Origin of the sequence: Brevibacterium gallinarum (genome assembly GCF_014836885.1) — a bacterium.
In the GTDB taxonomy this organism is placed as follows: Bacteria; Actinomycetota; Actinomycetes; order Actinomycetales; family Brevibacteriaceae; genus Brevibacterium; species Brevibacterium gallinarum.
Map to the genome: position 1 here is coordinate 394,101 of NZ_JACSPY010000001.1, position 54,950 is coordinate 449,050.

Genomic DNA, 54,950 nt, shown 5'->3' on the forward strand with positions numbered 1-54,950 from the left:
CTGAGCTGCTCGACAGCGGACTGCCCGGCATCCAGAGTGCCGTCGGCGATCAGCTCGGCATCACTCCCGGCTGCGAAACCGCGATCACCGCTGTCCTCGGCGAACTCGCCGGCGCTGTCGTCGTCGACGACATCGATGCCGCACTCGCCGTGCTCACCCACGTCGGCGAGGACACCGACGTCGACCTCGTCGTCGCCGGACCGCCGAACGCTGCCACGGGCAAGACGGGTGCACCGGCGACCACCGCCTCGGGAGCGGAAGCCCCCGACCTGAGCCGCGGAATGGCAGCACTCGACCTCGTCTCCACCAGCCACCCCGGCCTGGCGGCACTGCTGAGGGCCAGCCTCGGCGAGGTCATCGTCGTCGACTCCGCTGACACCGCCGCCGCGCGCGCCCGCGACGCCGGCGGAAAGACCTTCGTCACCCCGGCCGGTGAGGTGTTCTCACCCTTCCGGGTGGCTCGGGCCAGCTCCGGTGAGGGCGCGCGTATCGCCTCACGCCAGGCGCTGGCCGAAACCGTCGAGAAGGTCGAGGCACTCGAGCGGTCGCTGGCCGCCGTCGAGAAGCGCCTGGCTGATGCCGAACCCGGCATCAGCCAGGCACAGACCGCAGTCGATGAGGCACTGGAGAAGCTGTATGCCTCCGATGCGCAGATCGTGGCCGTCGGCCAGGAAGTCTCCCGCGCAGCAGAGGAAGTCCAGCGCCTGGAGAAGACCCTCGCCGGCACCGAGGAGACCCGCAGCAGGCTCAGCGACGACATCGCGCAGGCCGAAGCCGAACTCGCACGCGCCGAAACCGCGCTGCAGGCCAACACCGACCACGTCGAGGACGAACCGGACACGAGCGAACGCGACCGACTCGCCGCACGCGTCGCAGGACTTGGCGATGAGGTGATGGAAGCCCGCATCGCCGAACGCGGACTCAGCGACCGCGTCGGCTTCCTCACCGACCGGATCCGCGGCCTCGAACGGGCAGCCAAGCACGAGGAGGACGCCCGCGCCCAAGCCGCCCGGGCCGCAGCGCGGCGGCGCGCCCAGGCCGCATCAGCCCGCGTCATCGAACGACTCGCCGAAGCGCTCGCCACACGGCTCAAGGACATCGAAGCCCGCGCCGAAACCGAACTGGCCGAATCGAAGACCCGGCACGAACAGCTCGACGAGGAGCTGCGCCGGCTGCGCGAATCCCGCGCCAGCCAGGCCGAAGAGCTCACCGCTGTCACTGATGCCGAACACCAAGCCCAGCTGGCACGCGAACGGTTCGTCCTCACCCTTGATGAGCTCACCCGCCGGGCACGCGAGGACATCGGCCTGTCCCCGGAGAACCTCGTCGACCAGTTCGGACCGCACATGCCGGTGCCGATCCTGGACGAGACAGCCGGCCGCGACGACGACGGCCCGGCCGCCGAGGTGCCCTACGTTCGTGCCGATGTCGAGAAAGCGCATGCCGCTGCCGAGAAGGAACTGAAGAAGATCGGGGCGGTCAACCCGCTGGCATTGGAGGAGTACGCCGCGCTCAACGAGCGCCACGACTACCTCGAAAAGCAGATCAACGACATCGAGACGAGCCGGCGCGACCTGCTCAAGCTCGTCGACGACGTCGACGAGCACGTCCGTGCCGTCTTCGCTGAGGCGTTCGCTGACACCCAGCGGGAGTTCGCCGACATCTTCTCCCGCCTCTTCCCGGGAGGCGAGGGCCGGCTAGAACTCACCGAACCCGATGACATGCTCGCCACCGGCGTCGACGTCTACGCCCGCCCGGCCGGCAAGAAGGTCAAACGGCTCTCGCTGCTCTCCGGCGGTGAGCGCTCCCTGGTGGCGATCGCCATGCTCGTGGCGATCTTCAAGGCCCGGCCGAGCCCGTTCTACGTCATGGACGAAGTCGAAGCCGCCCTCGACGACCTCAACCTCTCGCGCCTGCTCACGGTGTTCCAGGAGCTGCAGGAGTCCTCCCAGCTCATCGTCATCACCCACCAGAAGCGCACGATGGAGATCGCCGACGCCCTCTACGGCGTCACCATGCACGGCGACGGCGTCTCAAAGGTGATCTCTCAGCGAATTCACCGCACCGAATCATCCGGTCCGGCAAGTGATTAGGAGGCGGGGATATACACTGAAGAGGACGAACGCTCATCGCCGAGGTGCTGGGCGTTCACGAGTACACGGACACCGGTAGAAGAAGGAGCTCCCCGCCCATGCCCGCAGGTCAGCCCATTTCGGAGACGCCATGGGCATAGGCGGCGGCATGGCAGTCCTCATCGGCATGGGAGCCACGGTGCTCATCGGCCTCGTCATCGTGCTCGTCGTCGCGCTGCCGGGCCTGCAGTCCGAAGGCCGGATCAAGAGCGACCGCACCCAGCGCTTCCGGCTGCCGAGCGAATGGACCGGATACGACGATGACGCCTACGGGTTCTTCGGCCACGACGAGGAGACCTCGCACCTGGCCACCCGCGAACAGGCTGCCGTCACCGCGATGCGCGAGCACTCCTATGTGCTGCGCCCGCAGCCGCGCCGCCACTGCACCCCGCCGCTGCTGACCTTCCGCCCGCGCACCCGGCACTGGAAGGTGCCCGAGACCGGATCGGGCTTCCGCACCGCCATCACCCTGCTGTTCGGATAGGCCCGGCTGGCAGCTTGCCAGTCTCTGACGCACATGGCACTGTGCACTGTGAAGCGCCCGACCCGGGCACCTGAGATCATGACCTTCCCCTCAACTGACCGCCGACCGACGCTGCCGCACATGGCCGGCCCGCCTACTGTTTGGAGATGAACGTGGACCTCCTGACCGGAGACTCACTGCTGTGGATCGTGCTCATCGGCGCCGCCGTGCTCATCATCGGCGGAGCCTTCCTCTTCGTCCCGAAGCGCCGCAAGCCCGCCCCGCCGGAAAGCGAGCTGCCGGACCTGGCCGAGGAGCCGGGCCTCGAACCCGGTGACGAGCCCGCCGAGGCGCCGGTTGCCGTTGAGACGCCGACCGAGCCCACGACACGGCTGGCCAAGCTGCGCAACCGGCTGTCGAAGTCGAACTCCACGCTCGGCCGCGGGCTGCTCGCCCTGCTCTCACGCGACACCCTCGATGAGGCGACGTGGGAGGAGATCGAGGACACCCTCATCATGGCCGACCTCGGCGTCGACACCACCACCGAACTCGTCGACCGGCTGCGCGAACGTGTCCGCGTGCTCGGCACCCGCGAACCTGACACCATGCGCGAACTGCTGCGCGAAGAGCTCATCAACGTCGTCGATCCGACCATGGACCGCAGCCTCAACGTCGAACGCGAGAACTCCGGCACACCCGGCAGCGACCCGGCCGTCGTGCTCGTCGTCGGCGTCAACGGCGCCGGCAAGACGACAACGGTCGGCAAGATCGCCCGCGTGCTCGTCGCCGAGGGCCGCAGCGTGCGCCTCGGCGCAGCCGACACCTTCCGTGCTGCGGCTGCCGAACAGCTGACCACCTGGGGTGAGCGCGTCGGCGTCGAGACGATCAGGGGAGAAGAAGGCGCCGATCCCGCCTCGGTCGCCTACGCCGCAGTCGAACAGGGCAAGGTCGACGGCACCGACGTCGTGCTCATCGACACCGCCGGGCGCCTGCAGAACAAGCGCGACCTCATGGACGAGCTCGGCAAGGTCAAGCGTGTGGCCTCCCGCCCGCTGAGCGAAGAGGGCCACGACATCGACGAGGTGCTCCTGGTCCTCGACGCGACCACCGGACAGAACGGCATGCAGCAGGCCAAGGTGTTCTCCGAAGCCGTCCACATCACCGGCATCGTGCTCACCAAACTCGACGGCACCGCCAAGGGCGGCATCGTCGTCGCCGTGCAGCGTGCCCTCGGCGTGCCGGTCAAGCTCATCGGCCTCGGTGAGGGCGCTGACGACCTCGCACCCTTCGACGCGGCGGGATTCGTCGACGCGCTGCTGGCCGAATAAGCGCGCCGCAGCCGTGCGTCACGGCCGGCACGCTGGCCATGCGGCGGGCGGCGGCCGTGCGTTATCCTGAGATGTTGACAAGCACTGACTCTGACGAAAGCTGAAGACCTTCGTGTTCAATTCACTCTCCGATCGTCTGACATCGACCTTCAAGAACCTGCGCGGCAAGGGCCGCCTGTCCGAAGCAGATGTCGATGCCACGATCCGGGAAATCCGGCGCGCCCTCCTCGACGCCGACGTCGCGCTGCCGGTGGTGCGCACCTTCACCGGCAATGTGCGCGAACGCGCGCTGTCCTCGGAGGTCTCAGCGGCACTGAACCCGGGCCAGCAGGTCGTCAAGATCGTCAACGACGAACTCGTCTCGATCCTCGGCGGCCAGACCCGCCGCCTGCAGTTTGCCAAGCGCCCGCCGACGGTTATCATGCTCGCCGGCCTCCAGGGTGCCGGTAAGACCACCCTGGCCGGCAAGCTCGCCCACTGGCTCAAGTCCGAAGGGCACCGGCCGATGCTCGTTGCCGCCGACCTGCAGCGGCCCAACGCCGTCAACCAGCTGCAGATCGTCGGTGAGCGCGCCGGCGCCTACACCTATGCTCCCGAACCCGGCAACGGCGTCGGCGACCCGGTCAAGGTCGCCACCGACGCCATCGGTGTGGCCAAGTCGAAGCTGCACGACGTCGTCATCGTCGACACCGCCGGCCGGCTGGGCATCGACGAAGTCCTCATGCAGCAGGCCGCTGACATCCGCGCAGCCGTCAACCCCGATGAGGTCCTCTTCGTCATCGATGCGATGATCGGCCAGGACGCCGTGCAGACCGCCGAGGCGTTCCTCGAAGGCGTCGACTTCACCGGTGTCGTGCTCTCCAAGCTCGATGGCGACTCCCGCGGTGGTGCCGCACTCTCGGTCGCCCAGGTGACCGGCAAGCCCATCATGTTCGCCTCCACCGGCGAGGGCATGAAGGACTTCGAGCAGTTCCACCCCGACCGGATGGCCGACCGCATCCTCGATATGGGCGACATCCTCACCCTCATCGAGCAGGCCGAGAAGACCTTCGACCAGGAGCAGACGCAGAAGCTGGCGAAGAAGGTCCAGGCCGGTGAGGACTTCGACCTCAACGACTTCCTCACCCAGATGGCTGCGGTGAAGAAGATGGGCTCGCTGAAGAAGATGATCGGCATGATGCCGGGCATGAGCCAGTACAAGGAGCAGCTCGAGGCCTTCGATGAACGCGAGATCGACCGGGTCGAGGCGATCGTGAAGTCGATGACCCCGCAGGAGCGCACCAACCCCAAGATCCTCAACGGCTCTCGCCGCGCCCGTATCGCCAAGGGCTCGGGCACCACCGTCACGCAGGTCAACCAGCTCATGGAGCGCTTCGCCGCGGCCCAGAAGATGATGCGCCAGATGGGCAAGGGCGGCGGCATGCCCGGCATGGGCGGCCAGCCCGGCGGTGCCCCCGGCATGGGAGGCATGCCCGGAATGGGAGGCCTGCCCGGTGCCCCCGGCGGACGTGGTCCCAGCCGCAAGAAGAAGGGCAAGAAGGGCAAGGCCGCCGGCAAGTCCGGCAACCCGGCCAAGCGCGCCGAGCAGGAGAAGCTCGCACAGCTCAAGCGCGAGGGCAAGGAGCCGACCCCGACCGGCTCGGCCTTCGGCAACCTCGGCCTGGACAAGGACGAGGACATCGATCTCTCGAAGCTGCCCAAGGGCTTCGGCGGGATCTTCGGCAAGGACTGATACAACCGCCCGCCTGCCGGTTGTCTCCGGTTGGCGCGGTGTGCACATTTCTGGCAGAATATTCGCTTGTACTCGACTGTGCTCGGACCCTCTCAACCGCAGCGCAGTCCGGTCCACGCGCGCGTCAGCTGAGTCCATCCCCACGGATGCGGTGACGCCTGCAGCACCTAACATGCAAAAGGAGACACCACTACAGTGGCAGTCAAGATTCGACTCACCCGCATGGGCAAGATCCGTGCACCCTTCTACCGTGTTGTCGTTGCCGACTCCCGCACCCGCCGTGACGGCCGTGCGATCGAGGAGATCGGCATCTACCACCCGACCCGTGAGCCCTCGGTCGTCGAGATCGACTCCGAGCGCGCACAGTACTGGCTGTCCGTCGGCGCCCAGCCGACCGACCAGGTCAAGGCACTGCTGAAGCTCACCGGCGACTGGGCGAAGTTCACCGGCGAAGGCAGCACCGAGAGCTCGGTCAAGCCGCAGCAGGAGAAGGAGGGCTTCACCGCCCCGGCCGCCGACTCGGTCGTCAAGGAGACCAAGAAGGACGACGAGGCCGAGCAGGCTGAGGAGAAGTCCGCCGAGGCACCGGCCGAGGACAAGGCTGACGAGACCGCTGAGGCCCCGGCTGAGGAATCGGCCGAGGCTGCGAGCGAAGAGAGCTGATCATGCTCTCCCAGGCTCTCGACCACCTCGTGCGCGGCATCGTCGACAACCCCGATGATGTCTCGGTGCGTTCGCGCGGATCGCAGCGCGGCACCACGCTCGAAGTCCGCGTCCACCCCGACGATCTCGGCCGCGTCATCGGCCGCTCGGGTCGCACCGCCAAGGCGCTGCGCACTGTCATGAGCGCCCTCGCCGGCCGTGAACAGGTGCGCGTCGACCTCATCGAGGCCTAAGCGCAGCCGCAGACAGCTGAAAAGCCCCGGCACCACCCCATGTGGGAGGTGCCGGGGCTTTCGCGTGCCCGGTTCGCAGCCCGCACAGGGAAGCTACATCCTGTGCTGGTTGAATGGCATGCGGAGAAGTCACCCGCCTGGTCGCCGGACCAGCCAGCTGAGTTAGCCGAAATGAGTGCCATGACATCTGCGAGTTCACAACCGAGCCGGAGGCGATGGCGCCTTTGGGTGGTGGTCGCGGTGATCGCTGCAATCGCCTTAGTCGTCGCCGCAGTCGTCTGGCTGCGCGGAGGCGTCGAGCAGCGCACGGTCGGAGACCTGCTCGAATCGGACAGCGAGATCCATCCGGTCGAAGCGACATCGGAACTGTGCCGAGAGCCTGGGTGCGTCGAAGGCTGGCGCACAGACGTCGGTGACTATCTGCGGTTCGACTCCGTCGGGGAAGCCGAATACTGGGCCGCCGTGCGCGGGGATGAGAGCAGACGGTGGGAGAACTTCGTCCTCGATTTCGGTGACAACGAGTTGAATGCCGATCAGCGCCGCCTTGCTGTCGACATCCTCTTCGCCTGGCACGACTGGAATTGAGACCAATAGAGGTCCGGCTGAGCTGGCTCCAGGCCTCGTGCCCAACGGCTGGACGTGACCGCCTGCGATACCGTTGGAGTCATGAGCACAGTAGTCGCCCGCCTGGGCAAACCGCACGGCATCCGCGGTGAGATGACCGTCGAAGTCCGCACCGACGATCCCGATGAGCGCTTCGTTCCCGAGGCGGTGTTCGGCACCGAGCCTGATATCGGCCCGCTGACGCTCACCCGCGCCCGCTGGCACCGCGACCGGCTGCTGCTCAGCTTCGCGGAGGTGCCTGACCGGAACCGGGCCGAGGAGATCCGCAACACCCTCATCACCGTCGATGCCGAGGACACCGATGACGACGATGAGGACGCCTGGTACATCGACGACCTCATCGGTGCTGAGGCGCTCATCGGCGACCACCTCGTCGGGAAGGTATCCGGGGTCAGCCCCGGCGCGGCACAGGACCTGCTGCACATCACACCCTCCGCACAGCAGGTCGAGCGCAGCGACTCCGATGAGGAGATCCTCGTGCCCTTCGTCGCCGAGATCGTCCCCGAGGTCGACATCGACGCCGGACGCATCGTGCTCACCCCGCCCGCCGGCCTCATCCCGGGGTTCGACGACTGATGCGCATCGACGTCATCTCGATCTTCCCCGACTACCTCGCCCCGCTTGAACTCTCCCTGACCGGCAAGGCGATGGCCGCAGGCCTCCTCGACGTCGGCATCCACGACCTGCGCGACTGGACCACCGACCGGCACCGCACCGTTGACGACACCCCCTACGGCGGGGGTGCGGGTATGGTCATGAAGCCCGAACCATGGGCCCAGGCACTCACCGACGTGGCCGAATTGGCAGGGCGGGCCGAGCTGTCAGGGTCGGCCGACCTGGCCGGTTCAAGCGACGACACCCCGGCGACCACCGCCTCGGGCACGGGTACCGCCGCCGAGGCGGGGGAGAAGCCGGTGCTCATCGTCCCCTCACCGGCCGGTGCCCCCTTCACCCAAGCCGACGCCCGCCGGCTGGCCGGCCGGTCGCATCTCGTGTTCGCCTGCGGCCGCTACGAGGGCATCGACCAGCGGGTCATCGACTGGGCAGGAGGCGACTTCGACGTCGAACTCGTCTCGATCGGCGACTACGTGCTCAACGGCGGCGAGGTCGCCGCACTCGTCATCATCGAAGCCGTCGCCCGTCTCATCCCCGGCTTCATGGGCAACCCTGAGTCCCTGGTCGAGGAGAGCTACGAGGACGGCCTCCTCGAATACCCCGTCTACACCAAACCCGCCGACTGGCGCGGACACCAGGTGCCCGACGTGCTGCTCTCAGGCAACCACGCCGCGATCGCGCGGTGGCGGCGCGACCAGCGGCTCATCCGCACCCAGCGGACCCGCCCCGACCTGCTCGCCGGCCTCCCCGACGCGGCCCTCGACGCCCGCGACCGCCAGGTGCTCACCGAGGCCGCACGTGAAGTTGAGCCCGGCGGACCCGGCGGCTAAGATAGAGCATTGCGTTTGTTGGCACCGATCTGCCCCGGGGGAGCAGGTGCCAGCGCCCACCGTTAGCCCATGAGGATCATGCCAGCAGGTGAGCGCAGCAGAGGAACAGCAGTTCCGGCAGACGAACTCATCTCATCACCGGCCGTGCGCCGGGCTGATCGAAGCTGTGCCGACCCGAGGCGAGCACACAGGAGAACACATCATGCAGAAGCTTGACATTGTCGACAAGAAGTCGATGAAGACGGACCTCCCCGAGTTCCGCGCAGGCGACACCGTTGACGTCGCCGTCCGCGTCATCGAGGGCAGCCGCTCGCGTATCCAGATGTTCAAGGGTGTCGTCATCCGCCGTCAGGGTGCCGGCATCTCGGAGACCTTCACCGTGCGCAAGATCAGCTTCGGCGTCGGCGTTGAGCGCACCTTCCCGCTCCACTCGCCGACCGTCGAGCGCATCGACGTCGTCTCCCGCGGCATCGTGCGCCGCGCGAAGCTGTACTACCTGCGCAACCTGCGCGGCAAGGCAGCGCGCATCCGCGAGAAGCGCTGATCACTCGCCACAGCGAGACCATGACACCGGCGAAGGGCGTGACTGCACAGTCGCGCCCTTCGCCGCGCCCGAGGCGGTGGCTGCGTGTCATCGCAATCCTCGCGATCGTCGCCGTGCTCACCGCCGCCGGCATCCGGGCACTGGGCGTCCAGTCGTTCTCCATCCCCTCGGAGTCGATGGAGCCGACATTCCGGCCCGGCAACCAGGTCACGGTGCTGCGCGCCGACGCGCTGACCGGCAGCATCGACACCGGTGATGTCGTCGTCATCGACGGCCGCGGCTCCTTCCTGCCGACCAGCCCGCCGAACGCCGCCCAGCAGGTCGGCTCCTGGTTCGGCGCCGGACCCGGCGACGTGTTCTTCATCAAACGCGTCATCGCTGGACCCGGCGACACCCTCGAATGCTGCTCGGATGACGGCAGGCTCATCCGCAACGGTGAAGAGCTCGACGAGCCCTATCTCGCCTCTCCGCCGAGTGCCGACCACCCGGCCTCGGCCACCCCGTTCGCCGTCGACGTGCCCGCCGACCGGCTGTGGCTCATGGGCGACAACCGCGACAACTCGACCGACTCGCGTGCACTGCTCGGCAGCCCCGGCGGCGGGATGATCCCCACGCGCCGGGTCATCGGCGTCGTCATCGGCCACGGCTCCTCGGTTGACCGGGGCAAGTAGGTAGACTGCCTGAGTGGCCCGAAAAAAGTCAGAGAAGAAGAGCCTGCGTTCCTTCCTCGTGGAGGTCGCCGTCATCCTCGTCATCGCCCTGGTCGTCTCGACGGCTGTGAAGACGTGGGTGGTGCGCTCCTTCTACATCCCCTCCAGCTCGATGGAGCCGACCCTGCTCGTCAACGACCGGGTGCTGGCCAACCAGCTGCCGGGCAACTCGGTCAACCGTGGGGACATCGTCGTCTTCACCGATCCCGGCGGATGGCTCTCACCCGGGCTCGTCGCCGACTACAAGCCCAACCCGATCCTCGAGTTCATCGGCCTCGTCCCCTCCGATGCCGGCACCCAGCTCGTCAAGCGGGCGATCGCCGTCGGCGGCGACCACGTCGAATGCTGCGATGCCGAAGGCCGCATCTCCGTCAACGGGCAGCCGCTGGATGAGACCTACCTCGGTGAGGGAACCGAGCCCTCGGAGATCGAGTTCTCCGAAGACGTCCCGGCCGGGCACTACTGGATGATGGGCGACAACCGCACCAACTCGCTCGACTCCCGTTACAACGGTGATGCACCCGGCGGTGCCTTCGTGCCCGAGGACAAGGTGGTGGGCACCGTGTTCGTGCGCAACTGGCCGTTTGACCGGATCGGCCGGCTGAAGAACCCGGAGGCGGTATACGCCGATGTCCCGCAGCCCTGACACCGCCACCCTCGAACGCGCCACCCGCACCGGCAGCACCGCTGCCGGACTGCGCGACCTGAGCGTCGAACGCGAGCTTGCCGCCAGCGGTGTCGAGACGATCATCGGCATGGATGAGGTCGGCCGCGGCTGCGTGGCCGGGCCGATCGGCGTCGGCGCTGTCCACTACCGGCTGGTTGACCTGCTCGCAGGCGACATCCCTGCAGGCATCCACGACTCCAAGCAGCTGAACATCACCGCCCGGCAGACGATCGCCCAGACCGTCACCGCCTGGCAGCAGCACACTGCTGTCGCCTTTGCCGAACCAGCCGAGATCGATGCTCTCGGCGTCACCCTGGCCCTGTGCCTGGCCGGCCGGCGCGCCCTGGCCGCACTGCCGCCGGCCAGCCTCGTGCTGCTCGACGGCAGCCATGACTGGCTGTCCGCACCGCTCACTCTCGACTGTTTCGACACCTTCGGACCCGCCGCCGAGGTCGAGGTCCCGGACGTGCGCACGATCATCAAGGGCGACGGCACCCGCGTGACGATCGCTGCCGCCAGCGTGCTGGCCAAGGTCGCCCGCGATGAGCTCATGCACGCTCTGGCCGCCGAATACCCCGGCTACGCCTGGGACTCCAACGTCGGCTACCTCACCCAGGCCCATCGCGCCGGAGTCGCCGCGCACGGGCTGAGCCCGCATCACCGGCGCAGCTTCCGCATCGACGTCTGAACACCAGCCGGGCAGACGCTCACTGTCCAGACCCTGCCGCCGGTTGAAGATTCTGCAACCGCTGTCGGTGGCATAGGATGACGCCATGAGCGCCGAGGACCTGGAAAACTACGAAGCCGACTTAGAACTGCAGCTGTACCGCGAGTACCGCGATGTCGTCGGACTGTTCTCATATGTCGTCGACACCAACCAGCGGTTCTACCTGGCCAATTCGGTCGATCTCAAGGCCCACCACGAGGGCTCGGACGTCTACTTCGAAGTCACCCTTAAAGACGCCTGGGTGTGGGACACCTACCGCACCGCCCGCTTCGTCAAGCACGTGTCGATCCTGACCTTCAAGGACGTCAACATCGAAGAGATCGCCAAGAACGAGGACTTCGATCCGCCGCAGTCGCTGCGCCCGTGAATGGCGAAGAGCTGTGACCACACGTCGTTGTGCGGCCACAGCTCTGCGCTGCCGCCTGTGGATCAGCGAGCGTCGGCGATGCGCTGACCGGCCATCTCCTCAGCGACCTCGGCAGCCGGACGGCCCTCCGCCTCGGCCTGATCGAGGACCTGCGTGACCCGGTCGTACAGCGAGAGCACGCTGGCACGCGAACCCTCCAGCGACGGCTCGGAGTAGATCATCGTCGCTGCGGCCATGACACCGCCGGCGTTGGCGAGGAAGTCAGGCACGTAGGCGATGCCGCGCTCACGCAGCTGCTGGCCGTGGGCTGGGGTGGCGAGCTGGTTGTTGGCGATGCCGCTGATGAGGCGGGCCTTGATGTCGCCGATCGTGTCATCGTTGATGATGCCGCCGAGAGCACAGGGTGCGAACACGTCGACATCCTGGGCATGGATCTCATCGGCGGGAACAGCGGCGGCGCCGAATGCCTCAACGGCGGAGTCGACAGCCGGCTGGTAGACATCGGAGACGACGAGTTCGGCACCGGCCTCATGCAGCATCCGGCACAGTTCGCGCCCGGTGCCGCCGAGTCCCTGCACGGCCACGCGCAGACCCGACAGGTCAGTCCGGTCTGCTGGGTCTGAGGAGTCGGCCTTGGCGCGTTCCTTCCACACGTGTGCGACACCGGCCTGCAGCGACGTGAACGCGCCGAGGGCGGTGAACTGGGAGGTGCTGACACCTGCGGGGAACTGGCTGGCGCGGGCGAAGATGTAATCGCAGTTCTCCGCCAGCACGTCGGCATCCTCGGGGCCGACGCCGACGTCGATGGCGGTCCAGTAGCGGCCGCCGAGTGTCTGCACGTGCTTGGAGAAGGCGCGCAGCACCTCTGCCTTGTCGGGGCGGTGCGGATCGGCGATGATGACGCACTTGCCGCCGCCCAGCGGCAGGCCGGCGATCGAGTTCTTGTACGTCATGCCGCGCGAAAGGCGCAGCACGTCGGTGAGCGCATCGGCTTCGGACTCGTACGGATACATGCGGCAGCCTCCGGCAGCCGGTCCGAGAGTGGTGTCGTGCACGGCGATGATGGCGCGCAGGTCGAGGTCGCGGTCATGGCAGAAGATGACCTGCTCGTGGTGATCGAACTCAGGGTGCGAGAAGAGGTCCACGGTGACTCCTTCGGTCTCAGGTGTGAGCAGCAGGCGCGGGATGTGCGCCCGTGCAAAAACCGCACGCGGTTCGCGCGAGCGGCCTTTGTTCTCACCGTACATCGGTTCTGCCGGACAGAGGTAGCTGGGCGGGATGGTCCGGTGGCTTTACTACTTCTACTCTGGCTGTCCTTCTCACCGCGCCTGTGCACGTGGGAGCTTGATGAGCCATGACCTCGGGGTTCGAACGCAGATCCTTCTCCAGGATGTGTCGGACATTCGCGCAGTTCGGAAGCGAAAGACTCGAAGCTGGGTGACCCAGCGCAGATGATGGCGTGCGCATACGAAAGGCGGATTTGCCGAAAATGCAGATTCTGGAACTAGTCTGCTGAGGCGCGGGGTAGGGCAGCGAGCGGTTATTTCGTCTCGTTCGGGTGGCTTGTGTGAACCTGCTCGAGGAATACAGTCTTGTCGACGACGAAGTACCAGATCCGAGCAGTGCCTTTCGCGGTCGGTTTGTGCTGCCAACGTTCGTGCGTGGTTCCGCCTCGGGAAAGATGTCCGAGCTGGCCCTTGAGCCGATAGTTGGTTGGAGTGGTGGTCAAAGGCGCCCGGGTGAGGAAATCCCAGGTATCGGCCATCGGATTGCGGATGGTTGCGACGAGGTCGCGCCAGCCCTTCTGTGCTTCGGCGGTAGCGAATCTGATTTCATACTCGACCTTCTTCGGAGGCCGAGGAACCAACTTGCCCTTCTTGCTGCCTGACACGGTCAGGGGCGCTCCACGACGTCGTCACCCTCGTCGAGCCATTCGAGTTCGGCACTCCCGAGTCCGGCGGCCATTGCCGTGGCTGTCTCCTTCCACGAGGTCAGCTCAGCGATCGCCAGGTGCGGTTGATCAGTCGAGAAGGACGCTCGTGCGGCGTCGACGAGATTGTGAGCGCAGGACTCGCGGTCCTCGGGAGAGAGAGCGTGCATCCACGGGAACGACCTCGTCATGCGTTCGGGGAGAGTGCCGGATTCGTCGAGGGCGACGGTCAGCAACCGAGCAGCGAAGTCAAGCAGGTGAGTGCGGGCGTCTGCCTCGCGCTGCGACATGAGTACGAGCGCTTCGCCGTCTCGGCGCGTCACCGTGACGGGGTGATCTTCAGCCTCGGCGAAGACCTCGGCGGAGTGCTTACTCAGATCCGACGAGCGCCGAGTGTAGGCAGGGAGGGCGGAAGCAGCGGTCATAGATCCATCATATTCGGAACGTGTTCGGAAGTCTAGGGTTTATTGCTGCGGCTGTCTTCCCTCCGATGCTGACCTCGCGACTGGCTGGGTGTGGACCGGCACGGAGGCGTGAACCCGGTCGGGTGTGCACGATCGGTGTCCGTCCACACCGGTAGGGCAGGCGTTCTCACCAGCCGCATGCGCTGGTGAGGTGGAGCCATGAAAGCACAGACACTCGGCCGCACCGGTGAGGACTACGCCACCCGCTACCTCGAATGCCTCGGTTGGACGATCCTGCACCGCAACTGGCGCTGCTCCAATGGCGAGATCGACATCATCGCCCGCGACGGTGACACGCTCGTCTTCGTCGAGGTCAAAACCCGTATCGCGTCCTGGGCAGGGCACCCGCTGGAGGCGATCACCCCGATCAAGCTCAGAAACCTGCGGACCCTCGGTCTGCGGTTCCTGGCCGAGTGCGATGAGTGGTATCCGCAGTTCAGGTTCGATGCCATCGGCATTCTGTGGAGCGCCCGCCAACCGGACCTCCAACACGTCCGGGATGTGCGATGAGTGCGGTGGAAGAGGAGCAGAAGGTCCGCGTCGTCGGCGGTGTGCGCAACCGTCTCGGCCGGGCCCAGGCAGTCGCGCTGTGGGGGACCAGCGGCACACCGATCAGCATTGAGACGAGCATGAACCAGGGCATTCCCGGCATCGACATCATCGGCCTGCCTGACGTCTCGGTCAGCGAGTCGCGCAAACGGGTCCGCGCGGCCCTGTCGAATCTGGGGATCTCGCTCAGCGCTGCGAAGGTGACGGTCAACCTGCAGCCGGGTGCGGTGAAGAAGGTCGGCACATCCTTCGACCTCGGCATTGCGGTGACGATCCTCGCCTGCGAGGAGCTCATTCCGGAGCACTCAGCAGATGGGGTCGTGCACTGCGGTGAGCTCGGTCTCGACGGGCGCATTCTGCCTGTGCGCGGGGTGCTGCCGACGATCCTCGCCGGTCTGGAGGCGGGCTTCACTCGCTTCGTCGTTCCCTACGGGAATCGTGCCGAAGCAGCTCTTGTCCCGCAGGCTGAGGTCGTTGCCGCCGGGCATCTGGCCGATGTCGTCCAGGCTCACGGTGGTCGTGCGGCACCATCCAACACCGAACCAGTGCCCGCGGCTCCCAGCAGTCGCGAGAACGTCATCGAACCCACCGATCTCGCCGACGTCCACGGTCAGCATGACGCCCGGCGCGCACTCGAACTGGCGGCCGCCGGTGGCCACCACTTGCTCATGAGCGGTGCTCCCGGCGCCGGCAAGTCGATGCTCGCCGCCTGTCTCAGCGGCATCGTGCCGCCGTTGAACCGCGATGAGCGCATAGAAGTGCTGGCCATGCAGTCACTGGCCGGCTGCGTCGAAGCCGATGAACTCGATGCTGTTGCTCCACCGTTCGAAGCGCCTCATCACCGGACGACAGCCACGGCGATGGTCGGTGGCTCCCGGCCGGGAGCGATCGGAGTGTTCTCACGTGCTCACCGCGGGGTGCTGTTCCTCGATGAGGCTCCGGAATTCAACCGCGACGTGCTCGAAGCGCTGCGTCAGCCGCTGGAGAGCGGCTACTGCGATATCCACCGCGCCTGGGGGTCGGTGGTGCTGCCGGCGAAATTCCAACTCGTGCTGGCGGCCAACCCGTGTCCCTGCGGTGTCGCTGGCAGCAGCACCCAGACGTGTTCGTGCACCCCGCACGTGCGCCGCCGCTACCGGCAGAAGCTCTCCGGCCCGCTGCTCGACCGCGTCGACATCCAGCTCGACGTCCTGCCTGTCACCGCAGCCGACCTGCGCACGGATGCGCCAGTCGAGTCGTCGACTGTCGTCGCCGAGCGGGTGGCGGCAGCACGGGAGCGCCAGACCCACCGCTATGCCGATATGCCGTGGAACACGAACGCCCGCGCACCGGGTGCGTATCTGCGAGAAGCGTTCTCCTTCAGATCCAGTGAGACTCACGTCCTCGACCAGGCACTCGAACGCGGTCTGCTGTCGATGCGCGGATATGACCGAGTGCTGCGGATCGCCGCGACCATCGCCGACCTCGCCGGCCGAACCCGCCCCGATGGCGACGATGTGCTCGCCGCGGCACTCCTGCGCATGCGGGAGGCACAATGACCACCGACACTCAGCGACTGGCCTGCGTCGACCTGCTGCGCCTGGCCGAACCCGGTGACGAGATCCTCAAAGCCGGCGTTCTCGCCCTTGGTGCCGAGCGGATGCTCGCGCTCATCCGCTCCCGGCAGTCCGAGGCCGTTCCGCAGCTGCATGAGGCATGCGAAGCCGTCGGTCTGCAGGTCCCGGGAGACAAGCTGTCGACGGTTCACGAGCGGTGGCGGATGCGCCTGCCCAGCCTCAATGCCGTCCAAGAGCAGCGGATCATGGCCCGGCTCGGAGCCCGCCTCATCCACCCGGAAGACGATGAGTGGCCGACGCAGCTGACCGAGCTCGGCATCCACGAGCCCCTCGCGCTGTGGGTGCGCGGACCCGGGAACCTGCAGGAGCTGCTCACCGGTTCGATCGCACTCGTCGGAGCACGTGCCTCAACGCACTACGGTGAGCACGTCGCCGGCAGCATCGCCTACGAACTGGCCATGCGAGGACACACCATCGTCTCCGGCGGCGCCTACGGCATCGACGCAGCCTCCCACCAGGCGGCGCTCGCCGCAGCCGAGACACCCGAAGTTGGCACGGTCGCCTTCATGGCCGGGGGAATGGATCGCTACTATCCGCGCGGCAACGCCGACATGCTCACCCGCATCGGCACTCGGTATGCCGTCGTGTCCGAAACGGCAGCCGGACAGACGGCTATGAGGCACCGGTTCCTCCTGCGCAATCGCCTGATTGCCGCCGCTGCCCAGGCCACCATCGTGGTGGAAGCCGGTTGGCGGTCCGGTGCACTGAATACTGCCAACCGGGCAGCTGAATTGCTGCGCACGGTCGGGGCGGTGCCCGGGCCGATCACCAGCCAGGCATCCGCCGGCTGCCACCGTCTCATCCGCGAGGGCCAGGCTGTGTGCGTTACGTCAGCCGATGACATCGCCGAACTCGTCGAACCGATCGACACCACCCGCAGCGAGACCGAGCATCAGCCAGCGCTGCGGATCACTGACGAGATGACCGCAGACCAGAGCAGGACCTACAACGTGCTGCCGACCTCTCGCGGGATCGAAGCGGCGACTGCCGCCGTCCGCTCGGGTCTCGACGCCCACACCGTCATGGCGGCGCTTGCCGCACTCGAACTGTCCGGGCACGTCGAACGCGAAGCCCACGGCTGGGTGAAGAAGCGCGCAGTCGTCACCCGAGGAGCGACCGGCTGACGCGGCTCGAATCCGGTGGCAGCGGTCAGCAGTCTGCCTGCAGATCAGTCGCCGGCACACGATGTCGCTCATACGACGTCATCTGGCCAGCCACTCCACGCTCAACGCTCGCGGCAGCGTCAGCTGCTCGTCGCCGGCGAGCCACCGGCTGGCCCGACAGCGTGGCTGGCTACACTGAGAAGCATGTCGACTTCCCCCGACACCGAGGCACAGCTGCCCGGAGAGTACGCTGAAGCGCTCGCCGCCTTCGACGAAGAGCTGCGTGTGCACCGCAACGCGTCAGCGCACACCGTGCGCAATTACCTCTCCGACGTGCGCACCCTGCTGACCTTCCTCACCGACGACGATGGGCACCTGCCGCTGGACGCCATCGAGCTGGGCAACCTGCGCCAATGGCTGCTCGCCCAGTCGCGCACGGGAGCCGCACCGGCCACCACCGCCCGGCGGATCGCAGCGGTGCGCGCCTTCTGTGCGTTCTGCACCCGCCGCCAGCTCATGCGATCCAACCCCGCGCTGCGCCTGGCAAGCCCCCGCAAAGCCTCACGGCTGCCAGCGGTGCTTCAGCAGCGCCACATCGATGCCGTCATGCAGCACACGGGAACCGAACCCGGTGACGCGACATCGCAACCCGAACCCGCGGAGTCCAGTGAGACACAGCGCTCCCCGAAAGACGAGGCGCTGCGGCTGCGCGATGCCGCACTGCTCGAACTGCTCTACGCCACCGGCGCACGCGTCTCCGAGATCGCAGCGCTGGACACCACCAGCATCGACACCGAGCGCAGGCTCGTCACCGTCATGGGCAAGGGCGGCAGGGAACGACGCATACCCTTCGGGCTGCCCGCCCAACGCGCACTGCAGGCCTGGCTGCGAAACGGCCGACCGGTGCTGGAGAACGACACGACAGCCCGAGATGCCACAGCACTGTTCCTCGGCGCCCGCGGCAGGCGCATCGACGTCCGCCAGATCCGCTCAGTCGTCCACACAGCCACTGCGGGACTGCCGGACGCACCGGAGCTCTCACCGCACGGGCTGCGGCACTCAGCTGCCACCCACATGATCGAAAACGGCGCTGACCTGCGTGAAGTGCAGGAGTTCCTCGGCCACGCGTCGCTGAGCTCGACGCAGATCTACACCCACGTCTCCCTCGGACGGCTGGCCGAAAGCTACCGGCAGGCGCATCCACGCGCCTGAACCGGCAGCAGCTTGTCACGAGCCCAGCGTGGCCTTGAGGCTTTCGTGCATCGGAGTCTCACCATCGATGATGTCGAACTCCCGGCCGACCGTGCGACCGTCATCGAGGATCATCGCGATGAACTCCGCAACATCCTCACGCCGCGTCGTAGCACCGCGCTCAGTGCCGGTGGCGATGTCGAGACAGCCGGTGCCAGGCTCATCGAGCAGCCGGCCCGGCTTGACGATCGTCCAGTCCAGACCGCTGGCACGCAGCGCATTGTCAGCCTCGCGCTTGGCATCCCAGTAGGCGGCGAAGACCTCTTCGGTGCCCTCCGGGGTCGGCCCGCCGGCGCCGATGAATGAGATCTGCACGAAACGGTCGATGCCCGCCGCGGTCGCTGCCTGCATCGCCGCGATCGCGGCTGCAAGGTCGACGGTGTACTTGCGGAAGATGCCCGACCCACCGCCGGCACCGGCGGCGAAGACGACGGCATCGGCATTGCCGAAGGCCTCCACCAGCTCAGCCTGTGAGGCCTTCTCCAGATCGCAGACGACCGGCACCGCACCGAGTGCCTCGAGCTCAGCAGCGTGCTCCGGATTGCGGATGATCGAACGGACCTCCATATCCGGGGTGACGATCTCAGTGAGGTGACGGGCGATCTTGCCGTGGCCGCCGACGACGGCGATGCTGTGAATGCTCATGCCAGCCTCAACGACACACAGCAGACAGCTATTCCAGCCGCTCACCGATGGCGCAATTGCTGCGGCGGCCCGCTACCGGCCCTTGTACTCCCAATGCCATGCCTCCGGCAGCGCCCCGGACTGCCTCGCCCAGCTGGGGTGCACCCAGCCGAAGCGCGGGGCGTTGGTGCGCATCCACTCATGCTGCGCGGTGCCGAACCGGTTGATCCCGCCACCGAGGTCGACTGCCAGGCCCCAGCCGTGGTTCGACCTGCCGGGAGTGGCAGCCATCCGGCCCTTGCGCCTTTTGAGGATCACCTGCGTCTGGTAGTCCCGATACGAATCCGTCACCGCGATCGGCTGGCCGAACCGCTGCCGGTAGGCATCACTGAGCTCATCGAACGCCCTCGCCGCATCACAGCGCAGCCGGTGCCCGGCCGCGCGATCAAGCGGGCACATCGCGACCGCTGGGATCCGGCCGTTGGAATGCCCGCCCCACGCGCTGGCACCGGAGGATCCGTCATCGCCGGAAGCCTCCGGCATCTCCTTAGGCGCCTGCGCTTCAGGCAGCAGAATCGAGAAGTCCTGGGAGAAGAACACAGCCGGATTCAGATAGTCCTTCGGCTTGCCGGTCGCCCACACCCCGACGTGCACACACCCGGCATCGCAGTGACTCGGATCAGCGACCGTGCCGACGGGATGACCAGCCCACACCTCGTCACCGGCTCTGAGATCCGTGTCGACCGGCTCGAAGGACACGATGTGCCCACCGACGTCGAGACTGAGCACCGGACGCCCGCCCACGCTGCCGGCGAAGTGCACACGCCCGGACTGCGGAGCGCGGATCGACTCTCCCGGCAGCACCGCGACATCGATGCCGCGGTGGCCTGTCTGCCAGTTCTGCTTCGGCTTGTCGAAAGCGCGCACGACCTCGAACCCGGGCACCGGGGTCACCCAGCCACCGGAGTCAGCTGCAGATTCCGCCGCCTGCGCCGCTGCCGGGGCGATGATGACAACGGACCGGCCCAGCCTGCCGGAATCACCGATCTGCGCGGCCGGCAGCCCGGCCGGCACCGCGACGATGCCGGCGAGGATCCCGCACACGACGATCCACCCCAGCTGCTGCAGCCTGGCCCTGAACCTGATGCGCTCACGTCCACTCATGGACTCCACACTCAGGTCGCGCACACTCCCAGCCCACGCCTCGGCGACGGCTGTGGAGGAAGGCCCGCCATCCCCAGCAGTCCCCGCGCAGACGCCGAGAGCATCCACACACCTCGGGCCAGGAGAGATCAGCCACGGCAGGTTTGGTCGCTGGCGGGGAAGATCGTAGACTACACATAGCAGAACTGTGCGCTCTTCAGCCCGCCTGCGCGCGAGGCTGAGCGGCTGCAGATCTGACTACGCGCATCCGAGTACCCGCAGCGGGCCACCGGTGCAGATCCCACCCTCCGCGACGACGCACACACGTGTGCTGTGCCGCGTGGCTGAGCTGGGACTGTCGGCCCGAGACGGCGGATGCCAGGACTCAACCGAATGACAATGAAAGGAGTGCGCCGGCATGGCCGTCGTCACTATTCGCCAGCTGCTTGACAGCGGCGTCCACTTTGGACACCAGACCCGTCGTTGGAACCCGAAGATGAAGCGCTTCATCTTCACCGAGCGCAACGGCATCTACATCATCGACCTGCAGCAGACGCTGGGCTACATCGACACCGCCTTCGAGTTCATCAAGGAGACGGTCGCTCACGGTGGCTCGATCATGTTCGTCGGCACCAAGAAGCAGGCCCAGGAAGCCATCGAGGAGCAGGCCAAGCGCGTCGGCCAGCCGTACGTCAACCAGCGTTGGCTCGGCGGCATGCTGACGAACTTCCAGACCATCTCCGGTCGTCTGCGCCGCCTCAAGGAGCTTGAGGAGATCGACTTCGACGACGTCGCCGGCTCGATGTACACCAAGAAGGAACTCCTCATCCTGCGCCGCGAGAAGGACAAGCTCGAGAAGACCCTCGGCGGCATCCGCGACATGCAGCGCACCCCGTCGGCCGTCTGGATCGTCGACACCAAGAAGGAGCACCTGGCCGTCGACGAAGCGAAGAAGCTGGGCATCCCGGTCATCGGCATCCTCGACACCAACTGCGATCCCGACGAAGTCGACTACCCGATCCCGGGCAACGACGACTCGATCCGCTCGGTCGCCCTGCTCACCCGCGTCGTCGCCGACGCTGTGGCAGAGGGCCTCATCAAGCGCCACTCCTCGGACGAAGGCGGCGAGAAGAACGTCTCGGCCGTCTCCGTCGAGCCGATGCCGGAGTGGGAGCGCGAGCTCCTCGAGGGCAAGGGCGAGGCCAAGGCTGAGGACACCGAAGCCAAGGCTGACGAGGCCAAGGCTGACGAGGCCAAGGCCGAGGAGACTGCTGAAGCTCCGGCCGAGCAGCAGACCGAAGAGACCGCTGAGGCCGGCTCCACCGAGTCGACCGAAGCCTGAGCCGCACCCGCACGTCTGACCCAGACCACCACGTCTCAACAAGGAGATCGCATGGCAAACTACACTGCCGCTGACATCAAGGCACTGCGCGACCGCACCGGTGCCGGCATGATGGCTGTCAAGAAGGCTCTCGACGAAGCACAGGGAGATCAGGCCAAGGCCATTGAGATCCTGCGCCTCAAGGGACTGAAGTCCGCTTCGAAGCGCGAGGACCGCTCGACCTCTGACGGCCTCGTCGCCACCCACGTCGAAAACGACGTCGGCACGATGATCGAGCTGAACTCGGAGACCGACTTCGTCGCCAAGTCCGACAAGTTCCGTGAGCTCGCCGATGAGGTCCTGCGCCTCGCCGTCGAAGCCCAGGTCGACAATGCTGAGGCGCTGCTGGACTACGAGACCAACGGCAAGAAGGTCTCGGAGTTCATCGCCGAGCAGGGCGCGGTCCTCGGTGAGAAGGTCGTCCTGCGTCGCGTCGGCCTCATCAAGGGCCAGAAGGTCGACTCGTACCTGCACCGCACCAACCCGGACCTGCCGCCGCAGGTGGGTGTGCTCTTCGCCTACGAAGGCGATGACGATGCAGCAGCCCACGATGTCGCCGTGCACATCGCCGCGATGACCCCGACCTACTTCTCCCGCGAGGACGTCCCCTCCGACGTCGTCGCCAAGGAGGAGAGCATCGCGCTGGAGACCTCGAAGAACGAGGGCAAGCCCGAGCAGGCGATCCCGAAGATCGTCGAGGGCCGCGTCAACGCCTTCTTCAAGGACACCTGCCTGCTCGATCAGCCCTTCGCCAAGGAGCCGAAGAAGAGCGTGCAGACCGTCCTCGACGAGGCCAAGGTCACCCCGCTGGGCTACCTGCGCTTCCGCGTCGGCAGCTGAGCGAGGCTCTGATCGCTGACTGAAGGCGGCAGTCCCCACGCGGGGCTGCCGCCTTCGGCGTATCCGCATCCCGTGCCCGAGGCGGTGGTGACCTGCCGTGCCGCAGGTGGAACCGGGGGCAGGCGGACACGTTAGACTGATCGGTGGCGTGCCCCCAGAAGGCGCCGCCAGCCTGCCGCCTGACAAGGAAGAGAGCGATGTCGGAATCTCCAGTCCATTCCTCCAAGCACGACCAGATCTCCCCGGTGCGCACCGATCGCCGGCGCATCCTGCTCAAGCTCTCCGGTGAGGTGTTCGGCGGCGGCACCGTCGGCGTCGATCCCGACGTCGTGGCAGCAGTGGCGAAGGAGATCGCCACCTGTGTGCCGGAGGTCGAGATCAGCATCGTCGTCGGCGGTGGAAACTTCTTCCGCGGCGCCGAACTCTCCCAGCGCGGCATGGACCGCACGCGTGCCGACTACATGGGCATGCTCGGCACCGTCATGAACTGCCTGGCGCTGCAGGACTTCCTCGAGCAGCAGGGCGTCGACACCCGTGTGCAGTCAGCGATCCCGATGACTCAGGTCGCTGAGACCTACATTCCGCGCCGGGCGATGCGGCACATGGAGAAGGGCCGGGTCGTGATCTTCGGCGCCGGTGCCGGACTGCCGTTCTTCTCCACCGACACGGTCGCCGCCCAGCGCGCCCTGGAGATCCGCGCCGACGAGGTGCTCATCGCCAAGAAGGGCGTCGACGGCGTCTATACCGCCGACCCGAAGACCGACCCGACCGCTGAGCGGATCGACTCGATCACCTACCAGGAGGCGCTGCAGCGCGGCCTCAAGGTCGTCGACGCCACCGCCTTCAGCCTGTGTATGGACAACGCCCTGCCGATGCGCGTATTCGGCATGCAGGGCGAGCACAACCTGCGCCGGGCGATCGCCGGGGAGCCGATCGGCACGACTGTGCGCGGCGCCTGAGCCGCCGGGCCTCTGTCACCCTGCCCGCCTGCCGTGCTGGTGGAGGCGGAGACAATAGAATAGACCTGAGGGACGACCAGCAGTTCCGCAACCGACCGAAGAAAAGAGTGCACCGCGATGCAAGCAACTCTCGCCGAAGCCGCAGAGAAGATGGACAAGACGATCGAGGCGACGAAGGATGACTTCGCCTCGGTGCGCACCGGACGGGCGAACCCCGCACTGTTCGCCCACATCGAAGTCGAGTACTACGGCACCCCGACCCCGCTGCAGCAGCTGGCGTCCTTCCAGGTGCCCGAGGCCCGCACTCTGCTCATCACCCCCTATGACCGCACCGCGCTCGGCAACATCGAGACCGCGCTGCGCAACTCCGACATCGGCGCCAACCCGGCCAACGACGGCAACGTCATCCGCGTGGTGCTCCCGGAGCTGACCGAAGAGCGCCGGAAGGAGTACGTCAAGATCGTCAAGGGATACGCCGAGCAGGGCCGCGTGTCGATCCGCAACATCCGCCGCACCGCCAAGGACGCCATCGAGAAGATGCAGAAGGACGGCGATGTCGGTGAGGACGAGGCCAAGCGCGCCACCGGTGAGCTCGACGAGCTGACGAAGAAGAAGGTCGACTCCATCGACCGCCTGCTGGCAGCCAAGGAAGAAGAGCTGCTCGAAGTCTGAGCCCAGCGATGGCGCAGCAACCAGTCGACGGCGAGAAGCGGGAACTCTACACTCAGGAGTTCCCGCGTCGTCGTGATGCCATCAGGGCCGAGCAGGAGGCCGCCCGGACTGGTCAGCTGCCGGTCGTGCAGCCTGCGCCGGCACTGCCGGCCCACCGGACCGGCAGCAGCGCCGCGGGGACGAAGGACGCGCCGCAGCCAGTCGAGACGCAGCCGCAGGCAGTGGTCGGCTCGCCGCCGGCCTCGGCCTACGGGCACGGGCTCGTCACCCCGACCCCGGTAGCCGAGAGGGCCGCCGAAGCCACCAGCGCAGACACCCTAACGGCAGCCGAGGCCGTCCCGGGGTCATCGACTGCAGCCGAGCCGCAGCAGAAGGACTACGGGCGGGCGGGGCGCAATCTGCCGGCAGCGATCGCGGTCGGCGTGGTGCTCGGCGGGGGAGTGCTGGCCTCGCTGCTGTTCTATCCGCCGTCGTTCGTCGTCATCGTGCTCATCGGCGTCGTCGTGGCCATGTGGGAGCTGGCGAATGCGCTCTCACGCTCCGGCTCCGTCGTCGCCCGCGTCCCCACGGTCACCGCTGCCGGCCTCATGATCCTGGCGACGTACTTCGCTGGTCGCGAGGCATTATGGGTGGCCTTCACCGTCGGAGCCGGAGCGATCCTGCTGTTCACACTGCTCGAACGCCGGCCCAACCCCGTCAAGGACGTGTGCCTGAGCCTCTTCGCCCTCACCTATGTGGGGCTCATGGCCTCCGCTGTCGTCTTCATCCTCACCCAGCCTGAGGGCAACCTGCTCGTCATCCTCTTCCTCGCCCTCGTCGTCGCCAGCGACATCGGCGGCTACACCTTCGGCGTGCTGTGGGGCAAGCATCCCATCGCCCCGAAGATCAGCCCGAAGAAGTCCTGGGAGGGCTATGCGGGCTCTGCCGTCTTCTCCACCGCTGTGGGCATCGGCGTGGCGCTGTGGGTCTTCGATGCCCCGATCTGGACCGGCCTCGTGCTCGGCACGATCATCCCGGCTTTCGCCACTCTCGGCGACTTCGCCGAATCGATGATCAAACGCGACCTCGACCTCAAGGACATGGGCACCCTGCTGCCCGGGCACGGGGGAGTGATGGACCGTCTCGACTCGATCCTGCCGACCGCCCCGGTTGCCCTCGTCCTCTTCACCTTCCTGCCTGGATTCATCACATGAGCCTTCTTGCTTCCCTGTCTCAGGTCCTGCCGGCCGAGACGATCATCACCGATGCCGACATCATGGCCTCCTATCTGCACGACGAGGCCGAATGGGCGCCATATGGTCAGGCACTGGCGGTCGTGCGCCCGCGCGAGACCGCCGAGGTGCTCGCCGCCGTGCGCTGGGCGATCGAGCATTCCGTGGCTGTCGTCGCCCGCGGCGCCGGTACCGGCCTGTCCGGCGGGGCGAACGCACTTGAGGGCTGCCTGGTCATCAGCTTCGATGCGATGAACCAGATCCTCGACGTCGACCCGGTCGAGCGCACCGCCCGCGTGCAGCCCGGCGTCGTCAACAACGACCTGCGCGCCCGGGTGGCCGAGGACGGCCTGTGGTACCCACCGGACCCGGCCAGCGCACCCTGGTCGACCATCGGCGGCAATGTCGCGACGAACGCCGGCGGCCTGTGCTGCGTCAAATACGGCGTCACGAGCGAATACGTCCTCAACCTCGAAGTCGTCACCGGCACCGGCAGACTCGTGCGCGTCGGCAAGACAACGGCGAAGAACGCCGCCGGCTACGACCTGCGCGGGCTCATCATCGGCGCTGAGGGCACGTTGGGCATCGTCACTGAGATCACCGTGCGTCTGCTGCCGCTGCCGCAGGACTCCCGGGCGATCGTCGGCTACTTCGACAGCCTCGTCGACGCCGGCCGGGCCGTCGCCAACGTCACTGCTGCCGGCATCATCCCCTCTGCTCTCGAACTCGTCGACTCCTACTGCCTCAAGGCGGTTGATGAGTGGAAGAACATGGGGCTTTCGGCCGAGGCCGAGGTGCTGCTGCTGGCCGCCACCGACGTCCCGGGCGCTGCCGGGCAGGCCGAGGCCCAGGGCATTGTGACAGCCTTTGAGTCCGCTGGTGCCACGTTCGCTGCGATCAGCGAGGACGCCGAGGAGGCCGATGCGTTCTTCGCCGCCCGCAGGCTCGCCTACCCGGCTCTCGAACGGCTCGGCCCGGTGCTGACCGAGGACATCTGCGTGGCGCGCTCGAAGGTGCCCGAGGTGCTGGCGAAGATCCAGGAGATCGGCCGCAGGCACGACACGGTGCTCGCTCAGATCGCCCACGCCGGCGACGGCAACCTGCACCCGCTGCTCGTCACCCCGATCGGCGATGATGACGCCCGCGAGCGCGCCCAGGCGGCATTCGAGGAGATCATCACCGTTGCCTTGGAAGCCGGCGGCACGGTCTCCGGTGAGCACGGCATCGGGCTGCTGAAGAAGCCGGGCCTGTCACGGGAGCTCAGCGAGGACGTCCTTGATATGCACCGGGCGATCAAGACCGCACTCGACCCGCACGGCATCATGAATCCCGGCAAGGTCTTCAGCGTCGAGGCCTGAGCGGATCGCTGTCACCGGAGGTTGCTCCGAGCCGGCGGCGATAGCGGGGATGGCTGGGCACAATCGCTGCGCCGCAGATGGCGGCGCTCACTCGCCAGGGAAGCGGACGACGCCGCGGACCCGTCTGGGGTCATACTCACGCCTCGTCGTTGCCCGGTGTGCCGGGCTCGCGAGCAGGTGCGGACCGGACCTGGCTGTCTGCCCGGCACCCACGCCCGCGCCGGCGGGCGCGGGCGAGGATGTCGACGGCCATGATGGTGCCGATGAGGATCTGCAGCGCAGCAACGAGCTGATCCCAGCCGTCGAAAGAGAACAGCAGATAGACGCCGGTGCCGATCATGACGACGGCAGCGACCAGACGGAAGATCTCATGACCTGTCATGGGGATCACGTCTTTCGTGAGAGATGGGGGTCACGTCTTTCGTGTGCGGGAACCTTCATCGTGCCAGATGAGACCACCTGTCACCAGCATCTGAGGCTTCTGGGCGCAGAGCAGACCGCTCTCACACATCGCCCAGCCTGCACATGCGATACTGGAAGGACATGACTGAGAAGACCTCCTCCACACCGACCAACAGGCCGCCCCGCCGCCAGGTGCGGCCCATCGTCGAGCACGCAGACGGCACCACCTCGCGCACCCCGACGCGTGACGGCCGGCCGCTGCTGAACTTCAAGTCCCCGCGCGTCACCCAGCCGCCGACCCACCTGGCCGACATGTCGATGGACGAGCGGATCGCCGCCGTCACTGAGATGGGCCTGCCGGCGTTTCGCGCCAAGCAGCTCTCAACCCATTACTTCGTCCACCACACCACCGATCCCGAGGCGATGACCGACCTGCCGAAGGACCGGCGGGCTGAGCTGGCCGAGAGGTTCTTCCCACCGCTGCTGAGCGAGGTGCGCCGGCTGCGCACCTCCAACGGCGACACCATCAAGTTCCTGTGGCGGCTCTTCGACGGCGCGCTCGTCGAATCGGTGCTCATGCGCTACCGCAACCGCATCACCCTGTGCGTGTCCTCGCAGTGCGGCTGCGGCATGAACTGCCCGTTCTGCGCCACCGGCCAGCAGGGCCTGACGCGGAACATGTCGACCGCGGAGATCGTCGAGCAGGTCATCCGCGCCAACCAGGTCATCGCCGCAGGCGAACTGGCCGAGGACACCTCAGCCGATACCGACATGCTCGGCAACCCGGCCGCCGCTGTCGGGTCTGAGGCCGATGAGGAGCAGGGCGAGGCCCCCGCCCAGGGAAGCGGATCTGCCGGCGGCACCACCGCCTCGGGCGCGGGCACCACCCGCACGTCAGGCCAGGCTGAACGCGTGACCAACATCGTGTTCATGGGCATGGGCGAGCCGCTGGCCAACTACAAGCGCGTCATCAACGCCGTGCGCCGCTTCGTCGACCCGGCCCCGGCCGGCCTGGGCATGGGAGCACGCCGCATCACCGTCTCGACCGTCGGGCTGGTGCCCGGCATCAACAAGCTCGCCGCCGAGGACATCCCGGTGACCTTCGCACTCAGCCTCCACGCCCCTGACGACGGGCTGCGCGATGAGATGATCCCGGTCAACACCCGCTGGAAGGTCGATGAGGCCATCGACGCGGCCTACAACTACTACCAGGTCACCGGCCGGCGCGTGAGCATCGAATACGCGCTCATCAAGGACATGAACGACCACGCCTGGCGCGCCGAGCTGCTGGGCAAGAAGCTCAACGCACGCGGCCGCGGCTGGGTGCACGTCAACCCGATCCCGCTCAACCCGACCCCCGGTTCGGTGTGGACGGCATCCGAGCCCGAGGTGGCCGCTGAGTTCGTGCGCCGCCTCCAGGACGCCGGGATCCCGACGACGATCCGCGACACCCGAGGTCAGGACATCGACGGGGCGTGCGGCCAGCTTGCCACGGCCGAAGAGGACTGAGCGCTACACTTTAAGCACCGCACAGCATTCACAAGGAGAGCGACGTGGAGACGAACTTCCCCAGGATGTCGGGTTGGAAGAACGGGTACGACCCCGCACAGGTCGACAGCTTCTTCAAGCGGGCCCGCGAATCCTTCGAATCCGACACGCCGCAGCCCGGTGATCTCGATGCGCGTGCGGTGCGCACCGTCGGCTTCGACCTGGTGCGCAACGGCTACCACGTCGGCGTCGTCGACGCCGCCCTCGACCGGCTCGAAGACGCCTTCGCCAAACGCAGCCGCGACCGGCTCATCTCCAGCTCCGGTGAGGACGCCTGGGTCAAGGAGCTCACCCGAGCCGCCAGCTCGCTGCGCGGCCGCCTCGCGCGTGAGTACGGGGAGCGGTTCAACCATCCGGAGAAGGGCCAGATCGGCTACGACGTCGAAGAGGTCGACGACCTGTGCGACCGCATCAACGGCTACTTCACCCAGGGCAAGCCGATGAGCGTCGACGAGGTCCGCCGCGTGCTCTTCCGCACCCGCAAGGGCACCCGCGCCTACGACGAGGACCAGGTCGATGCGTTCATCGACCGGGTCGTCGAGGTCATGGCCAGTGTCGACTGAACAGCTGCACTGGTTCCGCAAGCCGGGCACGAACTCACCGAAGGACAAGGGCACCTTCAATCCCGTCTTCGAGCTGCTCGACTACCCGATCGTCGCAGGGCAGGCTGACGAGGTCTTCTTCGCCGACGCCGAGGTGTCGCTGACGTATGAGGACGCGCTCGACCGGGTGGCGAAGTTCGCCGGCATCCTGCGCGCCGTTCACGAACCGGCCCCGCCGTTCGTCGTCATCGACGACGGGTTGCGCCCGGTCACCCTCATCCTCGCGATGCTCGCCGCCCTCAGGCTGGGCAGCTGCGTGGTCCTCGGGGCCAAAGGACTCAAGCCGGGGGAGAAGAAGACTGCGCCGGTGCTGCGCCCGATCGATGGTGCGCCGGCGGAAGCAGGTGAGCACATCAGCAGCAACGGCGATGCTGCCGCTCAGACTGCTGCGAAGGCCGGCATGCACACCGAGACCCGCAAGATCTGGTCGCACTTCGAGGGCACCGAGCTGCTTGCCGACGGGCCGGAGAGCAAACCCCTCGACGCCGGGGCGCTGATGAAGGAATCAGCGTTCAAGCACGCCGCTGCCGCAGAGATCGGCCCCGGCCGCGAGGTGCTGCGGCTCGACGGGGTGAGCCTGAGCGCTGCTGAGAGCCTCAACGCCGTGGAGATGTTCCTCAGCCGCTGAGCGCCGCAGAGCAACATTGCGGCCGGACGGTTCGCGAGAGGGCCGCGATCGGCTCTGTGCCGCCGATCACAGGCGTCCCGAACGGCCTCGATCCCGGTGTTACCGTAATCCTCATGGCGATCGACAGACGGAAGCTGGCGCGGCGGGCGCGCCGCTATTGGGCGATCGTCATCGTCATCTGCACCTACTTCGGCTTCCACTCCTTCATGCTCACCGGCCTGGCCGTCATGGCCCCGAACCTCGGGCTGGCGTCGCTGACGGTGACGATCTACATGGGTCTGGGCATCCTGCTCGACTCACCGGCTGCCTCGGCGATCGAACGCTTCGGCCTGCGGCGGGTCATCGGCACCTCCGGCATTCTCATCCTGCTCATCACCATCGGGCTGCTCATCGCCGGCTCCGGCTGGTGGATCGTCATCTTCGGCGCCCTGTACGCCTGCTGCTCCAGCCTCATCTACATTCCGGCGCTCGCGCACTACGCTTCGATGCTCGGGGAGCGGCAGGCCGACGGTCAGCGCATCAACGTCCTCATCCAGCGCGGCGGCGCACTGGCAGCCGGCCTGTTCATCACGTGGGCGCTGGCTGCTGAGCAGCCGCACGTGCTGTTCATCATCGTCGCGACCACCGGGCTCGGCATCCTCATCGCCGCCTGGTGGCTGCCGGGGCCCAGCCGCGACCGGCGTGTCACGCAGCGGGTGCCGCTGCTGCGCACCATCGTCTATTCGGTCGCAGCGATCGGCCGGTCGTCGGTCATGGCCCGTGGGGCGCTGTCGGCCTCAGCACTGTCTGTCATCTTCATCACGACGAGTTCGATCTTCCCACTCGCGCTGCCGGAGTTCGGTGCTGCGATCGGTGTCGGACTCGTCATGCGCGAGCTCATCGCCATGGCAACGGCGACCGCCTTCGGTCATGGCTCGATGCGCCGGACCAACCGCGAGTTCGCCGCTGCGGTGCTGCTCGCCCTGATCGGGATCTCCGGGGCCCTGTGGATCGAGCGGAACTGGGCGGTCATCACCGGCATCATCCTCACCGGCCCGCTCATCAGCTCCGCGATCGTCACCTCATCCCTCAACACGCGCATGGCCAGCCTCAGCGCAGTGCACCCGTGGGCCTGCTTCGCAGGCATGGGCATCGCCTCGCGGACCAGCGGCCTGCTCATCCCGCTCGTGCTCAGCGCCGCGCTCTCAACCAGCCGGCAGGCGCTGGAGATCGTGCTCGTCATCGTGTTCATGCTCATCGCCTGCGGCATGCTCATCGGCAGGCAGCGCCAGGACGGGGTGCCGGGCTGAGCGGAACCTGCTGGACACGGTCGTCCGTCCTGAGGTCGTAGCCCGCCCGGGACTGCCAGGCACCAGCTGGCGAACAGAGGTTTGGTGGTGACAGCCCGCCGGTCAGCGGCGAAGGATGGAGCGTCAGCCGACAGGCACCCGGCTCACACGTACATCGGAACGCGGATGAGCAGCCGCGACGTCAGCTGCGCGTCGTTTCGCAGATGCCGCGTCCGGCTGCGCCGAGTCGAAACCCATCAGCTCGTTGTCGTGCCAGTGCTCGACGATCCACACCTCTTGAGCCCCGCGGTGCACCTGGGCCGCCACAGGTATCTCGGAGATGGAGATACCCGTCACTTCGCCCTCGGGCAGGACACGATGCTCAACATAGAGCTTCGCATCCTCAGAACAGCGGAACGCCCGTATCGTCCTCCAAGGTGGAGAATGGTCGCGTTCAATCGACACCACCCACAGGTGTTTCGCTCTCGGCCAGAGCCGGATGGAGGACAATTCCGGTTTCGTGGGCCAGCGGAATCCCCAGCGTCGCCGATCCGACGCTTGCTGGGCGGTGCGAGACTGGCTGTTATCGGCGGGAACACCGAAGCGTTCAGAGAACGGCACCCGGCTCACGCGAACCTCGGAACCCGGATCAGAAGTCGTAAGTTCAGCTCTGCGGTGATTCGCGGATGCCGCGTCCGGCTGCGCAGAGTCCCACCCCATGAGCTCGTCTTCGTGCCAGAATTCGACTACCACAGCTCGTGAGTTCTGTGGTCCACCGTGTCTGATACGGGAATCTCAGCGAGGAGGATGTCGTTCGCTTCTCCCTCGGGCAGCACGATCTCATCAGCACAGTCGTCCGCATCGTCATAATGGCGAAATGCCCGGACCGTACCTCCGGGAGTCGACGTGTCGCGTTCAACTGACACAACCCACACGTGTCTGACGCGCGGCCAGAGCTTCATAGCGCACACGCATTCGTCACTGACATCGTGGAAACTCCCTCATCCGATCCCTCGCTCCCACAATACGCGGAGCAATCCGCACCTTGGCGGCAGCAGATCGCGAGAACGCCACCCACCTCAGTCGAAACGACAACGGCCCCGGTGACTCGCGCGGAGTCACCGGGGCCGTGATGCCTGTCAGCTGATCAGCCCTCGTAGTTGGCGAAGGCGTTGATGCCGGTCATCGCACGGCCGAGCGTCAGCTGGTGCACCTCGTGGGTGCCCTCGTAGGTGAGGACGGTCTCGAGGTTGATGGCGTGGCGCAGCGGCGAGTATTCGCTCGTGATGCCCGAGCCGCCGAAGGTGGCGCGCAGGTCACGGGCGATGTTCATCGCGGTGTCGACGTTGACCATCTTGCCCAGCGAGATCTGCTCCGGGCGCACACCGACGGTGTCCTTGAGCTTGCCGAGGTGGGCAGCCAGCAGCGTGATCGACGAGTACTGGCCGAAGGCCTTCGCCAGCTTCTGCTGCGTGATCTGGAACGACGACAGCGGACGGTTGAACTGGATGCGGGTGCCGGTGTACTCCAGTGCGGAGAGGATCGAGTCACGGGCAGCACCGGTGACGCCGAAGACGATGCCGTAGCGGGCCTCGGACAGGCAGGACAGCGGCCCCTTGAGCCCCTTGGCCTTCGGCAGCATCGCCGATTCCGGCAGACGAACGTTGTCGAGCACGATCTCACCGGTGATCGAGGCGCGCAGCGACAGCTTGCGCTTGACCTCAGGCACCTCGACGCCCGGGGTGTCGGTGGGAACGACGAAACCGCGGACGACCGGGCGGCCCTTCTCGTCCTCTTCCTCGGTCTTGGCCCACACGACGCAGACATCGGAGACCGGGGAGTTGGTGATCCACATCTTCGCGCCGTTGAGGATCCAGTCGGAGCCGTCCTTGGTCGCGCGGGTCTTCATGCCAGCCGGGTCCGAACCGACATCCGGTTCGGTCAGGCCGAAGCAGCCGAGCTTCTTGCCGGCGGCCATCTGCGGCAGCCATTCCTCCTTCTGCTCCTCAGAACCCCAGTTGTGGATGGCGAACATCGCCAGCGAGCCCTGCACGCTCACCAGCGAACGCAGACCCGAGTCGATGGCTTCGAGCTCACGGCAGGCCAGGCCGTACTGGGTGGCGGTCGCTCCGCCGCAGCCGTAGCCTTCCAGGTGCATGCCGAGCACGCCGAGCTCACCGAGCTGCTCTGCGAGCTCACGAGCCGGGATCGTGCCTTCGAGGTACCAGTCGCCGATCTTCTCCCGGACGTTCTCGTCCAGCCACTTGCGGACGATGCCCGCCCATTCGAGGTCCTCCTTCTCGAAGACCGAATCGATCGCCAGAATCTCGTCAGGGGTCATGGTTTTGCTCATCGTCGAGTTCCTCTCCTCGTGGGGCATCAGTGAGCGCACGTGTCATCGCGTTCTAAGAAAACAATGAGATGATCTGTCACCGTGAAGGTACGTAATGTCATTGTACTGGGGGCCACTGGCTCGGTCGGCACCCAGGCCCTCGAAGTCATCGCCGCCAACCCCGCCAGATTCGCCGTCACCGGCATCGGAGCGGGGTCGAATGTCGACGCCGCGGTCGACCAGGCGATCCGCACCGGGGCCCGCGCGCTGGCCGTCGCCACCCCGCCTGCTGGGGGAGAAGCCCAGCTCAGACGGCTGCTGGAGGCACGCGCCGAGCAGCTCGGCGCGCAGGTGGCAGTCGAGACGATCTTCACCGGTCCCGAGGCGTCGGCCCGGTTGGCAGCCGAGCCCGCCGATGTCGTGCTCAACGCTGTCACCGGTGCCGCCGGTCTGACATCGACGCTGGCGGCCCTCGCATCAGGCACCGATGTCGCCTTGGCGAACAAGGAGTCCCTCATCATCGGCGGTGAGCTCGTGCTGCGCACCGCTGAGGAGAACGCAGCCCAGCTCATCCCCGTCGACAGCGAGCATTCGGCGATCGCCCAGGCGCTGCGCGCCGGCCGCCGCGATGAGGTCGCCCGGCTCATCATCACCGCCTCCGGAGGTCCCTTCCGCGGGATGAGCGCAGACGAGCTGGCAGCCGTCACCCCCGAACAAGCACTCGCCCACCCGACGTGGAACATGGGCACCGTCATCACGACGAACTCCGCGACCCTGGTGAACAAGGGCCTGGAGGTGATCGAAGCGCATCTGCTCTTCGGCATCGACTACGACCGCATCACCGCTGTGGTCCACCCGCAGAGCCGCATCCACTCGATGGTCGAGTTCGTCGATGGTTCGACGATCGCCCAGGTCTCACCCCCGGACATGAAGCTGCCGATCGCCTACGCACTCGGCACCGAGCCTGACGGCACCACCACCCGCATCGCCGGAGCCACCGCACCCGAGCCCTTCGACGCCGCCAGCTCCTGGACCTTCGAACCCGTCGATGACGCCAACTTCCCAGCCCTCCGACTGGCCGTCCGGGCCGGCCGGGCCGGCGGGACGGCACCAGCGGTCTACAACGCCGCCAACGAAGAGCTCGTCGCCGCCTTCCACGCAGGCACGATCACCTTCCCGCAGATCGCCGAGGGGATCGCCGCCGCACTCGACGACCACCTCGGGAACGGCGAGAACCACCTCGGGAACGGGACAGACGCCGCTGCGCTGACCCTGGAGACGGTGCTGGCAGCCGACCGCAGTGCACGCGCGTTCATCGCCGGCTGGCTGCAGCCCACCGCTGCCGAGGAGGCGCGCGCATGACCGGTCTGCTCTACGCCCTGGGCATCGTCCTCATCCTCATCGGCGTGTCCATCTCGATCGCCCTGCACGAACTCGGCCACCTCATCCCGGCCAAGAAGTTCGGCGTCAAAGTCACCCACTACATGGTCGGCTTCGGGCCCACCCTGTTCTCCCGCCGCCGCGGGGAGACCGAATACGGCATCAAAGCGCTGCCGCTGGGCGGATTCATCGCAATGCCCGGCATGTACCCGCCCACGCACGCCACTCACACCACGGTCGCCGCCGCGCACGGGGCGACCGACGCCTCGGGCATCGTGAGCGAGGCGACCGGCGGCCACGAGGACCGGGAACCCGCCGGCGTCGGCGCGCACGCCGATGCCGCCGGCGCGTCGGCTTCCGTCCGGAGGGCAGCCCGGAAGCCGCGGATGTTCGAGCGCACGATGGACGACGCCCGCGAATACTCCAACCAATTCATCGAACCCGGCGAGGAGCACCGCACCTTCTACGCCCTCTCGGTGCCCAAGCGGCTCGCCGTCATGTTCGGCGGCCCGCTCGTCAACCTGCTGCTGGGCATCCTCATCCTCGGCATCATGCTGCTCGGCGTCGGTGTGCCCACACTCGGCACCACCGTGTCGACCGTGTCCGAATGCGCGGTGCCGGCCAGCGAGATGGCCGAGCGCGCACCGGCTGACCAGGACCGCTGTCTGCCCGGTGACCAGCCGACCCCTGCCGCCGAGGTCGGGATCGCCCCCGGCGACAGGGTGCTGTCGATCGGCGGCAAGCCGATGGAGACCTGGGATGACATCACGACCGAGATCCGCGGGCTGGCCGGCAGGGAAGTCGAGATCGTCGTCGAACGCGACGGCGCGCAGGTGTGGATCCCGACGAGGATCATCGCCGCCGAACGGCCCGTCTACACCGACAGCCGCGAACTCCAGCGCGACGGCAGCGGCGAACTCGTCACCGAGACCGTCGGCTTCCTCGGCATCGGCCCCGCCCGGGAGTACCAGCCGATCCCGCTGACGGAGTTCCCCGGCCAGATCGGTCAGGCGCTCGGCCGGACCTTCACCGCGCTGGCGACCCTGCCGGTCAAGCTCGTCGACATCGTCCAGGTCGCCACCACTGACCAGGAGCGCGACCCGGAGGGCATCATGGGCATGGTCGGCGTCGGCCGGGTCGCCGGCGAGATCGTCTCGACCGATCAGATCGACGTGACCGGAAAGGTCGTCACCGGCCTCGGGCTGCTCGGCTCGCTCAACCTGTTCCTCTTCGCGTTCAACATGATCCCGCTGCTGCCGCTTGACGGCGGGCACATCGCCGTCGCGCTCTACGAAGGAGCCCGCCGGCGCATCAACCTGGCCCGCGGCCGAGGTGTGATCGGCCCCTTCGACACCGCGCGGCTGCTGCCGCTGACCTACGTCGTCATCGGGCTCATGCTGTGCATGACGGTGCTGCTCGTCTACGTCGACATCGTCAAACCCGTCATGCTGTTCCAATAGCTATGGCAATCGCTTCCATCAGGGACGGCAATCGTTAGCGAACTGTAGCCACCGGATTTCCTGAACCGCAGCTGGCAGCTGTGTGAGAGGTTACGATGATTCCACCGGCGGACGGTCTCCGGCCGCCGGGATCATCACCACCGACGTACAGGGAGCCCAGTGCACCACGCTCAGCGGCGCGCGACCGCGATGTCCGACGCCTTGGCCCGGGAGATGCTCCCGGCCGACTACCCGATCATCGGCTTGGTCGACCTCGACACCCTCGACGAGCTGTTCCACGCCGCTGAGGCGGCCTTCGACTCCCCGTCGCCGGTCACCCACGCGGTCGCCGCGAAGGCGGTGACCCTCGTGCCGATGATGCGCCATCTGGCCGAGCTCGGCGCCGGCTGCGAGGTGGCCAGCCCCGGTGAGCTCAAGATGGCGCAGCTGGCCGGGTTCACCCCTGACCGGATCGTCTTCGACTCCCCGGCCAAGACCCGTCACGACATCGACACCGCCTTAGACCTCGGCGTGGCGATGAACCTCGACAACTTCACCGAACTCGCCCGCATCGACGAGCACTTGGGCGGCGCGACCCCCAAGGGCCGGATCGGGGTGCGCATCAACCCGCAGCTGGGTGCCGGCGCGATCGAGGAGATGTCGACAGCGACCCCGACGTCGAAGTTCGGCATTCCGCTGCGCGACGAAGGCTCCCGGCAGGCGATCATCGACGCCTATGCCTCCCGTCCGTGGCTCAACCAGATCCACGTCCACTCCGGGTCCCAGGGCATGGCCCTGTCCTCGATGGCTGCCGGCGTGCGCGCCGTCGTCGACCTCGTCGCCGACATCCACGCAGCGATCGGCCGCCAGCAGATCACCCACATCGACATCGGCGGCGGGCTGCCGGTCAACTTCGACTCCGACGCACACACCCCGAGCTTCGCCGACTACCGGGCCGCGCTCGATGCCGAGGTTCCCGAGCTCTTCGACGGCACCTTCGGGATCATCACCGAGTTCGGCCGCTCCCTGCTGGCCAAGTCCGGTACGATGCTCACCCGGGTCGAGTCGACCAAGGTCGTCGGCGGCCGGCCGATCGCCGTCTGCCATGCCGGCGCGCAGGTCGCAGCTCGCACGATCTTCATGCCCAACGCCTGGCCGCTGCGGGTCAGCGTGCTCGACCCGGCAGGCGAGGAACGTGAGGACGAGGTCTGCGTGCAGGACGTTGCCGGTCCCTGCTGCTTCTCCGGCGACATCATCGCCCACCAGCGCTCGCTGCCGCTCATCCGCGAAGGCGATGTCATCGCCATCCACGACGTCGGCGCGTATTACTTTTCCAACTCATTTTCCTACAACGCCTTGCCACGTCCTGCCGTCTACGGATACAGAGAGAAGGACGGCGCAGTGGCCTGGGTCACCCTCAGGCGCCAGCAGACCATCGACGAGGTGGTCGTTGAGGCAGGAGGCGACGTTGACTCCAGCTGGTAGCAGCCGGTCCGGCAGCCACCGGCATCCGGCGGACGCAGCACCGCGCTGCACCGCCGCCTGACAGCTCATGCGGCCCACCGGCCGCAGCGGTAACCACCGCAGGTGAGAAACGGAAACCACAGAAGGAGCGAACCCGGTATGAAGATCGGACTCGTAGGACGCGCGGCGGCAATCATGTCCGCTGCAGCACTTGTACTGAGCGCATGCGGCGGCGCCGGCGGCGGTGGCGGCAACGGAGGCGGCGAACCGGCCGAGGACTTCACCCAGGACCTCACCTTCGCCACCGGCGGCACCGCAGGCGTGTACTACCCGCTGGGCAATGAGTACTCCCGCATCTTCCAGAACGAAGTCGAGGGTCTCACGGTCAACGCTGTGGAGACCGACGGCTCGGTGGACAACCTCGGCCGCATCGCCAAGGGCGAAGCCCAGCTGGCGTTCACCCAGAACAACACCGCCCACGACGCTGTGAGCGGCTCCGGCGAGTTCGAAGAGCTCGGACAGCCGCTGGAGAACATCGGCTGGATCGGCCAGCTGTACCCCGAGGCCGCACAGGTCATCACGCTGGAGGACAGCGGCTTCGAGTCGATCGAAGATCTCAAGGGCAAGAAGATCGCCGTCGGCGCCCCCGGTTCGGGCACTGCGGCCGTCGCCAAGCTCATCCTCGATGCCTACGGCTTCGAAGACGGCGACTACGAGCCCTTCGAGGAGAGCTTCGCCGATGCCCGCTCGAAGCTTCAGGACGGCAACATCGACGCCTCGATCGAGATCCTCGGCGTCCCGGCGGCATCGCTGTCGGAGCTGGCAGCCAATGCTGATGTCAAGCTGCTGTCGCTGGACAAGGAGAAGGCCGACCAGATCGCCGGCGAATCGCAGTACGAAAGCTACGTCATCCCGGGCGGTTCCTACGACTTCGCCCCTGAAGACGTGCAGACCGTGACCGTGTTCGCCACGATCGTCGCCTCGACCAACCAGGTCAGCGAAGAGGATGCCTACGGCATCACCAAGGCGATCTACGAGAAGGCCGGAGACATCTCCCTGGCACAGGGCAAGCTCATCAAGACCGAGGACGCTCTGCTCGGCCGCGGTGACGTGGAGCTGCACCCGGGCGCCAAGAAGTACTTCGACGAACAGGGCATCAGCACCGAGTGACGGTGGCGAGTGCCCAGCGCAATCCGAATGCGGGGAGTTTCCATCTGGAAGCTCCCCGCATTCCTGTGTGTTCGGGGCCGCCTGCGCTAGGCCCGCCGCAGTGCGGCTACTCGGAGTGGTAGACGTCGAAGCTCTCGAGCAGCTGCTCGCGCGTCTCAAGCGACCGCCGCGACTGACGGCTCTGCGAGGCTGCCGTCGCTGCGGCGAGCGTCTGCACCACGGTGACCAGCGCTGTGACGGAGCGCATGACGGACGCGCCGGTGGTCTCGACATAGAAGACCGTCTGAGCGTGGTGCGTGAGCGGTGAGGACGGGTTGTCTGTCAGCGCGATTGTCGAAGCGCCCTGAGCTGCCGCCCACGAAAACGCCTCGACGGTGGCACGGGCATACCGCTGGATGGAGACGGCGACGACGCAGTCGCCTGCTCTGATGTCCCTCAGCTGGTCGGTGAGGGAGCCGTCAGCGCCGTGGAGCACTCGCACATCGTCGCGCACCAGGTCGAGGAGGTAGCCGAGCAGACCTGCCACCGGCGCACACTTCCGCATGCCGACAATGTGCACACGAAGCGACTCGGCAAGTGCCGCGACTGCCCGCTCCCAGTCGGGCTCGTCGATGCGCGCCATGCTCCGGGCGATGTTCGCTTGATCGAACTGCGCGGAGACTTCGAGCAGTGAGCGCCCGGCATCATCCAGCGATTCGAGCGAAGAGAACCGCCGGATCAGCTGCGCTTGGCTCTGCAGCCTCACGCGGCACAGCTTGACCAGACCGGGATACCCGTCGAACCCCAGGCTTCTCGCCACGCGCACAACAGTCGCCTCATTCACCCCAGCACTCTGGGCGAGCTCGGTGACCGTCATGAACGCAACGCCCTCAGGGTCGGACAGAATGCGCTGCCCGACTGCCTTCTGCGCCCTCGACATACTCGCCAATCGCCGGGAGAGAACATCGGCGAGCTCTTCGAAGGTCGCCGGGGCTTCGCATGCGTGCGCACCATCGTCGGTCATAGCTCAATCCTCCCATCTGTCCGCGCTGCGAACCGACCCCTTGCCCAATCGATATCGAATTGGCAGACTTAGTTCAATCTGCAAATTCTATTGCACAGAAGGTTCGGTTGATCGACGATGATCAAGCACTCGGCGACGTTGGCCATCAATGAGAAGATCGCCCAGCGTCGCGCCCGCGGAGAGACGGTCGTCCACCTCGGATTCGGTGAGGCCGGCATTCCCGTACTGCCCGAGGCAGCCGAAGTGCTGGCCTCTGCAGCCTCGCGCACTGATTATGGTCCGGTGGCCGGATCAGAGGATCTCCGTACCCAGATCGCCGGGTATTTCGACCGGCGGGGGCGTGCAACGCATCCGGAGCAGGTGCTGCCGGCCCCCGGAAGCAAGGCACTGCTGTACGCGCTCATCCAGAGCCTTCCGGGCGATGTCGTGCTGCCGCGCCCGTCATGGGTGAGCTACGCGGCGCAGGCTGCTCTCGCGGGCAAGAAGACCATCTGGGTCGATATACCGCGCGATGCGGGCGGGGTGCCGGACCCCGGCAAGCTGCAGCACCGACTCGACGAGGCGCGCCGACACGGAGCTGACCCCGGCATCCTCATCCTCACGATCCCCGACAACCCGACGGGAACCGTCGCTCCAGCAGCGACAGTCGAGGCCGTCTGCCGGATCGCCGCTGCCAACGGCATCACCATCGTGTCCGATGAGATCTACCGCGATCTCGCCTACGACGCGACGTCCTTCTGCACCCCAGCAGATTTTCTGCCGGACCGCACCTTCGTCACGAGCGGCCTGTCGAAGAGCATGGCGCTGGGAGGATGGCGTGTCGGCTTCGCACGCGTCCCCGCGACTGACGAGGGGGCCGCGGTTCGCGACGAGCTCATCGGAGTCGCCAGCGAAGTGTGGTCGAACATGGCGACTCCGATGCAGGAAGCGGCCTGCTGGATTCTGAGCGAACCGCCAGAGGTGTCAGCGCACGTCGCCCGGGCGCGGACCCTGCATCGATCAGTGAGCCTCGGCGTCCACGAGATATTCCGCTCAGCTGGAGCCGTCGCACGGACTCCTGCCGCTGCGTTCTACCAGTACCCGGATCTCGGCAGTTTCGAGACTGCGCTCAGACGACGCGGCGTCACCGGTGCGGAGGCGGTGTCCGATCATCTGCTGGAGACATACGGCATCGGCATGCTCAGCGGGGCAGCGTTCGGTGACGATCCCGCCGCGCTCCGTTTTCGCGTTGCCACGAGCCTGCTGTACGGATCCACCACGGAAGAGCGGTGGCGGGCGATGGAGTCAGCTGATCCACTCGAGCTGCCGTGGATTCGCAGTGCCCTCGATCGCCTCGGCGATGCGCTCGCCGATCTGAGCATCGATTCGGAAGGCGCGGATCGGGAATGGGAACGGGTGTGAGTGCCTGCCGCGTGCTGGACGGACCACGGCTTCCGGTCAGCGCAGTCGACGACATCAACAGCCGAACAACAGGAAGCGGAAGAACATGAAACACGGATTCGGACGAACACTGGCGGCCGCAGCAGCCGTCCTGACGCTCGCGCTTGCCGGGTGCGGGTCCGGAAGCGGTGGGGGAGGCTCGCAGACTGAAGCGGACTTCACGCGCGACCTGACCTTCGGCACCGGAGGAACGGCCGGGGTGTACTTCCCGTTGGGCAACGAGTACGCCCGGATTCTGGAGTCGAATGTCGATGGTCTGTCTGTCAATGCGATCGAAACCGACGGTTCAGTCGACAACGTGGGCCGGATATCGCGGAACGAACTCGAGCTTGCGCTCATCCAGTCGAATACCGTGAATGAGGCAGTCACCGGCACCGGTCAGTTCGCCGACGTCGACGAGCCGGTCGAGAACCTCGGATGGATCGGCCAGCTCTATCCCGAATCAGTTCAGGTGGTCACCGTCGACGGTTCGGGAGTCGCCTCGATGGACGACCTGAAGGGCAAGCGCATCGGGGTCGGGTCTCCAGGTTCGGGAACCCGGTCAGTCGCGGAGATGGTGTTGAGCGCACACGGCATCGAGGAAGGCGACTACGAACCCTACAGCCAGACCTTCGCCGACAGCCGGAGCCTTCTGCAGGACGGCAACCTCGACGCATCGATCGAGACGATCGGCGTCCCGGCCGCGTCGCTGACCGAGCTGGCCGCTACCACCGACGTGAAGCTCATTCCGCTTGACGAAGGCGTAGCCCAGGAGATCGCAGACGGGTCCTACTTCGAGACCTACACGATCCCCGGCGGAACCTACGAGTTCGTTCCCGAGGACGTTCCAACGGTGACGATGTACGCCACAGCGATCGCGTCGACGAGTCGAGTGAGCGAAGACGATGGCTATGCGATTGCCAAGACGATCTATGAGAAGGCCGGTGACATCACGCTTGCGCAGGGCGAGATGATCTCGCTGGATGACGCCCTGCTCGGACGCGGGGATGTGCCCCTTCATCCCGGAGCAGAGAAATACTTCACGGAGGAAGGTCTGCTCGACTGATTTTGGGCGTTTCAGGGCGCAGACAGCATGTAAAGTCTATGTGAACGTGATACCGGCCCTGCGCCAGGTCATCTGCGTGGGGATGCCCGGCCGGGTGTTCCCGCGCGGCTGCGCCATAGCCTACGGAGTAGACGATGAACTCGACGAGAACCCCGCGCGACGACGAGAAGCCTGAGGGCGGCAGCACCGCCGCAGGCCGCGCAGCCGAACGCAATGACGCCGGCGACCCCGGCGCTGCTGCCACCGACGCCTACCGCGACGCCAAGCACCACGGCGCCGCGTCGGAGACCGCCGGCGACGCGGACGTCGATGCCAGCAACGTCGCCGTCATGAGCTCGGCCGAAGCCGAGGAGAAGGCCCAGGAGGTGCTGCGCGAGCACGACACCGCCTCCCGCCACCGTGTGGACTCCGAACTCGGGCCGTGGCGATGGCTCATCTTCATCCTCGCGCTCGGCCTCACCGGGTTCCAGCTCTACACCGCCTTCGCAGGCTCCCGCCCGACCCTCATCCAGGGTGCGATCCACGTCGGCGGTGCGATGGGGCTCATCTTCCTGCTCTACCCCCTGCACCGCAGCCTGAGCCTGCGGGAGGACACCAAACCGGCACTGTACTGGGGCTCCCTGGTCCTCGACACGATCCTTGCGTTCGCCGCGATGGGCTGCTCGGCCTACATGGTCTTCAACTACGACTACCTCACCGGCGTGCAGGTCCAGATGTTCGGCTACAGCGACTTCGACACGTTCGTCGCCCTCGTCGGCATCCTCCTCATCCTCGAAGGCACCCGCCGCTGCGTCGGCCTGCCCATCGTCATCATCGCCACTCTGGCGCTGCTGTACTTCTGGCTCGGCAAGTACTCGCCGATCCTGCCGTACCACGGCACCACCTGGCAGAACATGGTCCAGCAGACCTGGTACTCCTCGCGGTCGGTCTTCGGCATCCCGATCCAGGTGTCGTCGACCTTCGTGTTCCTGTTCCTGCTGTTCGGCGTCGTGCTCGTGCGCACCAACATCGGCGCCTACTTCAACGGCCTGGCCTTCCGCCTGACCGGCAAGTTCGCCGGCGGGCCGGCCAAGGCAGCCGTCGTCGCCTCGGCGATGCAGGGCACCGTCACCGGCTCCTCGGTCGCCAATGCTGTGGCCTCGGGCTCCTTCACCATCCCGATGATGAAGAAGGTCGGCTTCAAGGCGAAGTTCGCAGCCGCCACCGAGGCGACCGCCTCGACCGGCGGGCAGATCATGCCCCCGATCATGGGCGCTGCCGTGTTCATCATGGCCGAGTACACCGGCATCGCCTACTCGACGATCATCCTCGTGGCGGTCATCCCGGCGTTCCTGTATTTCGCCGGTGTCATGCTCGCCGTGCACTTCGAAGCCAAGCGCAATCGCATCCACGGCATGCGCATGGACCAGCTGCCGAGCTGGAAGTACCTGCTCATGCGTATCGACCAGCTGCTGCCGCTGGCCATCATCATCTACATGCTCATGTCCGGCACCACCCCGGCGAAGGCCGCCCTGTGGGGCATCGGCACCGCACTCGTGCTCAGCTTCTTCCGGGAGTCGACCCGCCTGAGCATCCGCGGTGTCTTCGAGGTCCTCGAATCCGGTGCCCGTGTCGCCCTGCCGGTCATCGCCGCCTGTGCCACCGCCGGCATGGTCGCCGGCATCGTCACCGCCACCGGCCTCGGCGGCCGTCTGGCCGACGGCATCCTCACAGCCGCCGGGGAGAACTTCTTCCTCGTCATGTTCTTCACCATGCTCGCCTGCCTGGTGCTGGGCATGGGACTGCCGACGACGGCGAACTACGTCGTCACCGCCACGGTGGCCGCGCCGATCCTCATCAGCAACTTCGATGTCCCGATCCTGGCCGCTCACCTGTTCGTGTTCTACTTCGGTCTGCTCGCCGACATCACCCCGCCGGTGTGCCTGGCCGCCTACGCCGCCTCCGGCATCGCCGGATCGAATCCGCTCAAGTCCGGTGTCACCGCCTTCCGGGTGGCGATCGCCGGATTCATCGTGCCCTATGTCTTCGTCACCGCACCGGGCCTGATCTTCCAGACCGACGACACCGTCGTGCACTTCCTGCAGGTGTTCATCACCGCGCTGCTGGGCATGACGGCGATCTCCGCGGCGACAGCCGGGTACTTCTTCGACCACCTGCACTGGTGGGAGCGGATCGTGCTCATCGCCGCCGGCATCACGATGCTCATCCCAACTCTGTGGATCTCGCTCATCGGCATCGCCGTCGCCGTGCTCATGGCGCTCCTGCAGCGCATGCGCGCCAAGCGCCGCGACGGTTCGGCACCGCCTGCCGAAACAACAGCTGCCGCCGGCGCCGAGGCGTAGGCTGGGCCTGTGTGCCGACCGCCCGTGTGTGCCCGAACACACGGGCGGTTCAGCATTCATTCACATGCCCTGCCTAGAATGGGACGCAATGACCACCGGCCCTCACGGGCCGGAAAGCCACCTGCTGTCGAACTGAAGGGACGTCTGTGACCGCGATCAGCCTGGGAATGCCCGCTCCGCCGCCGCCGGTTCTCAACCCCCGGCGCAAGACCCGCCAGATCAAGGTCGGGAAAGTCGGAGTCGGCTCGGATTCCCCGATCAGCGTCCAGTCGATGACGACGACGAAGACCACCGACATCAACTCCACCCTGCAGCAGATCGCCGAGCTCACCGCCGCTGGCTGCGACATCGTGCGTGTGGCCTGCCCTTCGGCCGATGACGCCGAGGCGCTGCCGGCGATCGCGCAGAAGAGCCAGATCCCGGTCATCGCCGACATCCACTTCCAGCCCAAGTACGTCTTCGCCGCGATCGACGCCGGATGTGCCGGTGTGCGGGTCAACCCCGGCAACATCCGCAAGTTCGACGACCAGGTCAAGGAGATCTCCAAGGCCGCCGCCGACGCCGGCGTCTCGATCCGCATCGGCGTCAACGCCGGATCGCTGGACAAGCGGATCATGGACAAGTACGGCAAGGCCACCCCCGAGGCGCTCGTCGAGTCCGCGGTGTGGGAGGCCTCCCTGTTCGAAGAGCACGGGTTCAGCGACTTCAAGATCTCCGTCAAGCACCACGACCCGGTCGTTATGGTCCGCGCTTACGAGCTGCTCGCCGAAGCCGGCGACTGGCCGCTGCACCTCGGCGTCACCGAGGCCGGCCCGGCCTTCCAGGGCACCATCAAGTCCGCCACCGCCTTCGGAGCGCTGCTGAGCCAGGGCATCGGCGACACCATCCGCGTGTCCCTGTCGGCCCCGCCGGTCGAGGAGATCAAGGTCGGCAACCAGATCCTCGAATCCCTCAACCTCAAACCGCGCACCCTCGAGATCGTCTCCTGCCCGTCGTGCGGACGCGCCCAGGTCGACGTCTACGAACTCGCCGACAAGGTCACCGCCGGACTCGAAGGCCTCGAAGTGCCGCTGCGGGTGGCTGTCATGGGCTGCATCGTCAACGGGCCCGGCGAGGCCCGCGAAGCCGACCTCGGCGTGGCCAGCGGCAACGGCAAGGGACAGATCTTCGTCAAGGGCGAGGTCATCAAGACCGTGCCGGAGGCCAAGATCGTCGAGACACTCATCGAAGAGGCCATGCGGATCGCCGAGGAGAACGGCGACCCGGCCGGCCCACCGGAGGTCGTCGTCGGCTGACCGGCACAGCTCTGCAAGGGCTGTCCGATCGCCCCACCTGGGAAGGACGTGGACGCGTGACACTGGCACCACTGCGCGCCATGGACACCCAGTGGCTGCGCGACACGATCGCAGCCGACCCCGCCGGCTACGCCTATGCCGCACGACTGCTCGAGCACACCGGCACCGCTGAGATCGACACGCCTGCCGGACGGCTGTGGGGCTGGTTCATCCACGGCCGGCCGGTGAGCGCCTACTACATCGGCGGCACCATCATGCCGATTTCCGCGACCACCGGCGGCAATGCCGCGGTCGCCCGGATGCTCAACGCTCGCGGCCGCTACATGTGCTCACTCGTCGGCCCCGCCAACGCCGTCCTCGACCTGCACCACCGGCTGACCTGGGGCGTGCCCAGGGTGCTGCGGCCCAAGCAGCCGCTGCTCATCGCCGACCGTGAACCCGACACCACCGCTGATCGGCGGGTGCGCCTCGGCCGGCCCGAGGAGATCGACATCGTCTTCGAAGCCGCGGTGCACATGTTCACCGAAGAAGTCGGCTTCTCACCGATCGAAATGGGCAAATCCGGCTACTTCCACCGGGTGCGCGGTCTGCTGAGCGCCGGTGAGACCTTCCTCATCACCAGCCGCCACGGCCCCGACGGTGGGCCGATCCGCCGCTACCCGGCACCGGAGTCGGACGAGCAGGTGGTGTTCAAGGCCGATGTCGGCATCCGGTCTGCAGCGGTTGCCCAGATCCAGGGCGTGTGGGTGCATCCGGACTTCCGCGGCCGCGGCCTGGCCGCCCCCGCCGTGCTGGCGGCGACCGAACAGGTCAAGGCGACGATGAGCCCGCTGGTGAGCCTGTACGTCAACGCCTTCAACGAACCGGCCCTGAGCACTTACCGGCGTGCCGGCTACCGGCAGATCGGCACCTACGCCACCGTCATCTACTGACCGGAGGATCGGCAGCCGCTCATTGCCCTGAGGGCCGGCAGCCGCCTACTGACCTGAGGATCGGTAGCCGCGCAACCGGTCGAGTTCGCGGCGATCCTTCTTCGTCGGCCGGCCCAGCCCTTTGTCACGCCGCGGGGTGAACCCGCGCAGTGCCGGGTCCGGTGCCGGGGTGCGGTCGTCATACAGCTGCTGGGCCAGTGTCGCCGGCCCGCGCCGGTCGGTGAAGCCGCGGACGACGAGGATCTGCTCGAAGCCGGCCTTGCGCACCCGGATCGTGTCGCCGATGCGCACCTTCTGCGCAGCCTTGACCCGCTGCCCGTCGACATGAACGTGCCCGCCCCGGCAGGCGGTCGTGGCCGCCGAACGGGTCTTGAAGATCCGGGCCGTCCACAGCCACAGGTCGACGCGCTGGCTGCGTTCAGGCGAGAAGTCGGGGCTCATGTCCATCGTCCCCACAGCCTAGCGCTTACGGGGTCGGCTGACCGCCGTTGACATTGAGCGTCTCACCGATGACGTAGCTCGACTCAGGAGAGGTGAGGAACACATACGCCGGCGCCAGTTCGGTCGGCTGCCCGGCCCGGCCGAGGGGAGTGCCCCTGCCGAACTCCGGCAGCGCCTCCTTCGGCTGGCCGTCCGAGACCTGCAGCGGCGTCCAGATCGGGCCCGGCGCCACCGCATTCACGCGGATGCCGCGCGGGGCCAGCTGCTGGGCCAGTCCCTTCGTGAAGTTGTTGATCGCCGCCTTCGTCGAGGCGTAGTCGAGCAGGTGCGGGGAGGGGTCGTAGGCCTGCACCGAGGTCGAGTTCACGATCGTCGACCCGGCCGGCATCACCGTGATCGCCTCCTGGGTGATGCGGTAGATCGCGTGGATGTTGGTGGCGAACGTCGTCGTCCACTGCTCATCGGCCAGCTCGCCGAAGTCCTCGACGGCGATCTGCTTGCCGGCGTTGTTCACCAGCGCGTCGAGTCCGCCGAGGGCCTGCTCGGCATCCGCGACCAGCCGGCGGCAGAAAGCGGCATCGGTCAGATCACCGGGGAACAGGAACGCCCGCTGCCCGGACTCCTCGATCCAGCCTCTGATCTCCTGGGCATCGGCCTCCTCATCCGGCAGATACGACAGGGCGACGTCAGCGCCCTCACGGGCGAACGCGATCGCCACGGCCGCACCGATCCCGGAGTCGGCCCCGGTGATGAGCGCCTTGCGGCCGACGAGCCGGCCGGTGCCGCGATAGGAGCGCTGCCCGCGATCGGTCTGCGGGCTCAGAGACTGGTCGAGGCCGGGTTCGGGCTGATGCTGCTGCGGCGGGCGGATCTCGGGGAAGCGGGTGACGGGGTTGAGGAAGGTCAGCTGGTCGTGGTGCTCTGCTGCATTCATGTCTCGAGCCTAGTCGTCGCCCGGCGCCGGGACAACGGTTCCAATAGCTCAACCTGCCTTGCCGGAAAGGCGACCGATCCCGAGGCGGTGGTCGCCACCGCCTCGGGACCGGTGTGTCAGCGGTGCCCTGGTGCCGCGCAGCAGGGCCCGCTGAGCGCGGTGGGCACGCGGTTCGGCAGTGATAGAGTCCGAGGTGACCGTCCTGAGAACGAACTAGGGGAGAACACCTTCATGGCCCTGCGGATGTCGACGCTGTTTGCGCGCACCCTGAAAGAAGACCCGGTCGATGCCGAGGTCGCCAGCCATAAGCTGCTGCACCGCGGCTCCTACATCCGCCGTGCCGCCCCAGGAATCTACACGTGGCTGCCGCTCGGGCTCGAGGTGCTGCGCCGCATCGAGAACATCGTGCGCCAGGAGATGGTCGCCGCCGGTTCCCAGGAAGTCCACTTCCCGGCGCTGCTGCCGGCCGGTCCCTACGAGGCCTCGGGCCGCTGGGAGACCTACGGTGACGGGATCTTCAGGCTCAAGGACCGCAAGGAAGCCGACTACCTGCTCGCGCCGACCCACGAGGAGCTGTTCACGCTGCTCGTCAAGGACCTGTACTCCTCGTACAAGGACCTGCCGCTGAGCATCTTCCAGATCCAGACGAAGTACCGCGACGAGGCGCGCCCGCGCGCCGGCCTGCTGCGCGGACGCGAGTTCATCATGAAGGACGCCTACTCCTTCGACATCGACGACGCCGGGCTCGACGAGTCCTACCAGATCATGCGCGATGCCTACATTCGCATCTACGAGCGCCTCGGACTGCCCTACGTCATCGTCGAGGCGACCTCCGGGGCGATGGGCGGCTCGGGCACCGAGGAGTTCCTCTACCCCTCCGAGGTCGGTGAGGACACCTACGTGCGCACCGCAGGCGGATACGCCGCCAACGTCGAGGCCGTCACCACGCTCGTCGGCGAGCCGCTCGATGCCTCGGATGCGCCGGCCGCGCACAAGGAGACGACCCCGGAGGCGAACACCATCGCCTCCCTGGTCGAGGTCTCCAATGAGCTCTTCGCCCGCGAAGACCGCCCGTGGCAGGCCGCGGACATGATGAAGCTCGTCATGTGCACCCTCGTCCACCCCGACGGGCAGCGCGAGGTCATCGCCATCGGCCTGCCCGGTGACCGGGAAGTCGACCTCGACCGGGCCGCCGGCTCCGGGATGCTCTCCAGCGGCGAGATCGACCTCGAACCGGCGAGCGCGGAGGACCTGGCCAAGCACCCGGACATCGTCGCCGGCTACATCGGCCCCGGCACCTCGCTGGCCGACCAGGTGCTCGGCTCCGAGGGCAGCTCCGGCGTGCGCTTCTTCGTCGACCCGCGCATCACCCGTAAGGGTTCGCGCTGGGTGGCCGGCGGCAACGAGGCCGGCACCCACGTCTACGACCTCGTCCTCGGCCGCGACTTCACCGTCGACGGTGTGCTCGAAGTCGCCGAGGTCCGCGAAGGCGATCCGGCCCCGGACGGCTCCGGCCCGCTGGAGCTGGCCCGCGGTGTGGAGATCGGCCAGATCTTCAAGCTCGGCACCCGCTACGCCGAGGCCCTCGACCTCAAGGTGCTCGACGAGAACGGCAAGACCCAGGTCGTGACGATGGGCTCCTACGGTGTCGGCGTTACCCGCGCCATGGCCTGCATCGCCGAGGAGAACCACGACGACAAGGGCCTCATCTGGCCCCAGCACCTGGCGCCGGCCGACGTGCACATCGTCGCCACCGGCAAGGGTGCAGAACCGCTCGAGGCCGCCGAGAAGATCACCGCCGAGCTCGAGTCGATGGGCGTGCGCGTCCTGCTCGACGACCGCCCGAAGGCCTCACCGGGCGTGAAGTTCGGCGACGCCGAACTGCTCGGCGTGCCGACGATCCTCGTCGTCGGCCGCGGCCTGGCCGAGGGCAGACTGGAGCTGCGCGACCGCCGCACCGGCGAAGCGACCGACGTGCCGGTCGAGGACGCCGTCGCCCGCACCGTCGAAGCTGTCGATGCGAAGTACCAGGAGCTCGGCGCCAAGCGCGGCGAACTCTGAGCTGAGCCTCCGCAGCGGCCGGGACACGCAACCGTGTCCCGGCCGCTGTGCTGTGTCTGCTGCTGTGCCCCAGCGTCTGCTGTCAGGGCTGAACTGTTGTCAGGGCTGAACTGTTGTCAGGGTTGAACTGCAACCAGGGTGCATCTGCCGTCACGGCTCATCTGCTGTCAAGGTTCATGACGAACAACGGCGCTACACGACCGCAGGTGACACCAGACGTCGGCACATGACGCCACCGGCGCCTCGGGAACGGGCCAGCCGTCAGGCTGGGCGTGTCGCACCGACACCCGACTGTTCTGGAGGACCCATGACCGACACTCCCGTCTCCCCAGCCGCCGGCCTCGCCACCCCATTGACGTTCGCCTACTGGGTGCCCAACGTCTCCGGCGGGCTCGTGATCTCCGAGATCGAGCAGCGCACCAGCTGGGACTTCGACTACAACCGCACCCTGGCCCGCATCGCCGAGGACGCCGGCTTCGAATACGCGCTCACCCAGACCCGCTACGCCGCCAGCTACGGCGCAGCCTCTCAGCATGAGGCGACGAGCTTCTCATTGGCCCTGCTCGGTGCGACCGAGCGGCTCAAGGTCATCGCCGCCGTCCACCCGGGCATGTGGCACCCGGGCGTGCTCGCAAAGTACATCATCACCGCCGATCACCTCTCCGGCGGCCGCGCGGCGGTCAACATCGTCTCCGGCTGGCTCACGCAGGAGTTCACCGGCTTCGGGCTGCCGTGGCTGGAACACGATGAGCGCTATGTGCGTACCGAGGAGTTCATCGACGCGCTGCGCGGACTCTGGACCCAGGCCGGCTACTCGCAGGAGGGCGAGTACTACTCGATCGAGGACTTCACGCTCTCCCCGCAGCCTGTCGAGGTGCCCGGGCGGGCGCATCCGGAGATCTTCTTCGGCGGCAACTCGACTGCCGCCCAGGCCGTTGCCGGGCGCACCGCCGACTGGTATTTCTCCAACGGCCGCACCCTGGAGGATTTCAGCGACAACATCGCAGGCGTGCTGGCGGCAGCGGAGTCCGGTCAGCGGCGCGCAGCCGCCGCGCCCCGGTTCGGGCTCAATGGTTTCGTCATCGCCCGTGATACCCACGCCGAGGCGGTCGAGACGCTGCGGGAGATCGTCGGCAAGGCCCACCGGCCGGCCGTCGACGGCTTCGCCTCCGCGGTCAGGGAGGCCGGGGCGGCGACTGCGGACGGGAAGGGGATGTGGGCCGATTCGAGCTTCGAGGACCTCGTGCAGTACAACGACGGGTTCAAGACCGGGCTCATCGGCACCCCGGATGAGATCGCTGAACGGATCGTCGAGTACAAGAAGATCGGCGTCAACCTGTTCCTCACCGGTTACCTGCACTTCCAGGAGGAGGTCGAGCACTTCGGCCGCGAGATCATCCCGCGGGTGCGTGCGCTCGAAGCTGACCTCGCCCGAGCCCATGGCGTCGAGCTGCAGGCCGGCCTGCAGCCGGCGGCAGCGATTGTGTGAGGTGATGCGATAAGCAGCAGACCGAGATCAGGCACGCAGGGGCCGGAACCGTGGAGGTTCCGGCCCCTGCCGCGTCGATGCTCTCCAGCGTCAGCCGACCGGCACGCGCTCAGCCGACCGGTACGCAGTCAGCCGACCGGCACGCGCACCGGTGCAGTCAGGTGCCGGTCGAGTTCGGTGAGGAAGCCGGCGGTCGCGCCCGACACCTCGGCGGCGGCTCCAGGGGAGATGACGCCGGCGCCAGCGCTGATGTGGGCGGAGTTGATGAACCGGCCGGCGGCGATCGACGTCGCCCCAAGGGTTGAGAGCAGCGGCTTGAGGCCGTGGTCGAGGGCGAGGATATGGCCATCGGAGCCGCCGGTCAGCAGCGGCAGCACCGGCACGCCGCGCAGCACACCCACCGGCAGCACATCGCAGAAGGTCTTGAGCAGCCCTGAATAGCTTGCCTGGTAGACGGGTGTGCCGACGACGAGGGCGTCAGCGGCCTGCACCTCGGTGAGGGCGGCAGCCAGCTGCGGCTGGTCGGTCCGGGCGAGCAGCAGCGCCTCGGCAGGCAGGCTGCGCAGGTTCATCAGGGTCGTGTTGTACCCGTGCATCCGCAGGTCGTCGGCGACGTGGATGAGGAGCGCCTCGGTCGAGGAGCGGGTCGAGGGGCTGCCGTTGAGGAGGACAATGCGCGGCATGGGATTCCGGCCTTTCGCCACGGGGACAGGCTGACCGTTCACACGCTAAAGCGCACCGCGGGCAGGGACGAGCCTGACCGTCATGTCATGTCATCGCCTGTCATATGACGTCACGTCCGGACAGCCGGCACGGTTCAGCCGAGGCGCTTGAGGTCGTGGGCGCTGACGCCGCCGACGCTGACCCCGCACATCGCCCGGCACACCCACAGCGAGCGGGCGGCATCGCCGAAGGCCTTCTGCGTGCCCTTATAGGCCGAGCGCAGATACCAGAACATGTTCTCCAGCTCCCGCACCACCGTCGCCCCCATGCCGTAGGCGGCTTCGATCTCAGCGTGATGGCACAGCCGGTGGGCGAACTCGCGCAGCCACTGCGCCTGCTCCTCACCGGTGGGCCGGGGGATCTCATACAGCCGGTTCCACAGCACCGGGGCGACCATATAGGCCGTCGGGCCGATCAGCGGCTGCGGGTCGATCGCCTTCCAGGTGGCGACTCCGTTGAGGTCCGGGTGACCAGCGAGGATGTTGTAGTAGTGCAGGTCGGCGTGCAGCAGCCAGTGCTCATCGGAGTACGCCAGCTTCTCCATCCACATCCGGGCGCTGTCGAGCACCTGATAGTCCTGGGCGGAGAATTCCGGGAAGTCGCGCACGAGCGCGCAGTCGGCCTGGAAGGTCTCCAGCCATTTCGCAGCGATGTCCTGAACGCGCACGAACCCCGGCACGCCGGGGACCTTGAGCGCGCGGACGAGCTGGCCCCAGATCGGCGGCACGCTGCCCAGCGGCTCGGTCGAAAGGTTGACGGTGGTGCGCAGCCGCTCCTGCAGCGTCGCCCGGAACGAGCTGTCCTGTTCGAACACGCGCACCGCACCGTGGCCCTGCCAGGCCTGCAGGGCCTCGAGGACCTGCCGGTGGACCTGCGGGTTGGCGGTGTTGGGGGCGGCGAAGCGGATGATCGCCTGATAGTTCTCCTGCGTCAGCACCGGGATGACGAGGCTCTCGGCTCCGGCCCACGGCGAACCGGGCACCGGGTCGCGGGTGAGCTTCCACCGGTCGAGCAGCTCGATGAGCATGAAGTCCAGCGCCTGCGCCCACGCGCCGGCGTATTCGGCGCCGATCACCTCAGCAGCCGAATTGAACAGCACAGCAGGTACGCGCATCGTCATCCTTCCGTTGTCGGCGTGGCGGTGGCAGGGTCGGTGATGTCGAAGCGCAGCGTCTGCAGCTGCCCGAGCTGTGCGCGGGCTGAAGCTGACTGCCACAGGCTCGCCAGCCCCAAGCGCGGGGCCTGCACATCGTCACCGAAGAGCGGCTGGATCCGCGTGATGAGCGCATCCTCATAGGCGGCGCCGGCCGTCTCTGCTCCGGCGCTGGCCGGATCCGGGTCGATCTGCCAGGCCGGCCGATTCTCCGCAGCCGGGTGGCCGGCGTCGGCCAGCCGCTCATTGGCCAGGTCGGCTGCGACATCGAGTTCGGTGATCCGGGTGCGCATCATCTGGCGGGCGGGCGCGTCAGCGGGGACGAGCACGGCGGTGCGCTCGTAGGCGTACGAGCCCTGATAGCAGGCCTCAGCGAAGGCGGTCAGCGCCTGCTGCTGCGGATCGGCGTCCTCGTCCTCGCCGGCCGGGGTGGCGCTGCCGTCGCTCGGCGAGGCACCGGCGTCGGTGTCCGGCCGGTCGGCCGGCACAGCGCGGATCGTCTCCAGCAGCGCCTCGGCCCGGTCATCGCCGGCCTGCTGCAGGTGCAGCACCGCACCGACAGCGACATCGGCCAGCACCGCGCGCATCGAGTCGAGGTCATCGAAGTGGGTCACGATCGCCTCGGCGGCGGCATGTAGCCCGTCGGCATAGGTGTAGGAGTCCGGGCCCGAGGTGTGGGTCGGGGTGACGAGTTCGCTCGGCGGCGCCCACTCGGGCCCGACTGCTGCAGCCAGGGTGTCCACCACCTCGGCGTCGGTGCCATCGGCCTCGGTGCGGGCTAGGATCCGGGCGACGGTGTTGCGCACCTCATCAGCGGTCGAGAGCGCAGGGACCTCCGGGTCGCGGTCGAGGCGCAGGCCGCAGCCGGAGAGCGCGAGCACCAGCGCTGCCGCCCCACCGATGAGTGTCCGGCGGCTGATCCTCTTCCCCTGCAATGCCATGCTGACAATCCTAACGGCATTAACCGGTCCGCCAGTCCATGGTCGGACCGCCTCGGTTGTGATACGCCGCGAACCCGGGATAAGTGAGTTGTTCTAACGTCAGCCTCAAACTCAAATCCGGGCTGTGACCCGAATTGGACGGTTGGTGGTGTATGCGCCTTCGTGCGTGTGTCTGTGCGTGT

At 67.1% G+C, this 54,950-nt stretch carries 53 protein-coding genes (1 of these 53 only partly in view); 39 read left to right on the forward strand and 14 right to left on the reverse strand.

The window, feature by feature from the left end; translation table 11 throughout:
* The 14 genes from smc to H9634_RS02030 form a co-directional block, all read left to right on the forward strand.
* Positions 1-2,093 carry the 3' portion of a chromosome segregation protein SMC gene (gene smc / locus H9634_RS01965; protein WP_191725126.1) on the forward strand. Its footprint begins 1,501 nt before the window's first position, so the window shows 2,093 of its 3,594 coding nt (coding positions 1,502-3,594); its start codon lies off the left edge, out of view; it ends in the stop codon at positions 2,091-2,093.
* Positions 2,094-2,241: 148 nt separating this feature from the next.
* Positions 2,242-2,616, forward strand: a complete 375-nt coding sequence (locus tag H9634_RS01970) for a hypothetical protein (protein WP_225210457.1) — start codon at positions 2,242-2,244, stop codon at positions 2,614-2,616.
* A 146-nt stretch (positions 2,617-2,762) separates the two neighbouring features.
* Positions 2,763-3,923, forward strand: coding sequence for a signal recognition particle-docking protein FtsY (gene ftsY, locus H9634_RS01975; RefSeq protein WP_225210458.1), 1,161 nt, complete (start codon positions 2,763-2,765; stop codon positions 3,921-3,923).
* 112 nt (positions 3,924-4,035) lie between these two features.
* Entirely contained in the window at positions 4,036-5,655 is a 1,620-nt protein-coding gene (gene ffh / locus H9634_RS01980; protein WP_191725127.1) for a signal recognition particle protein, read from the forward strand.
* 195 nt (positions 5,656-5,850) lie between these two features.
* Positions 5,851-6,318, forward strand: coding sequence for a 30S ribosomal protein S16 (rpsP, locus tag H9634_RS01985; protein WP_191725128.1), 468 nt, complete (start codon positions 5,851-5,853; stop codon positions 6,316-6,318).
* A 2-nt stretch (positions 6,319-6,320) separates the two neighbouring features.
* Positions 6,321-6,551 carry an RNA-binding protein gene (locus tag H9634_RS01990; RefSeq protein WP_102162568.1) on the forward strand — a complete coding sequence of 77 codons (231 nt, stop codon included), beginning with the start codon at positions 6,321-6,323 and terminating at the stop codon, positions 6,549-6,551.
* Positions 6,552-6,791: 240 nt separating this feature from the next.
* The gene (locus H9634_RS01995; RefSeq protein WP_191725129.1) at positions 6,792-7,136 is read left to right on the forward strand and encodes a hypothetical protein; all 345 of its coding nucleotides are present in this window, start codon (positions 6,792-6,794) and stop codon (positions 7,134-7,136) included.
* An 81-nt stretch (positions 7,137-7,217) separates the two neighbouring features.
* Entirely contained in the window at positions 7,218-7,751 is a 534-nt protein-coding gene (gene rimM / locus H9634_RS02000) for a ribosome maturation factor RimM (protein WP_191725130.1), read from the forward strand.
* A complete protein-coding gene (trmD, locus tag H9634_RS02005; RefSeq protein ID WP_191725131.1) occupies positions 7,751-8,620 on the forward strand; it encodes a tRNA (guanosine(37)-N1)-methyltransferase TrmD in 870 nt (289 codons plus the stop codon). The genes rimM and trmD overlap by 1 nt, the downstream gene beginning before the upstream one ends.
* A gap of 202 nt (positions 8,621-8,822) precedes the next feature.
* Positions 8,823-9,164, forward strand: coding sequence for a 50S ribosomal protein L19 (gene rplS / locus H9634_RS02010; protein WP_175292871.1), 342 nt, complete (start codon positions 8,823-8,825; stop codon positions 9,162-9,164).
* 20 nt (positions 9,165-9,184) lie between these two features.
* Positions 9,185-9,835: a signal peptidase I gene (gene lepB, locus H9634_RS02015; protein ID WP_191725132.1), complete on the forward strand. Its 651-nt coding sequence runs from the start codon at positions 9,185-9,187 to the stop codon at positions 9,833-9,835.
* A 13-nt stretch (positions 9,836-9,848) separates the two neighbouring features.
* Positions 9,849-10,520, forward strand: coding sequence for a signal peptidase I (lepB, locus tag H9634_RS02020; RefSeq protein WP_191725133.1), 672 nt, complete (start codon positions 9,849-9,851; stop codon positions 10,518-10,520).
* Positions 10,504-11,229, forward strand: coding sequence for a ribonuclease HII (locus H9634_RS02025; protein WP_191725134.1), 726 nt, complete (start codon positions 10,504-10,506; stop codon positions 11,227-11,229). The genes lepB (H9634_RS02020) and H9634_RS02025 overlap by 17 nt, the downstream gene beginning before the upstream one ends.
* 85 nt (positions 11,230-11,314) lie before the next feature.
* Complete coding sequence (locus H9634_RS02030) at positions 11,315-11,635, forward strand: DUF2469 domain-containing protein (protein WP_102162575.1); 321 nt, start codon at positions 11,315-11,317, stop codon at positions 11,633-11,635.
* Between the two features lie 62 nt (positions 11,636-11,697).
* On the opposite strand, the gene H9634_RS02035 is transcribed toward H9634_RS02030, so the two are convergent.
* The 3 genes from H9634_RS02035 to H9634_RS02045 all read right to left on the reverse strand — a co-directional run bounded on the left by H9634_RS02035 (position 11,698) and on the right by H9634_RS02045 (position 13,990).
* Positions 11,698-12,780 (reverse strand): Glu/Leu/Phe/Val dehydrogenase dimerization domain-containing protein, encoded by a 1,083-nt coding sequence (locus H9634_RS02035; RefSeq protein WP_318244970.1) that lies wholly within the window; start codon positions 12,778-12,780, stop codon positions 11,698-11,700.
* 395 nt (positions 12,781-13,175) lie between these two features.
* Entirely contained in the window at positions 13,176-13,526 is a 351-nt protein-coding gene (locus H9634_RS02040) for a hypothetical protein (protein WP_170273416.1), read from the reverse strand.
* 2 nt (positions 13,527-13,528) lie between these two features.
* The gene (locus H9634_RS02045; protein ID WP_102162578.1) at positions 13,529-13,990 is read right to left on the reverse strand and encodes a prevent-host-death protein; all 462 of its coding nucleotides are present in this window, start codon (positions 13,988-13,990) and stop codon (positions 13,529-13,531) included.
* Between the two features lie 198 nt (positions 13,991-14,188).
* Between H9634_RS02045 and H9634_RS02050 the strand changes: the two genes are divergently transcribed.
* The 4 genes from H9634_RS02050 to H9634_RS02065 all read left to right on the forward strand — a co-directional run bounded on the left by H9634_RS02050 (position 14,189) and on the right by H9634_RS02065 (position 18,509).
* A complete protein-coding gene (locus H9634_RS02050; protein WP_102162579.1) occupies positions 14,189-14,539 on the forward strand; it encodes a YraN family protein in 351 nt (116 codons plus the stop codon).
* Positions 14,536-16,116 carry a YifB family Mg chelatase-like AAA ATPase gene (locus H9634_RS02055; RefSeq protein WP_191725136.1) on the forward strand — a complete coding sequence of 527 codons (1,581 nt, stop codon included), beginning with the start codon at positions 14,536-14,538 and terminating at the stop codon, positions 16,114-16,116. Before H9634_RS02050 ends, H9634_RS02055 begins: the two co-directional genes overlap by 4 nt.
* Positions 16,113-17,318, forward strand: coding sequence for a DNA-processing protein DprA (gene dprA, locus H9634_RS02060; RefSeq protein WP_191725137.1), 1,206 nt, complete (start codon positions 16,113-16,115; stop codon positions 17,316-17,318). Before H9634_RS02055 ends, dprA begins: the two co-directional genes overlap by 4 nt.
* A 183-nt stretch (positions 17,319-17,501) precedes the next feature.
* Positions 17,502-18,509 (forward strand): tyrosine recombinase XerC, encoded by a 1,008-nt coding sequence (locus H9634_RS02065; protein WP_191725138.1) that lies wholly within the window; start codon positions 17,502-17,504, stop codon positions 18,507-18,509.
* A gap of 15 nt (positions 18,510-18,524) precedes the next feature.
* On the opposite strand, the gene H9634_RS02070 is transcribed toward H9634_RS02065, so the two are convergent.
* Together H9634_RS02070 and H9634_RS02075 are read right to left on the reverse strand one after the other, a co-directional pair.
* Positions 18,525-19,193, reverse strand: a complete 669-nt coding sequence (locus H9634_RS02070) for an NAD(P)H-binding protein (RefSeq protein WP_191725139.1) — start codon at positions 19,191-19,193, stop codon at positions 18,525-18,527.
* Between the two features lie 72 nt (positions 19,194-19,265).
* Positions 19,266-20,336: a D-alanyl-D-alanine carboxypeptidase family protein gene (locus tag H9634_RS02075; protein ID WP_191725140.1), complete on the reverse strand. Its 1,071-nt coding sequence runs from the start codon at positions 20,334-20,336 to the stop codon at positions 19,266-19,268.
* Between the two features lie 397 nt (positions 20,337-20,733).
* Here H9634_RS02075 and rpsB point away from each other — a divergent pair, with 397 nt between their 5' ends.
* The 6 genes from rpsB to H9634_RS02105 all read left to right on the forward strand — a co-directional run bounded on the left by rpsB (position 20,734) and on the right by H9634_RS02105 (position 26,736).
* Positions 20,734-21,657, forward strand: a complete 924-nt coding sequence (rpsB, locus tag H9634_RS02080; RefSeq protein ID WP_191725141.1) for a 30S ribosomal protein S2 — start codon at positions 20,734-20,736, stop codon at positions 21,655-21,657.
* Positions 21,658-21,708: 51 nt separating this feature from the next.
* Positions 21,709-22,536 carry a translation elongation factor Ts gene (gene tsf / locus H9634_RS02085; RefSeq protein WP_191725142.1) on the forward strand — a complete coding sequence of 276 codons (828 nt, stop codon included), beginning with the start codon at positions 21,709-21,711 and terminating at the stop codon, positions 22,534-22,536.
* Positions 22,537-22,733: 197 nt separating this feature from the next.
* Complete coding sequence (pyrH, locus tag H9634_RS02090; protein WP_102162587.1) at positions 22,734-23,495, forward strand: UMP kinase; 762 nt, start codon at positions 22,734-22,736, stop codon at positions 23,493-23,495.
* 117 nt (positions 23,496-23,612) lie between these two features.
* The gene (frr, locus tag H9634_RS02095) at positions 23,613-24,167 is read left to right on the forward strand and encodes a ribosome recycling factor (protein ID WP_175292857.1); all 555 of its coding nucleotides are present in this window, start codon (positions 23,613-23,615) and stop codon (positions 24,165-24,167) included.
* An 8-nt stretch (positions 24,168-24,175) separates the two neighbouring features.
* Positions 24,176-25,360, forward strand: coding sequence for a phosphatidate cytidylyltransferase (locus tag H9634_RS02100; protein WP_191725143.1), 1,185 nt, complete (start codon positions 24,176-24,178; stop codon positions 25,358-25,360).
* Complete coding sequence (locus H9634_RS02105) at positions 25,357-26,736, forward strand: FAD-binding oxidoreductase (RefSeq protein WP_191725144.1); 1,380 nt, start codon at positions 25,357-25,359, stop codon at positions 26,734-26,736. Before H9634_RS02100 ends, H9634_RS02105 begins: the two co-directional genes overlap by 4 nt.
* 136 nt (positions 26,737-26,872) lie before the next feature.
* Here H9634_RS02105 and H9634_RS02110 read toward each other — a convergent pair whose 3' ends face one another.
* A complete protein-coding gene (locus H9634_RS02110; RefSeq protein ID WP_191725145.1) occupies positions 26,873-27,118 on the reverse strand; it encodes a hypothetical protein in 246 nt (81 codons plus the stop codon).
* A 161-nt stretch (positions 27,119-27,279) separates the two neighbouring features.
* Here H9634_RS02110 and rlmN point away from each other — a divergent pair, with 161 nt between their 5' ends.
* From rlmN to H9634_RS02130, 4 genes are all read left to right on the forward strand, one after another.
* The gene (gene rlmN / locus H9634_RS02115; protein ID WP_191725146.1) at positions 27,280-28,647 is read left to right on the forward strand and encodes a 23S rRNA (adenine(2503)-C(2))-methyltransferase RlmN; all 1,368 of its coding nucleotides are present in this window, start codon (positions 27,280-27,282) and stop codon (positions 28,645-28,647) included.
* Positions 28,648-28,691: 44 nt separating this feature from the next.
* Entirely contained in the window at positions 28,692-29,249 is a 558-nt protein-coding gene (locus H9634_RS02120; RefSeq protein ID WP_175292852.1) for a DivIVA domain-containing protein, read from the forward strand.
* Positions 29,239-29,916, forward strand: coding sequence for a hypothetical protein (locus tag H9634_RS02125; protein WP_191725147.1), 678 nt, complete (start codon positions 29,239-29,241; stop codon positions 29,914-29,916). Before H9634_RS02120 ends, H9634_RS02125 begins: the two co-directional genes overlap by 11 nt.
* A gap of 113 nt (positions 29,917-30,029) precedes the next feature.
* Positions 30,030-31,205 carry a hypothetical protein gene (locus H9634_RS02130; protein WP_191725148.1) on the forward strand — a complete coding sequence of 392 codons (1,176 nt, stop codon included), beginning with the start codon at positions 30,030-30,032 and terminating at the stop codon, positions 31,203-31,205.
* A 123-nt stretch (positions 31,206-31,328) separates the two neighbouring features.
* Here H9634_RS02130 and H9634_RS02135 read toward each other — a convergent pair whose 3' ends face one another.
* Positions 31,329-31,814, reverse strand: coding sequence for a hypothetical protein (locus tag H9634_RS02135; RefSeq protein ID WP_191725149.1), 486 nt, complete (start codon positions 31,812-31,814; stop codon positions 31,329-31,331).
* A 517-nt stretch (positions 31,815-32,331) separates the two neighbouring features.
* On the reverse strand, positions 32,332-33,537 hold the full coding sequence (locus H9634_RS02140) for an acyl-CoA dehydrogenase family protein (protein WP_175292849.1): 1,206 nt from the start codon (positions 33,535-33,537) through the stop codon (positions 32,332-32,334).
* 81 nt (positions 33,538-33,618) lie between these two features.
* Here H9634_RS02140 and dxr point away from each other — a divergent pair, with 81 nt between their 5' ends.
* The 4 genes from dxr (at position 33,619) to H9634_RS02160 (ending at position 38,969) form a co-directional block, all read left to right on the forward strand.
* Complete coding sequence (dxr, locus tag H9634_RS02145; protein WP_191725150.1) at positions 33,619-34,878, forward strand: 1-deoxy-D-xylulose-5-phosphate reductoisomerase; 1,260 nt, start codon at positions 33,619-33,621, stop codon at positions 34,876-34,878.
* On the forward strand, positions 34,875-36,356 hold the full coding sequence (locus H9634_RS02150; RefSeq protein WP_191725151.1) for a M50 family metallopeptidase: 1,482 nt from the start codon (positions 34,875-34,877) through the stop codon (positions 36,354-36,356). The genes dxr and H9634_RS02150 overlap by 4 nt, the downstream gene beginning before the upstream one ends.
* Positions 36,357-36,515: 159 nt before the next feature.
* Complete coding sequence (locus tag H9634_RS02155; RefSeq protein WP_318244971.1) at positions 36,516-37,820, forward strand: type III PLP-dependent enzyme domain-containing protein; 1,305 nt, start codon at positions 36,516-36,518, stop codon at positions 37,818-37,820.
* A 138-nt stretch (positions 37,821-37,958) separates the two neighbouring features.
* On the forward strand, positions 37,959-38,969 hold the full coding sequence (locus tag H9634_RS02160) for a TAXI family TRAP transporter solute-binding subunit (protein ID WP_191725152.1): 1,011 nt from the start codon (positions 37,959-37,961) through the stop codon (positions 38,967-38,969).
* A 106-nt stretch (positions 38,970-39,075) separates the two neighbouring features.
* Here H9634_RS02160 and H9634_RS02165 read toward each other — a convergent pair whose 3' ends face one another.
* Positions 39,076-39,972, reverse strand: a complete 897-nt coding sequence (locus H9634_RS02165; protein WP_191725153.1) for a MurR/RpiR family transcriptional regulator — start codon at positions 39,970-39,972, stop codon at positions 39,076-39,078.
* A gap of 117 nt (positions 39,973-40,089) precedes the next feature.
* Between H9634_RS02165 and H9634_RS02170 the strand changes: the two genes are divergently transcribed.
* From H9634_RS02170 to H9634_RS02190, 5 genes are all read left to right on the forward strand, one after another.
* Positions 40,090-41,373: a pyridoxal phosphate-dependent aminotransferase gene (locus H9634_RS02170; RefSeq protein WP_191725154.1), complete on the forward strand. Its 1,284-nt coding sequence runs from the start codon at positions 40,090-40,092 to the stop codon at positions 41,371-41,373.
* 85 nt (positions 41,374-41,458) lie between these two features.
* On the forward strand, positions 41,459-42,457 hold the full coding sequence (locus tag H9634_RS02175; protein ID WP_191725155.1) for a TAXI family TRAP transporter solute-binding subunit: 999 nt from the start codon (positions 41,459-41,461) through the stop codon (positions 42,455-42,457).
* A gap of 134 nt (positions 42,458-42,591) precedes the next feature.
* A complete protein-coding gene (locus H9634_RS02180; RefSeq protein ID WP_225210459.1) occupies positions 42,592-44,799 on the forward strand; it encodes a TRAP transporter permease in 2,208 nt (735 codons plus the stop codon).
* 146 nt (positions 44,800-44,945) lie between these two features.
* On the forward strand, positions 44,946-46,094 hold the full coding sequence (ispG, locus tag H9634_RS02185) for a flavodoxin-dependent (E)-4-hydroxy-3-methylbut-2-enyl-diphosphate synthase (protein ID WP_175292842.1): 1,149 nt from the start codon (positions 44,946-44,948) through the stop codon (positions 46,092-46,094).
* 56 nt (positions 46,095-46,150) lie between these two features.
* Positions 46,151-47,026, forward strand: a complete 876-nt coding sequence (locus H9634_RS02190) for a GNAT family N-acetyltransferase (protein ID WP_318244972.1) — start codon at positions 46,151-46,153, stop codon at positions 47,024-47,026.
* Positions 47,027-47,071: 45 nt separating this feature from the next.
* Here H9634_RS02190 and H9634_RS02195 read toward each other — a convergent pair whose 3' ends face one another.
* Both H9634_RS02195 and H9634_RS02200 read right to left on the reverse strand, forming a co-directional pair.
* Entirely contained in the window at positions 47,072-47,467 is a 396-nt protein-coding gene (locus H9634_RS02195) for an RNA-binding S4 domain-containing protein (RefSeq protein ID WP_191725156.1), read from the reverse strand.
* A gap of 25 nt (positions 47,468-47,492) precedes the next feature.
* Entirely contained in the window at positions 47,493-48,401 is a 909-nt protein-coding gene (locus H9634_RS02200; protein WP_318244973.1) for an SDR family oxidoreductase, read from the reverse strand.
* 231 nt (positions 48,402-48,632) lie between these two features.
* On the opposite strand from H9634_RS02200, the gene H9634_RS02205 reads away from it, so the two are divergent.
* Both H9634_RS02205 and sfnG read left to right on the forward strand, forming a co-directional pair.
* A complete protein-coding gene (locus tag H9634_RS02205; RefSeq protein ID WP_191725157.1) occupies positions 48,633-50,462 on the forward strand; it encodes a proline--tRNA ligase in 1,830 nt (609 codons plus the stop codon).
* A 307-nt stretch (positions 50,463-50,769) separates the two neighbouring features.
* Positions 50,770-51,951 carry a dimethylsulfone monooxygenase SfnG gene (gene sfnG / locus H9634_RS02210; RefSeq protein WP_191725158.1) on the forward strand — a complete coding sequence of 394 codons (1,182 nt, stop codon included), beginning with the start codon at positions 50,770-50,772 and terminating at the stop codon, positions 51,949-51,951.
* Between the two features lie 128 nt (positions 51,952-52,079).
* Here the strand turns inward: sfnG and H9634_RS02215 are convergent, their stop codons facing one another.
* From H9634_RS02215 to H9634_RS02225, 3 genes are all read right to left on the reverse strand, one after another.
* Positions 52,080-52,634 carry an NAD(P)H-dependent oxidoreductase gene (locus tag H9634_RS02215; protein ID WP_191725159.1) on the reverse strand — a complete coding sequence of 185 codons (555 nt, stop codon included), beginning with the start codon at positions 52,632-52,634 and terminating at the stop codon, positions 52,080-52,082.
* Between the two features lie 134 nt (positions 52,635-52,768).
* Entirely contained in the window at positions 52,769-53,788 is a 1,020-nt protein-coding gene (locus tag H9634_RS02220) for an aminoglycoside phosphotransferase family protein (protein ID WP_175292838.1), read from the reverse strand.
* A gap of 2 nt (positions 53,789-53,790) precedes the next feature.
* Entirely contained in the window at positions 53,791-54,768 is a 978-nt protein-coding gene (locus tag H9634_RS02225) for a hypothetical protein (protein ID WP_191725160.1), read from the reverse strand.
* Between the last annotated feature and the right edge of the window lie 182 nt (positions 54,769-54,950).

What these genes read in the sequence shown, in the direction of transcription:
- H9634_RS01970 (WP_225210457.1), top strand. Translation starts at nt 2,242, where the DNA reads ATGGCAGTCCTCATCGGCATGGGAGCCACGGTGCTCATCGGCCTCGTC.
- ftsY (WP_225210458.1), top strand. Translation starts at nt 2,763, where the DNA reads ATGAACGTGGACCTCCTGACCGGAGACTCACTGCTGTGGATCGTGCTC.
- H9634_RS01990 (WP_102162568.1), top strand. Translation starts at nt 6,321, where the DNA reads ATGCTCTCCCAGGCTCTCGACCACCTCGTGCGCGGCATCGTCGACAAC.
- rimM (WP_191725130.1), top strand. Translation starts at nt 7,218, where the DNA reads ATGAGCACAGTAGTCGCCCGCCTGGGCAAACCGCACGGCATCCGCGGT.
- trmD (WP_191725131.1), top strand. Translation starts at nt 7,751, where the DNA reads ATGCGCATCGACGTCATCTCGATCTTCCCCGACTACCTCGCCCCGCTT.
- rplS (WP_175292871.1), top strand. Translation starts at nt 8,823, where the DNA reads ATGCAGAAGCTTGACATTGTCGACAAGAAGTCGATGAAGACGGACCTC.
- lepB (WP_191725132.1), top strand. Translation starts at nt 9,185, where the DNA reads ATGACACCGGCGAAGGGCGTGACTGCACAGTCGCGCCCTTCGCCGCGC.
- H9634_RS02025 (WP_191725134.1), top strand. Translation starts at nt 10,504, where the DNA reads ATGTCCCGCAGCCCTGACACCGCCACCCTCGAACGCGCCACCCGCACC.
- H9634_RS02030 (WP_102162575.1), top strand. Translation starts at nt 11,315, where the DNA reads ATGAGCGCCGAGGACCTGGAAAACTACGAAGCCGACTTAGAACTGCAG.
- H9634_RS02045 (WP_102162578.1), bottom strand. Translation starts at nt 13,990, where the DNA reads ATGACCGCTGCTTCCGCCCTCCCTGCCTACACTCGGCGCTCGTCGGAT.
- H9634_RS02050 (WP_102162579.1), top strand. Translation starts at nt 14,189, where the DNA reads ATGAAAGCACAGACACTCGGCCGCACCGGTGAGGACTACGCCACCCGC.
- H9634_RS02055 (WP_191725136.1), top strand. Translation starts at nt 14,536, where the DNA reads ATGAGTGCGGTGGAAGAGGAGCAGAAGGTCCGCGTCGTCGGCGGTGTG.
- dprA (WP_191725137.1), top strand. Translation starts at nt 16,113, where the DNA reads ATGACCACCGACACTCAGCGACTGGCCTGCGTCGACCTGCTGCGCCTG.
- H9634_RS02065 (WP_191725138.1), top strand. Translation starts at nt 17,502, where the DNA reads ATGTCGACTTCCCCCGACACCGAGGCACAGCTGCCCGGAGAGTACGCT.
- H9634_RS02070 (WP_191725139.1), bottom strand. Translation starts at nt 19,193, where the DNA reads ATGAGCATTCACAGCATCGCCGTCGTCGGCGGCCACGGCAAGATCGCC.
- H9634_RS02075 (WP_191725140.1), bottom strand. Translation starts at nt 20,336, where the DNA reads ATGAGTGGACGTGAGCGCATCAGGTTCAGGGCCAGGCTGCAGCAGCTG.
- rpsB (WP_191725141.1), top strand. Translation starts at nt 20,734, where the DNA reads ATGGCCGTCGTCACTATTCGCCAGCTGCTTGACAGCGGCGTCCACTTT.
- tsf (WP_191725142.1), top strand. Translation starts at nt 21,709, where the DNA reads ATGGCAAACTACACTGCCGCTGACATCAAGGCACTGCGCGACCGCACC.
- pyrH (WP_102162587.1), top strand. Translation starts at nt 22,734, where the DNA reads ATGTCGGAATCTCCAGTCCATTCCTCCAAGCACGACCAGATCTCCCCG.
- frr (WP_175292857.1), top strand. Translation starts at nt 23,613, where the DNA reads ATGCAAGCAACTCTCGCCGAAGCCGCAGAGAAGATGGACAAGACGATC.
- H9634_RS02100 (WP_191725143.1), top strand. Translation starts at nt 24,176, where the DNA reads ATGGCGCAGCAACCAGTCGACGGCGAGAAGCGGGAACTCTACACTCAG.
- H9634_RS02105 (WP_191725144.1), top strand. Translation starts at nt 25,357, where the DNA reads ATGAGCCTTCTTGCTTCCCTGTCTCAGGTCCTGCCGGCCGAGACGATC.
- H9634_RS02110 (WP_191725145.1), bottom strand. Translation starts at nt 27,118, where the DNA reads ATGACAGGTCATGAGATCTTCCGTCTGGTCGCTGCCGTCGTCATGATC.
- rlmN (WP_191725146.1), top strand. Translation starts at nt 27,280, where the DNA reads ATGACTGAGAAGACCTCCTCCACACCGACCAACAGGCCGCCCCGCCGC.
- H9634_RS02130 (WP_191725148.1), top strand. Translation starts at nt 30,030, where the DNA reads ATGGCGATCGACAGACGGAAGCTGGCGCGGCGGGCGCGCCGCTATTGG.
- H9634_RS02140 (WP_175292849.1), bottom strand. Translation starts at nt 33,537, where the DNA reads ATGAGCAAAACCATGACCCCTGACGAGATTCTGGCGATCGATTCGGTC.
- H9634_RS02150 (WP_191725151.1), top strand. Translation starts at nt 34,875, where the DNA reads ATGACCGGTCTGCTCTACGCCCTGGGCATCGTCCTCATCCTCATCGGC.
- H9634_RS02160 (WP_191725152.1), top strand. Translation starts at nt 37,959, where the DNA reads ATGAAGATCGGACTCGTAGGACGCGCGGCGGCAATCATGTCCGCTGCA.
- H9634_RS02165 (WP_191725153.1), bottom strand. Translation starts at nt 39,972, where the DNA reads ATGACCGACGATGGTGCGCACGCATGCGAAGCCCCGGCGACCTTCGAA.
- H9634_RS02170 (WP_191725154.1), top strand. Translation starts at nt 40,090, where the DNA reads ATGATCAAGCACTCGGCGACGTTGGCCATCAATGAGAAGATCGCCCAG.
- H9634_RS02175 (WP_191725155.1), top strand. Translation starts at nt 41,459, where the DNA reads ATGAAACACGGATTCGGACGAACACTGGCGGCCGCAGCAGCCGTCCTG.
- H9634_RS02180 (WP_225210459.1), top strand. Translation starts at nt 42,592, where the DNA reads ATGAACTCGACGAGAACCCCGCGCGACGACGAGAAGCCTGAGGGCGGC.
- H9634_RS02195 (WP_191725156.1), bottom strand. Translation starts at nt 47,467, where the DNA reads ATGAGCCCCGACTTCTCGCCTGAACGCAGCCAGCGCGTCGACCTGTGG.
- H9634_RS02200 (WP_318244973.1), bottom strand. Translation starts at nt 48,401, where the DNA reads ATGAATGCAGCAGAGCACCACGACCAGCTGACCTTCCTCAACCCCGTC.
- H9634_RS02205 (WP_191725157.1), top strand. Translation starts at nt 48,633, where the DNA reads ATGGCCCTGCGGATGTCGACGCTGTTTGCGCGCACCCTGAAAGAAGAC.
- sfnG (WP_191725158.1), top strand. Translation starts at nt 50,770, where the DNA reads ATGACCGACACTCCCGTCTCCCCAGCCGCCGGCCTCGCCACCCCATTG.
- H9634_RS02215 (WP_191725159.1), bottom strand. Translation starts at nt 52,634, where the DNA reads ATGCCGCGCATTGTCCTCCTCAACGGCAGCCCCTCGACCCGCTCCTCG.
- H9634_RS02220 (WP_175292838.1), bottom strand. Translation starts at nt 53,788, where the DNA reads ATGCGCGTACCTGCTGTGCTGTTCAATTCGGCTGCTGAGGTGATCGGC.
- H9634_RS02225 (WP_191725160.1), bottom strand. Translation starts at nt 54,768, where the DNA reads ATGGCATTGCAGGGGAAGAGGATCAGCCGCCGGACACTCATCGGTGGG.